The organism is Streptomyces sp. NPDC104814 (genome assembly GCF_055583185.1).
Map to the genome: position 1 here is coordinate 113,510 of NZ_JBVJOL010000014.1, position 45,117 is coordinate 158,626.

Annotated in this window: 34 protein-coding genes and 4 pseudogenes (1 of these 38 running past the window's edge); 15 read left to right on the forward strand and 23 right to left on the reverse strand. The window is 70.2% G+C overall.

Going from position 1 to position 45,117, the window contains the following annotated elements; translation table 11 throughout:
- Window positions 1-122: the 5' end (the start) of an NAD(P)H-dependent flavin oxidoreductase gene (locus tag ACZ64A_RS33750; protein WP_469815748.1), read on the reverse strand. Its footprint begins 883 nt before the window's first position; the window shows 122 of its 1,005 coding nt (coding positions 1-122); the start codon lies at window positions 120-122; its stop codon lies off the left edge, out of view.
- A gap of 170 nt (window positions 123-292) precedes the next feature.
- Here ACZ64A_RS33750 and ACZ64A_RS33755 point away from each other — a divergent pair, with 170 nt between their 5' ends.
- On the forward strand, window positions 293-934 hold the full coding sequence (locus tag ACZ64A_RS33755; RefSeq protein ID WP_469815749.1) for a nucleotide disphospho-sugar-binding domain-containing protein: 642 nt from the start codon (window positions 293-295) through the stop codon (window positions 932-934).
- On the opposite strand, the gene ACZ64A_RS33760 is transcribed toward ACZ64A_RS33755, so the two are convergent.
- Together ACZ64A_RS33760 and yczE are read right to left on the reverse strand one after the other, a co-directional pair.
- Window positions 887-1,729, reverse strand: a complete 843-nt coding sequence (locus tag ACZ64A_RS33760; protein ID WP_469815779.1) for an RNA polymerase sigma factor SigF — start codon at window positions 1,727-1,729, stop codon at window positions 887-889. The two genes, ACZ64A_RS33755 and ACZ64A_RS33760, sit on opposite strands and share 48 nt — an antisense overlap.
- A gap of 272 nt (window positions 1,730-2,001) precedes the next feature.
- Window positions 2,002-2,649 carry a membrane protein YczE gene (gene yczE / locus ACZ64A_RS33765; RefSeq protein WP_469815750.1) on the reverse strand — a complete coding sequence of 216 codons (648 nt, stop codon included), beginning with the start codon at window positions 2,647-2,649 and terminating at the stop codon, window positions 2,002-2,004.
- A gap of 131 nt (window positions 2,650-2,780) precedes the next feature.
- Between yczE and yczR the strand changes: the two genes are divergently transcribed.
- The gene (yczR, locus tag ACZ64A_RS33770; protein ID WP_469815751.1) at window positions 2,781-4,172 is read left to right on the forward strand and encodes a MocR-like transcription factor YczR; all 1,392 of its coding nucleotides are present in this window, start codon (window positions 2,781-2,783) and stop codon (window positions 4,170-4,172) included.
- Between the two features lie 18 nt (window positions 4,173-4,190).
- On the opposite strand, the gene ACZ64A_RS33775 is transcribed toward yczR, so the two are convergent.
- The 6 genes from ACZ64A_RS33775 to ACZ64A_RS33800 form a co-directional block, all read right to left on the reverse strand.
- On the reverse strand, window positions 4,191-4,538 hold the full coding sequence (locus ACZ64A_RS33775; protein WP_469815752.1) for a hypothetical protein: 348 nt from the start codon (window positions 4,536-4,538) through the stop codon (window positions 4,191-4,193).
- Window positions 4,539-4,618: 80 nt separating this feature from the next.
- Window positions 4,619-5,539, reverse strand: coding sequence for an NAD-dependent epimerase/dehydratase family protein (locus ACZ64A_RS33780; RefSeq protein WP_469815780.1), 921 nt, complete (start codon window positions 5,537-5,539; stop codon window positions 4,619-4,621).
- A 381-nt stretch (window positions 5,540-5,920) separates the two neighbouring features.
- Entirely contained in the window at window positions 5,921-8,137 is a 2,217-nt protein-coding gene (locus tag ACZ64A_RS33785) for a SpoIIE family protein phosphatase (protein ID WP_469815753.1), read from the reverse strand.
- A 164-nt stretch (window positions 8,138-8,301) separates the two neighbouring features.
- Window positions 8,302-8,712, reverse strand: coding sequence for an STAS domain-containing protein (locus ACZ64A_RS33790; protein WP_469815754.1), 411 nt, complete (start codon window positions 8,710-8,712; stop codon window positions 8,302-8,304).
- Window positions 8,713-8,782: 70 nt separating this feature from the next.
- Window positions 8,783-9,082 carry an STAS domain-containing protein gene (locus tag ACZ64A_RS33795; RefSeq protein ID WP_469815755.1) on the reverse strand — a complete coding sequence of 100 codons (300 nt, stop codon included), beginning with the start codon at window positions 9,080-9,082 and terminating at the stop codon, window positions 8,783-8,785.
- The gene (locus ACZ64A_RS33800; RefSeq protein WP_469815781.1) at window positions 9,082-13,206 is read right to left on the reverse strand and encodes a SpoIIE family protein phosphatase; all 4,125 of its coding nucleotides are present in this window, start codon (window positions 13,204-13,206) and stop codon (window positions 9,082-9,084) included. The genes ACZ64A_RS33795 and ACZ64A_RS33800 overlap by 1 nt, the downstream gene beginning before the upstream one ends.
- A gap of 350 nt (window positions 13,207-13,556) precedes the next feature.
- Between ACZ64A_RS33800 and ACZ64A_RS33805 the strand changes: the two genes are divergently transcribed.
- Entirely contained in the window at window positions 13,557-13,997 is a 441-nt protein-coding gene (locus ACZ64A_RS33805) for an STAS domain-containing protein (RefSeq protein WP_469815756.1), read from the forward strand.
- Window positions 13,998-14,643: 646 nt separating this feature from the next.
- Here the strand turns inward: ACZ64A_RS33805 and ACZ64A_RS33810 are convergent.
- The 3 genes from ACZ64A_RS33810 to ACZ64A_RS33820 form a co-directional block, all read right to left on the reverse strand.
- Window positions 14,644-14,820 carry a hypothetical protein gene (locus ACZ64A_RS33810; protein WP_469815757.1) on the reverse strand — a complete coding sequence of 59 codons (177 nt, stop codon included), beginning with the start codon at window positions 14,818-14,820 and terminating at the stop codon, window positions 14,644-14,646.
- Between the two features lie 62 nt (window positions 14,821-14,882).
- On the reverse strand, window positions 14,883-16,070 hold the full coding sequence (locus tag ACZ64A_RS33815) for a serine hydrolase domain-containing protein (RefSeq protein WP_469815758.1): 1,188 nt from the start codon (window positions 16,068-16,070) through the stop codon (window positions 14,883-14,885).
- Window positions 16,071-16,187: 117 nt separating this feature from the next.
- Window positions 16,188-16,820: a TetR/AcrR family transcriptional regulator gene (locus ACZ64A_RS33820; protein ID WP_469815759.1), complete on the reverse strand. Its 633-nt coding sequence runs from the start codon at window positions 16,818-16,820 to the stop codon at window positions 16,188-16,190.
- Window positions 16,821-16,927: 107 nt separating this feature from the next.
- Here ACZ64A_RS33820 and ACZ64A_RS33825 point away from each other — a divergent pair, with 107 nt between their 5' ends.
- From ACZ64A_RS33825 to ACZ64A_RS33835, 3 genes are all read left to right on the forward strand, one after another.
- Window positions 16,928-18,484: an acyl-CoA synthetase gene (locus tag ACZ64A_RS33825; protein WP_469815760.1), complete on the forward strand. Its 1,557-nt coding sequence runs from the start codon at window positions 16,928-16,930 to the stop codon at window positions 18,482-18,484.
- A 14-nt stretch (window positions 18,485-18,498) separates the two neighbouring features.
- Window positions 18,499-19,668: an acyl-CoA dehydrogenase family protein gene (locus tag ACZ64A_RS33830; RefSeq protein ID WP_469815761.1), complete on the forward strand. Its 1,170-nt coding sequence runs from the start codon at window positions 18,499-18,501 to the stop codon at window positions 19,666-19,668.
- Window positions 19,669-19,782: 114 nt separating this feature from the next.
- On the forward strand, window positions 19,783-21,111 hold the full coding sequence (locus tag ACZ64A_RS33835) for an MFS transporter (RefSeq protein ID WP_469815762.1): 1,329 nt from the start codon (window positions 19,783-19,785) through the stop codon (window positions 21,109-21,111).
- A gap of 94 nt (window positions 21,112-21,205) precedes the next feature.
- On the opposite strand, the pseudogene ACZ64A_RS33840 reads toward ACZ64A_RS33835, so the two are convergent.
- From ACZ64A_RS33840 to ACZ64A_RS33860, 5 genes and pseudogenes are all read right to left on the reverse strand, one after another.
- Window positions 21,206-21,393 (reverse strand): annotated as a pseudogene (locus tag ACZ64A_RS33840) (IS5/IS1182 family transposase); the annotation flags it as partial.
- Window positions 21,394-21,846: 453 nt separating this feature from the next.
- The gene (locus ACZ64A_RS33845) at window positions 21,847-22,251 is read right to left on the reverse strand and encodes an ATP-binding protein (RefSeq protein ID WP_469815763.1); all 405 of its coding nucleotides are present in this window, start codon (window positions 22,249-22,251) and stop codon (window positions 21,847-21,849) included.
- A 612-nt stretch (window positions 22,252-22,863) separates the two neighbouring features.
- Window positions 22,864-22,965 (reverse strand): annotated as a pseudogene (locus ACZ64A_RS33850) (IS5-like element IS4811 family transposase); the annotation flags it as partial.
- A 308-nt stretch (window positions 22,966-23,273) separates the two neighbouring features.
- Complete coding sequence (locus ACZ64A_RS33855; protein WP_469815764.1) at window positions 23,274-24,548, reverse strand: glycoside hydrolase family 6 protein; 1,275 nt, start codon at window positions 24,546-24,548, stop codon at window positions 23,274-23,276.
- A gap of 101 nt (window positions 24,549-24,649) precedes the next feature.
- Window positions 24,650-25,615 (reverse strand): glycoside hydrolase family 6 protein, encoded by a 966-nt coding sequence (locus ACZ64A_RS33860; RefSeq protein WP_469815765.1) that lies wholly within the window; start codon window positions 25,613-25,615, stop codon window positions 24,650-24,652.
- Between the two features lie 224 nt (window positions 25,616-25,839).
- Between ACZ64A_RS33860 and ACZ64A_RS33865 the strand changes: the two genes are divergently transcribed.
- Both ACZ64A_RS33865 and ACZ64A_RS33870 read left to right on the forward strand, forming a co-directional pair.
- Window positions 25,840-26,856 (forward strand): LacI family DNA-binding transcriptional regulator, encoded by a 1,017-nt coding sequence (locus tag ACZ64A_RS33865; RefSeq protein WP_469815766.1) that lies wholly within the window; start codon window positions 25,840-25,842, stop codon window positions 26,854-26,856.
- 411 nt (window positions 26,857-27,267) lie between these two features.
- Window positions 27,268-27,894, forward strand: coding sequence for a polysaccharide deacetylase family protein (locus ACZ64A_RS33870; protein ID WP_469815767.1), 627 nt, complete (start codon window positions 27,268-27,270; stop codon window positions 27,892-27,894).
- Window positions 27,895-28,563: 669 nt separating this feature from the next.
- Here the strand turns inward: ACZ64A_RS33870 and ACZ64A_RS33875 are convergent.
- The gene (locus ACZ64A_RS33875; protein WP_469815783.1) at window positions 28,564-28,809 is read right to left on the reverse strand and encodes a hypothetical protein; all 246 of its coding nucleotides are present in this window, start codon (window positions 28,807-28,809) and stop codon (window positions 28,564-28,566) included.
- Between ACZ64A_RS33875 and ACZ64A_RS33880 the strand changes: the two genes are divergently transcribed.
- From ACZ64A_RS33880 to gap, 4 genes are all read left to right on the forward strand, one after another.
- On the forward strand, window positions 28,697-29,827 hold the full coding sequence (locus ACZ64A_RS33880; RefSeq protein ID WP_469815782.1) for an MFS transporter: 1,131 nt from the start codon (window positions 28,697-28,699) through the stop codon (window positions 29,825-29,827). The genes ACZ64A_RS33875 and ACZ64A_RS33880 overlap by 113 nt on opposite strands.
- A 7-nt stretch (window positions 29,828-29,834) precedes the next feature.
- On the forward strand, window positions 29,835-30,071 hold the full coding sequence (locus ACZ64A_RS33885) for a hypothetical protein (protein WP_469815768.1): 237 nt from the start codon (window positions 29,835-29,837) through the stop codon (window positions 30,069-30,071).
- A gap of 181 nt (window positions 30,072-30,252) precedes the next feature.
- Complete coding sequence (locus ACZ64A_RS33890) at window positions 30,253-31,209, forward strand: GlxA family transcriptional regulator (protein WP_469815769.1); 957 nt, start codon at window positions 30,253-30,255, stop codon at window positions 31,207-31,209.
- A 107-nt stretch (window positions 31,210-31,316) separates the two neighbouring features.
- Window positions 31,317-32,315, forward strand: a complete 999-nt coding sequence (gene gap, locus ACZ64A_RS33895) for a type I glyceraldehyde-3-phosphate dehydrogenase (RefSeq protein WP_469815770.1) — start codon at window positions 31,317-31,319, stop codon at window positions 32,313-32,315.
- Window positions 32,316-32,633: 318 nt separating this feature from the next.
- On the opposite strand, the gene ACZ64A_RS33900 is transcribed toward gap, so the two are convergent.
- Window positions 32,634-33,623: a GNAT family N-acetyltransferase gene (locus ACZ64A_RS33900; protein ID WP_469815771.1), complete on the reverse strand. Its 990-nt coding sequence runs from the start codon at window positions 33,621-33,623 to the stop codon at window positions 32,634-32,636.
- Between the two features lie 173 nt (window positions 33,624-33,796).
- Here ACZ64A_RS33900 and ACZ64A_RS33905 point away from each other — a divergent pair.
- Together ACZ64A_RS33905 and ACZ64A_RS33910 are read left to right on the forward strand one after the other, a co-directional pair.
- Window positions 33,797-33,997: pseudogene (locus tag ACZ64A_RS33905) on the forward strand (IS5/IS1182 family transposase); the annotation flags it as partial.
- Between the two features lie 63 nt (window positions 33,998-34,060).
- A pseudogene (locus ACZ64A_RS33910) lies at window positions 34,061-34,558 on the forward strand (GNAT family N-acetyltransferase); the annotation flags it as partial.
- A gap of 391 nt (window positions 34,559-34,949) precedes the next feature.
- Here the strand turns inward: ACZ64A_RS33910 and ACZ64A_RS33915 are convergent.
- Together ACZ64A_RS33915 and ACZ64A_RS33920 are read right to left on the reverse strand one after the other, a co-directional pair.
- Window positions 34,950-35,579: a TetR/AcrR family transcriptional regulator gene (locus tag ACZ64A_RS33915; RefSeq protein WP_469815772.1), complete on the reverse strand. Its 630-nt coding sequence runs from the start codon at window positions 35,577-35,579 to the stop codon at window positions 34,950-34,952.
- 229 nt (window positions 35,580-35,808) lie between these two features.
- Window positions 35,809-40,011, reverse strand: a complete 4,203-nt coding sequence (locus tag ACZ64A_RS33920; RefSeq protein ID WP_469815773.1) for a type I polyketide synthase — start codon at window positions 40,009-40,011, stop codon at window positions 35,809-35,811.
- 247 nt (window positions 40,012-40,258) lie between these two features.
- Here ACZ64A_RS33920 and ACZ64A_RS33925 point away from each other — a divergent pair, with 247 nt between their 5' ends.
- Window positions 40,259-41,293: a hypothetical protein gene (locus ACZ64A_RS33925; RefSeq protein WP_469815774.1), complete on the forward strand. Its 1,035-nt coding sequence runs from the start codon at window positions 40,259-40,261 to the stop codon at window positions 41,291-41,293.
- Between the two features lie 289 nt (window positions 41,294-41,582).
- Here the strand turns inward: ACZ64A_RS33925 and ACZ64A_RS33930 are convergent, their stop codons facing one another.
- Together ACZ64A_RS33930 and ACZ64A_RS33935 are read right to left on the reverse strand one after the other, a co-directional pair.
- Complete coding sequence (locus ACZ64A_RS33930; RefSeq protein WP_469815775.1) at window positions 41,583-43,181, reverse strand: FAD-dependent monooxygenase; 1,599 nt, start codon at window positions 43,179-43,181, stop codon at window positions 41,583-41,585.
- 358 nt (window positions 43,182-43,539) lie between these two features.
- Entirely contained in the window at window positions 43,540-44,586 is a 1,047-nt protein-coding gene (locus ACZ64A_RS33935) for an NAD(P)-dependent alcohol dehydrogenase (protein WP_469815776.1), read from the reverse strand.
- Window positions 44,587-45,117 lie beyond the last annotated feature (531 nt).

A 45,117-nucleotide genomic window follows, 5' to 3' on the forward strand; every position in this document is an offset into this window, starting at 1 on the left:
CGTATGCCCTGCTGCCAGGGCCCGCCGAGCGGCCCCTGCACGACCGGCACCTCGATGCCCAGCACCTCGCACACCGGTGTCCACAGCATCGCTTCTTCTCCCTTCGGACCATCCCGGATCACGAGGGGGACCTTCCGTAAGCAAAAGCCTAGGACGCCTGCCCCGGCCGCGCGCGCTCGAACGCATCCCCCGGCACAGCGTCCCCGCGCAGGCGCGCAACTGACACCGTCTCCCCGACCGAACCGGCACGCCCTCGTGATCGTTCCGTCACGGCTGTTCATGGCTCCGGTCGGTGTACTGGACATCTGCGCTCGAGTCAGGCCATGGGGACCGGCGACCGCCCTCGCCGCCGCGCGCACCGCGTGCCCATGATCGCCCCGCGACTTTCCGCCGCCTCGTTGGAGGCCGCGGCGAGCGAGTTCGGCGGCACCCCCGGCTTGTTCCAGCTCTGCACACCCACCGAGGGCGCCGGCGGAGAGCCTGGTCCACCGCGCCGAGAAGGCGGTCCGGCGACGTAAGACGACTGAGCGAGATCGCCGGGCGCCCCTGCGCCGCGCCGGGCTGCGCGGGATCCTCCGAGCCGACAGCGCGAGGCCCAGCGCCGAGTGGGGACGACGTACTCACTGTCGGGCGCGTTCCCCGAGCCTTGCCGTTTCCACGGCTGGCTGCGGTCGTCCACGATGGCGGGGCCGGAACCTCGGCCGCCGCGTCACGCGCCGCAGTGCCCGCTGTGGTCGTGCCGGTGAGCGCAGACCAGCCGCTCTCTGCACGGCGGCTCGCTGCCTTCGGCGCCGTCACCAATGGCTCACCTCTCGTGGCATTCGGCACCACCGCCGAAGGGCGTGCCGACGAGCTCAACGCTCCGACGGATCACGGCCCCGGGCTGTCAGGTGGTGCTGAGCATGCCCTCGCGCAGCCGGGCCAGGAGCCGTGAGATCAGACGGGAGACGTGCATCTGGGATACGCCGAGGTGCTCACCGATCTGGGCCTGGGTGAGTTCCTCGACGAAGCGCCAGTGGATGATCTTGCGGTCGCGTTCGTCGAGTTCGGCAATCATCGGGGCGAGGGCGTGGAAGTCCTCGACCAGCCCGAGCGCCGCGTCCTCGTCGCCGATGAACTCCGCCAGCGCGGCCTCGCCGTCTTGACTGCCGTTGATCGCCGCATCCAGCGAGGCCGAGGTGTAGCCGTTGGAGGCGAGTTGCGCCTCGACGACCTCGTTTTCCGGGAGGCTCATCAGCTCGGAGAGCTCCTTGGTCGTCGGTGTCCGACCCAGTCGGCTGCGCAGTTCCTCGTTGGCACGGGCGAGTTGGACGCGAGCCTCCTGGAGCCGGCGCGGGACGTGCACGGCCCAGGACGTATCACGGAAGAACCGCTTGATCTCACCGACGATGTAGGGCACGGCGAAGGAGGCGAACTCCACCTCCCGCGACAGCTCGAACCGGTCGATGGCCTTGATCAGGCCGATCATGCCGACCTGGACGATGTCCTCCATCTCCTCCGGCCCCCGGCTGCGGAACCGGCCGGCCGCGTAGCGGACCAGGGACATGTTCATTTCGATCAGCGTGTTGCGCGCGTACTGGTACTCCGGCGTGCCCTCTTCCAGCACGGTCAACTGGTCGAAGAAGAGCTTCGACAGCTCCCGGGCGTCCCTCGGCGCAACCTTGGAAGGGTCCGCGATCTCCGGTACGTCCACCGCCTGCACGGCAGCCTGCGCGGTCGTCGTCGGCATCATGCGCCCCTCCCGGTCCAACGGTCTTGTCCTCGCCGGTCAATGCTCCGGCACGCACGCGGATACCCCGATCCTCCGCCGGCATGCCTCTACCTTTTCGAGACCGACGTCACTCCCCGCCCGCTCCTGCCGTGCGAGCAGCATGCACGTGCTCTCCCCAGCCGCTGAGGCCGTGACCGGCTGCCCGGCACGGAGCGGTCAGCCTTCGCCGGCAGCCTTTGCCTGGCTCCACAGGCACCGCCCGGCGAGGGAAGTGCGAGGTCCGAGAAATGTCACGCTGCTGCCGGCGGTCGTCTGTCGGTCTCGGAGGCGGAAATGCGTACGGCCAGGAGCGGCAGGAAGTAGCCGACGAGAGGCCCCATGCACAGGGCGATCAGCACAGTCCCCGCCCCGATGGTGCCGCCAAGAAGCCATCCCGCGCCGGCGACGGCGACTTCGACGCCGGTGCGCACAACGGCGACAGGGCGACGAGTAAGTCTGACGAGTCCGGTCATGATGCCGTCCCGCGGGCCCGACCCGAAGAGCGCACCGAGATAGAGCGCGTCGAAGAACGCCAGCGCCACAAGGCCGAGCAGCAGGTAGCCGACCTGGGCCGGCATGCTGTGCGGGTGGGGCAGCACCGTCGCGGTGGCATCTGCGGCGAAGCCGACGATGGCGATGTTGAGGAGCGTGCCGAGGCCGGGCAGCTCCCGCAGGGGGATCCACGCCAGGAGCACCAGGAGTGAGATCAGATTCGTCGCCCAGCCGAAGGAGATGCCCAGGGATCGTGCGGTGCCCTCCGTGAGCACGTTCCAGCTGGCTGCGCCCAGCCCGGATTGGACAAGCATCATCACGGAGGCGCCGTATCCGGCCAGCCCGACGAGCAGTTGGGGAACACGACGCGCCTTGCGGCCTGCCCGGACCTGGGCGAGGGCGTTCATGCGTGGGATCACCGGGACATCACGCGGAGTCGCGGTGCCCCGGCGCGTGGTGGAAGCGGAAGGTGTCATGGGATTGCACTCTCACGTCATCTGGTCCCGGATTCCATAGCCAGATTGCATATGCTGGTCCGGTGAAACTCGGTTCGTACGCGGTCGCACGCATGCTGGGGACCTGGCAGGAAGGGCCCGGGCCGGCGCATCAACGTCTCTCCGACCGGCTTCGCCTGCTGGTGCTGGACGGGCGTCTCACTCTCGGTTCGGTTTTGCCGAGCGAGCGCGATCTGGCCACTGCCCTCGGAACCAGTAGAACCACCATCGGTGCGGCCTACCGCACCCTGGCGGAGCACGGCTACCTCGCCACACGGGACAGAGCCAGGGCGACCGTGCGCCTGCCAGGCGACACACCATCCCGGCCCGCGGCCCGGACGAACACTGCGGCGATCGATCTGTCCTTCGCCGCGCCGCCGGCACCGGCTGAAATCCTGCATGCGGCCTTCGCTGCCGCTCTGCAACAACTACCACGACATTTCGAGCGGCACGGCTACGACCGTCACGGCATCGCGGAACTACGGGAGGCAGTCGCCAACTGGTACGGGCGCCGAGGGCTGCCCACCTCATCAGGCCAGATCATGATCACCAACGGCGCGCAACACGCTCTGTTCCTTCTGGCACGGATACTCGTCTCGCCCCGCGACAGGGTCCTCATCGACCATCCGACCTACCCACACGCCATCAAGACACTTGCCGAAGCGCGCGCCCGGCTGATGCCCGTCGCGGTGACACCCGCGGGCTGGGACGTGGAGCAACTCCATGCAGCAGGAAGTTCTGCGGCAATGGCGTACCTCGTACCCGACTTCCACAATCCGACCGGGCTGTGCATGTCGACCGGCGTGCGCCGCAGCCTCAAGCTCACGTGCCCCACGGTTGTCGACGAAACGATGGCCGATCTGGCGCTGGACGGAGCGAGCCCAGAGCCTTTCGCCCTGCACATGCCTGACGCCGTGAGCATCGGCTCAGTCTCCAAGAGCATCTGGGGCGGCCTGCGTATCGGGTGGATTCGTGCAGCACCCTCTCTCCTGCAACGAGTCGCCCAAGCCCGCCCCTCCATGGACCTCGGCACTCCAGTCGTTGAACAGCTCGCCACAGCTGTCCTCCTCAACGAGCAGCAGACCCGGCGACCAACTGCCCTACAGGAACTGAAGTCCCAGCGGAACGCGCTGCGACAAGCACTCAGCGACCACCTCCCTGACCTGCACGCCCCGCAACCGGCCGGCGGCCTGACGCTCTGGGCCACCTTTCCTGCGCCCATCAGCTCGCGACTGGCGACCATCGCGCCCGACCACGGAGTGATCATCGCTGCCGGACCACGCTTCGGAATCGGAGGCGCCTTCGAACGCAACATTCGGCTCCCCTACACCCTGCCCCCGAGTCAACTGGCCCACGCCATCCGCAGGCTCGCAGCAGCACAACAAGCACTCGCCGAAGGCGTCACAGGAACGCACGGACCCGCGCCCATCGCCTGAGCGTGGACAGCGCCATTCTCAGGGGAACACCTGTCGGGTCAACGAAAGAATCCCGCCCGCAGGGCTGCCGGCGTCGGCAATCTGGACGTGTGCGTGGCCGGTGGTTGGCGGGCCCGGACCGGGGCGTCGGCGAAAAACGCCGCGCCGAACGTGGGTATCGGCGGTGACCCAGCCGTCGGGCTGCGTCGAGCAGACCGGGTTGCCGGTGGTCGTCCTCGACGTCGCGAACGTCTGGTTCCAGGCCGGCTGCGCGGTCCAGCGCGAGGACGTCGACGGCTTGCCGGTGTCCCACACCTCCCACGGATGCGTCGTGCAGTCGGAGTTGTCCGAGTGGACGTTCCGCAGCGACAGCGTCGCGTTCGACACCAGTGCATCAGCGAACGGCGCCGCGTTCCAGGTGACGAAAAATCTGAGCAGGTTCCGAGGCTCTCGCGAGCAGTGGCCGGTCAGGCCAGTTCCTCTCGGAAGCCTTGACGCCATGACGAGTAGCGGGGTTCCCAGCCCAACTCCCGCTTCGCTTTGGCGTTGGAGAAGCCGCGCCCCTCGGTCATCATGCCCACCACCATCTCGCCGGCCAGCAGCCGGGCCAGCCAGGCCGGGAGCCGCCGCGGCGGCTTGGCCTTGGCGCACTTGGCGAGATAGGGAAGCCACTCGCTGACCGGTGCGGGTTCGTCGTCGACGATGTTGAACACGCCCTGCGCTCGCTGCTCCACCGCCAGGACGGTGGCGCTCGCCGCGTCGTCGATATGCACCCAGGAGGTGTAGCCGGTGCCGCCCCCGACGATCGGGAACATCCGCTTGCGCACCATCATGACCTGGTCGTCGTTGGCGCCCGGGCCGTAGAACCCGCCGTAGCGCAGGGCCGCGCCACCGGCCCTGACGACCGCCGCCTCCAGGTGGCTGATCGCCTTCGTCCCCTCCACGACCTGCAGCGGGTCTTCCTCGGTCTTGACCCATCCGCCCTCGCGGATCCCGTTGAAGCTGCCGTGACTCTGCGCCACAACGTGGGCGACTCCTGCCGCTTCGGCTGCGGCCAGCAGATGGTCGGTTCCCTCGGTGCGAAGCCGGTTGGTGAGCGCGAAGAAGCGGTCGGCGTTCTTCATGTTGGGCTTGCCGGCATGGGCCTCGGACAGGCCCGTCATCTGGTTCACGATCGCGTCCGGCCGGGCCGAGGCCACCGCCTCGCCGACCGCCGCCGGGTCCAACCCGTTCATCACGACACCGTCGGCGCCGAGGCCCGTGAGCAGGTCCACCTTGGCCGGACTGGTGGTCGTCGCTGTCACCTGGTGGCCCCGGGCCACCAGCTGCTGCACCAGCCGCCGCCCCAGGACACCACTCCCGCCTGCCACGAACACCCGCATGACCATCACCTTCCCGATCCCGAAGCCTGTCTTCGCAACCAGAGACGAGACAGCCCGGCCGCCTGTGACATCCCGGGGACCGTTCAGGGCGGGCCGTGTGGAGCTGCTGGTACCCCACCGTGGCCCGGCGAACAGCGCTTCCCCGAGACCGGTGCGGCAGGTGCGCGCCGGCGGGGACGGCAGCGGATCGCGTCCAGAGGAGGCAGCGTCTCTCCACCTTGTCCTGCGCTGTTCACGCACAACTCCTGACGACATGCGGTCAAGGTGGTTGGTTCACTCCGGCACCGGGAGTCAGCGGAGAACCACCGATAGGACCCGCGTACCCGCCCCGACCAGAGCCCGCAGCCGGGCACCCGGCTCTGACCGCGCAACATCGGACACCGTCGGTCAGTCCTGGCGGGGCACCGGCTCGGCGGCGGTGATGACCAGCGCAGCCTGGTCGTCCTCCACATCGGCGTCGTGCAGGAAGCCGCGGACGTCCTCGGCCACCGTCCTGACGATGTCCGCAGGAGTCGGCCGGTGCGGGACCGAGGCCAGAGCCTCGGCAAGCCGCGCCTCACCGTACTGCTCGTTCCCGTCGGCCCGGCACTCGGTGAGGCCGTCGGTGTACATCAGCAGGCTCTCACCGGGACGCAGGGTGAACCGGCGGGCGGTGAGCCGGAGTGGGATGCCGATGCCGAGCAGCCCGCCCGACACATCGACTGTGTCGACCACGTGGTCGGCGTCGAGCAGCAGGGGTGGCGTGTGGCCGGCTCTGACCAGGTGAACGGCGAGTCCGTCGGCCGTCGGTGCGAGGTGGCCGTACACGAGGGTCACGAAGCCGTTGTTCTGGTCGGCGTATCGGTCGTTCAGTGCCTTGTCGACGGCCTTGACGACATCTGCCGGGTCGTCGAGGAGCCCGGCGACGGCACGGGCGGTGTGGCGGACCAGGGCTGTGGTGGTGGCCGCCTTGGCGCCGCGTCCGCAGACGTCGCCGAGGATGAAGGCCCAGCTGTTGTCGCGTCGGACGAAGACGTCGTAGAAGTCACCGCCGATCTCCAGTCCCTCACCGGCCGGGTGGTAGAAGGCGGCGAGCTGGGCTCCGGGGATGTCCGGCAGGTCGGGAAGCAGCAGACCGGTCTGCAGGTCGCGGGCGAGGGCCGCTCGCTGCTCGTACTGGCGTGCGCTGCGGGCAGCCGAAGCGGCACGGCGGGCCACTTCCTCCGCCAGGGCGACCCGGTGCCCGTCGAAGGCATGTCCGTCGGCGGACAGCAGGGTGAGCACGCCGAAGGGCCGTCCTCGGTCCAGGAGGGGCACACAGACGTAGCCGGTGACGCCGAGAGCACGCCAGGGGCCAGGACCGGTCGGTGTGCGTCGGGCCACCTCGGTCATGCCGGAAGCCAGAACACGCGCGACGGCGTCGTCCTCGGCGTCGCGGCCCGGGGTGTGGTGGGCGAGCAGGGCGCGGGCCTCCTCGGTCGGAGCGGCGGCCGCCACCCGGTGCAGGCGTCCGCCCTCCATCACGTCCACCGCGGCCAAGGGCGCGAGCGTCGGGCTGGACAGGGCGGCCAGCCGCTGCAGCGTCTGCGTCTCGTCCAATCGCCCGGACAAGGCGGTGCTGGCGGTGAGCAGGAAGGCCATGTCGTCCCGGGCTGCCTTCTCCCGGGCGTGGGCCGCCAACCGTGCCCGTTCGGCATGGTGGCGCTCGATGGCGAGGGCCGCTGTGTCGGCGAAGACGCGGGCCAGCGCCAGGTCGGTGTCCTGGGGAACGCGCGGTACACGGTGGTACATCGCGAAGGTGCCGAGCAGCTGTCCGTCGCGCGCGAGGATCGGTGTCGACCAGCACGCGGCGAGCCCGGCCTCACCCGCGAGGTCCCGGAAGTCGTCCCACAGAGGGTCGGTGGCGATGTCGCTGACGGATACGACGCGGCGGCGGTGCGCCGCTGTACCGCAGGACCCCACGCCTTCGCCGGTGGCAATGCCGTCGATGGCCTTGTTGTAGAAGTCGGGCAGGCTGGGAGCCGCACCGTGGCGCAGATGGCGGCCGTCCTCGTCGGCCAGCAGGACCGAGACGATCACCTCGGGGGACAGTTCCTCTATTGTCCTGCACATGCCGTCCAGCACGTCCGGCAAGGGCGCGTCGCGGGCGATCTGCTCCAGCAGTGCGCGCTGCTCGGCGGCGAGCCGCCGGGCATGCCTGACCTGAGTGGTCTCCACGCCGATCATGCGTACGCCGATGACGTTCCCGCCGGCGTCGCGGCGGGGTTCGTAGGTGAAGTCGAAGTACGCCTCGCGCGCCTCCTTGCCGACCCCGAGCACGGCCTGGGTATTGCGGCCGACGTGCCGGGAGCCTGTCCGGTACACATGATCGAGGAGGCTGATGAATCCCTGGTCTGTCAGCTCGGGCATGAGCTCGGCCAACGGTACGCCGGTACGTTCGCGCCGGCCTCCGCCGATGGCTGCGAAGAAGGCCGGGTTCGCCGCCTCCAGCACGTGTGCGGGCCCTGCCATGGATGCGAACAGCGCGGTGGACGTGCCGAACAGCAGCGACAGGTCCTCGTCCGTGTCGTGCACCGCTCCGGACCGGTTGCCACTCGTCGGTCGCAGCTCATGCTGAGCTGTCATCTCGCCCCCTCACTGAACCCCGTGTGCCGCGTTCGTCCACACGGCTCTGTCGGCCCTGACATGGACCGGTGCCCCGTCCCCGGGCTCTCATGACGGCTCCGTCGGTAACTTCGGCCACTTGTTCACCGCCGGATGCAGACGTACGACGAGACAGGCCGGCGATGTCACGGCTTCCGCCCTGCCGACGTGCCGGTGTCCCTGCCGTGACGGGCCAGAGGAGCTTCCGCGGCGGCCTGGGCGGCCAGGGCGTCGGCGACCGTGGCGTGGACGGCCATCATCTGGGACATGCCAGTCGTGGTGATCATGCGACTGAGGCGCTCCGGGACGTCGGCGAGGCGGAGTGAGCCGCCTGCCTCGTCGGCCGCCTGCAGAAGTCTGATCAGAGCGCTGAGTCCGGTGGAGTCCACGAACCCGACCTGCCCCAGATCCATGACGAGATGCGGGGTTCCCTGCTGTACGACGGCCAGGACTCGGTCATGCAGTAGGGGCGCGGTGTGCAGATCCACGTCTCCGGTGGCGGTGACGACGGCGCTGCGGGCTGTGTATCGAACGGTTACGTCAAGGATGTCGGTCATCTCTCCGGGCCGAGGGTCTCGGTTGCTGCGGTGGCGAGCGGGGCGGACAGAGTCCGCGGGACTGGCGGTGTCACTCTTCACCTCCGAGGCCACGGACGGTGGCCAGGCCGGCGAGGCCCGAGACCTCGAGCACCGGCTCCAGCAGAGGGGTGACGACGAGTTCGAGCCGGTCGGCGTGAGCGAAGAGGACATTCAGCCCTGCGCTGTCGAGGTACTCCACCCCGGTCATGTCCACAACGACAGGTCCGGAGTGGGCGTCGAGTGCCTCGGCCAGTGAGCCGGCGTTGCTCATGTCGATCTCGCCGCGCACCACGAGCCGCGCAGTGCCGTCCGGTCCCCGTTCGGGGAGGAGGGTCAGGGGAGTGGTCATCAGGCGATCCTCATCTGCATGTCGACGGTGGTGCCGGCCGGGCCGGGAGTGATGGTGACCTGCTGCATCATGGCCCGCATGAGGGCCACTCCCCGACCGCGGTGGGTGTTGAGCTCGGGACGGGGGGTCTTCCACCGGCCACTGTCCGCGACTGTCAGACGCAGGTTGTCGACAAAGGCCTCGGCACGCAACTGCACCGCTTCTCCCGGAGTGTGCCGGTGACCGTGCTCGATGGCGTTGGCGCAGGCCTCCCCTGCGGCCACGAGCACGCTCTGGATCGTGCTCGGTGGCAGACCGCACTGGTCGAGCCAGCTGCGCAGGGCCTTGCGTACCGGCGCGAGCTGCGACGATTCCGCGGGGAAGGACACCTCAAGGGGCGCTGGGTGACGGTACAGCAGCAGGGCTACGTCGTCCTCGTAGCCGCCGGCCGGCGCGAGCCGCGCCATCACCTGGCTCGCGAGGTCGTCGATCGGGACGTCGCGGCCCTCCTGCACTGCCTCGCTCGCCTGGTCGATCCCCGCGCTGAGAGGTCGCCGACGGCGTTCCACGAGGCCGTCGGTGTACAGGAGCAGCGTGGCGCGCGCGGGCAGCCTGTACGCGGCTTCGGGGCGCTGCCGACCCGGCCGTACGGCCAGCGGCAACGAGCGGCCTTCCTCCAGCATCCGGGTGGTGCCGTCGGGGTGTGCGACGATGCCGGGCGGATGCCCGGCGCTTGAGTAGGTGAGTTCCCCCGTACCGGAGTCGAGGACGCCGCAGAAGACGGTGGTGCACAAGGCGCCGGGCACGCTCGCGGCAAACTGGTCGAGGGCCATCAGCGTCCGGGACGGGCTGGAGTCCTGGAGCAGCAGTGCGCGGCAGGCGCTGCGCAACTGCCCCATGACGCTGGCCGCCTCCAAGCCGCGTCCGACGCAGTCCCCCACCACGATCCCGATCCGGCCGTCCGGCAGGGCGACGGTGTCGTACCAGTCGCCTCCCACTTCCAGGGGGCGGGTGGCGGGCTCGTAGCGCACCGCGAAGCCGTCCGGTAGCCGTGCGGGGCCGAGGATGGCGCGCTGCAGCGCGATCGCCGTCTCCCGCTGCTGGTCGATCTGGTGCGCCCGGACCAGACCCTGCGCGAGGTGCCCGGCCAGCAACGACAGCAGCAGCTGGTCCTCGGAGGTGAAGGGCCGGTGCTCCCCCAGGTCGACCCACAGGGCCAGCGGGCCCTCCGGATGTTCGAGCAGGACGCCCGCACCCGTGTCCTCGGCCAACGGGGTCAGCGGTGACCGTCGGCGCAGTGCGGTGAGCTTCTCCCGGCGGTCCGCGGGCAGTTCCTCCCAGCGCAGACCGGCTTGGGTGGCGGAGAACTCCGGAACGTCACCGCGTGGGAACACGGCGGCCATCACGCAGCGGGCTCGCCAGAGACCCTTGAGGGCGTGAAGAGCGCCCGTGAGCGCCTCGGTCAGGCTGGCCGCCCGCGACAGCGTCGTACTCAGCCCGGCAAGTGCCGTCTCGCGCTGTACGGCGTAGTGCTCGGCGGTCACATCACGGAACGTGCCGACGATGACACTGCGGCCGGTGTCCGGGTCCTCGGCCTTGTTCCAGGTGGCAGCCACCCACAGGCGGTGTCCGTCCCGGTGGTTGACGGGCACCGTGCGGCTGCCCTGCGCCCGCTCCAGCATCTCGGCGAAGGCCTCGTCGACCTGCCGACGTGCCTCGGGATCCGACCCGGCGTCCGGCCACCACGGATGGACCGGGGCGTAGGGCAAGTCCTCCGGGTCGTAGCCGAGAATGTCGGTGAACGCGGTGTTGATCTCCACCACGGCTCCGGACTCGTCGCAGATGAACAGCGCCTCCTGAAGGGAGTCGATGAGCGCTGTCCGCCACCGCAGGTGATGGCTGCGCAGCCGGGCCAGCTCGATGTTGGCGCGCACCCGGGCCAGGAGCTCGGCGGCGACGAAGGGCTTGACCAGGTAGTCGTCGGCCCCCGCTCGCAGTCCCTCGATCGACTCTTCCTGTCCGGCCCGGGCCGACAGCAACAGCACCGGCACCGACGCCGTCCGTGCGTCGGCGCGCAGTCTCGCCACCAGTCCGAGCCCGTCGAGCCGCGGCATCATCACGTCGCTGACCACGAGATCGGGTGCTACACGACGCACGGCGTGGAGGGCCTCGACACCGTCGGTGACGGCGGTGACCCGGTATCCGGCGGCCGCGAGGATGCGGGTGAGGTACTCGCGCATGTCCGCGTTGTCGTCGGCGACCACGACCCGGGCGCTGGACGTGCGTGCGGGCCCGGGCGCGGTGGCGTCGTCGGCAGGGATCACCTCTCCCCCGACCGCCGCGCCACCGTCCTGGTCCGGTAGCCAGCGCAAAGCCTCCTGGACATAGGGGTCGGCGGTGACGGAGGCCACCGTGCTGCCTGCTGCGTCCACGACGCTGCCGGCGGGCAGATGGGCCGTTCCGAACGGGATGCGCACCGTGAACGTGGTGCCCTCGCCCTCAGTACTGTCGGCTGTGATCTCGCCGCCGTGCAGTTGCACGAGCTCCTGCACGAGGGCCAGGCCGATGCCGCTGCCCTCGTTCGAGCGGGAGCGGGCGTTGTCGATGCGGTGGAAACGTTCGAACAGCCGGGGCATCTCCGGTTGCGGCACGCCCACGCCGCTGTCGGCGACGGTGATTACGGCATGGTTGTCCGCCTCCCGCGCCCTGACCCGGATGGCACCGTCGAAGGTGAACTTCAACGCATTGCTCAGAAGATTGAGGACCACCTTCTCCCACATGCCGCGATCGACGTACACGGGTTCGGCCAGGGTCGGGCAGTCGACGTCGAAGGCAAGCCCGGCCTTCTCGACGGCCGAACGGAAGACACTGGCCAACTCCGCGGTCACCACGGCCAGATCGACGGGCTCGTAACGCGCCTGCATCCGCCCGGCCTCGATGCGGGAGAAGTCCAGCAGCGTGTTGACCAGCTTGCCCAGGCGCAGTGCGTTGCGGCGGATGACGTCGAGCTCCTGCCGCGCCGGCTCGTCCGCGTCGCCGAGCCGGGCGCGCAGTTCCTCGACGGGACCCATGATCAGGCTCAACGGCGTGCGGAACTCATGACTGATATTGGAGAAGAAGGCGGTCTTGGCACGGTCCAGCTCGGCCAGCTCCTCCGCGCGCCGCTGCTGTGCCTCGTAGCTGCGGGCGCTGCCGATGCCCGAGGCGATGTGTCCCGCGGTCAGCTCGACGAAACCCCGGTAGCCGTCGTCCAGGACGCGGTACCGGTTGAGGCCCGTGACGAGAAAGCCGTACGGCGCACTGCCCTGCTGCAGCAAGGGGACCACAAGTGCCTGGTCGGGCGGTTCGGGCCAGCCACCGGCGGGCAGGCCGGCGAAGACGTCGCCGACGAGCGGTACGAGGGCCGACTCACCGCGGGCCAGATCCGCAGTCGGCCAGACACCGTCGCGGGCGTCGGCCGGGATGACGGCCGGTGCAGCCGGATGGCCGGGACGGACACCGGTGGCACCGGCCAGCCGGGCGATGTCGCCGTCGAACAGGTAGGTGAGCGTGAAGGGCAGATCCTGCCGGTTGCGCGCCAGCTGCCGGTCGGCGAAGGCCAGCACCTCCTGCTCGGTCCGGATCACGCTCGGATCGGACCCCAGGTCCCGCAGCGTGGCCATGCGCCGCTCGCCGATCACCCTTTCGGTGTCCTCGCTGACCACGCACAGCATGCCCACCACGTCACCGGCGTCGTCCCGCAGCGGACTGTAGGAGAACGTGTGGTACGTCTCCTCGCTGTAGCCGGAACGCTCCAGGAACAGCAGCAAGCCCTCGTCCCAGGTGGCCGAACCCGTACGCAGCACGGTGTCGATACGCGGGCCGATGTCGTCCCAGATCTCCGCCCACACCTGGCTGGCCGGCCGCCCCAGAGCCCACGGGTACTTGCGACCGAGGGTGTCGCGCCGGTAGGCGGCATTGCAGAAGAAGGTCAGCTGTTCGCCCCAGGCCATCCACATGGGAAACCGCGACGACAGCAGGATGCTGACGGCCGTCTGCAGACTCTGCGGCCATTCCCGCGGCGGACCCAGGGGGGTGTCCGCCCAGTCCACTGCGGCCAGGTCCCTGCCGACCACACGGTCGGCAGAGAACACGTCGTCGGCCATGCTCCGGCGGTCCACCTCGTCGGAAGGCGCCACGCGACCCCCTTCTTCCCTTCGTACCGGCCCTGCCCCTGCGGCCTCTCGCCCGTCTCGGACACGTCCCCGTTCGCCCCGGGGCCATGACTCTGTCTCTCTGCCCCGCTATCGTCGATCGACGCCGCCGCACGCGTCGTCTGCCTCACACGGATGACGGCTGTCTCGCCCGTGGTCGGCATCTCCCGGACCGGGCGCACAGAAGACCCTCACAGCAAGGTCCCGGCTTGCCGGCAGGCAGACGAGGTCACCAGGGATAGTCCGGGCGGGCGGGGAAACATGTGGGGGTAGCGTAAGGCGACCGATGCACAGGGGCGAAGGTGAGTTCCCTGCACGAGCGTCTGCCGAACAGATCCGACCAGCACGGCATGGGCCGTTGCCGCACAGGAGACTTGATGGACCACCCAGAGGGCCCGCTCGCCATCAGCGCCCATGCCTCACCGGCCGGGTTCGTCGTTCTGCGGCTGGCCGGGGAACTCGATCACTACACGGGCCCCTTCTTGCGTCAGGCCGTGAAGGATGTGCTGCGCGACCCCGGCGCGGGTGTCATCGCCGATCTGTCGGCACTGAACTACTGCGACTCGACGGGAATGACCGCCCTCATCACGGCCTACCGTCAGCTCGACACCGCAGGCTCTTCCTTCTCGGTCGCGGCACTCAGCCCCGTCATGCTCGAGCTCTTCCGAGTGGCGGGGCTGGATCAGCTCCTGACGCTGCACCCCAGCGTCGAGGAAGCCATCGACAGGCTGAGCGAGTCGTGAAACCGGTCCCACCCGGCAGCACACCAAGGTAAAGTCCTGGCCCGACGCAATGACCTGTGCCCTGGCCGGGTACTACGGCCGCTGGGTCGCCGACGGGTGGTGGGCGCGCGCTGAAGGCCCGCCTGAAAGGCTGCACTGGCGATCATGCGGACCTTTGTCGTCGTCACGACCATGCCGTCGTCACGACCATGCGCCCTGGTCGTCATCGCGGCACTCGGTACGCAGGCCGTACAGGACTACGCGGGACGAAGGGCGTACCGCCGCCATCCTCGCCAAGGTCGCCGGCGCCGGATGGCCGGCCAGCCGTCGTCCCCGCCGTGTCGTGGCGCTCTTCGGTGCCGCCCTCGTCAACGTGCGCGTCCGGATCCGCCCTCCAGCGGCCGGGCCCTGCGGTAAGGCTGTGTCGACGACGCTCAGTGGCGCGCGGCCCACGACGAGGTCGCTGCCGGGCTCGCCAACACCGAAAGCGCGAGCGCCCGTCCTGAACGGGAACGCCTGACCGGCGCCCGGCTGAGCGCTCCCACGGCAGTGCAGGCGACACCGCGGTCAGCGGAGCGGCAGGCACGTCGAGTACCCGGACCCACCCGTCACGCTGGCTCGACGGGAAGCCCGAGAGGCGTCCACGGGGGTATGGATGACCGAGCCGTCAGTCGCCCTCGCCGCGGGCCTGGCATGCGTTGTCCGCGGAGGCGTTCAGCGCGGCAATGAGGCCGAGACCCTGCACCAGCCCCTCCGCCAGCGGACTGCCCTTCCGCTCGGCCTCGATGGTCTGCGCCATGGCCTCGGTGTACTCGTCGTGTGCGTAAAGGTCTTCGACGGGCATGGTGCCGTCCGGGGCCTGGTGGCCGGGGCGTGCTCAGGCCCCGGTGCTCCTTGCGGATCCGGTCACGCGTGGAGGTGGGTGCCGATCCTGAGGAATGCCTGGACGAGGGGTGCCGGGGAGACCGCCGGGGAGACGATCTGGGAGGCGTAGTGGACGATGACCAGGTCGAGCGCGGGAGAGACGAAGAGGCGCTGGCCGTGGATGCCGCTGGCCATGAAGGAACCGTAGGGGTCGTTCAGGATCCACCACAGGTCGTGGTAGGAGAGCGTGGCCGGCGCGCTGGGGGGAGCGGCGGGGAAGCGGACGCGACGCGGGTAGCCGTCGGGCACGCCGGAGACGATGGTGGTGGCGACGGCTTCGGGAATGATCTGTCGGTCACCGATCGCGCCGCCGCAGCGGATCATCTCGCCAAGGCGACCCAGGTCGCGGGCCGTGGCACTGAATCCACCGGCAGCGGCCTCGGAGCCGTCCGCGTCGACGAGGTAGTACGCGTCTTCCTCGGCGCCGATGCGGGACCAGATCATCTCGGACAGCAGGGCCGAGGTGGTGGTGCCGGTGGCGCGGCGCAGCACTTCGGCGAGGGCTTCGGCGTTGCCGTTCTCGTAGCGGAACTCGGTACCGGGCTCACCGGTCGGCCTCGCGGTGGCGAGGTGTTCGCGGATCGTGGCAGGTCCGGTGTAACCGTAAGGGCGCAGTTGGGGGGCGAGGACAGCGAAGTACCGCTGTGCTTCGAGGGCTTTGTCGTACGGGCGGCCTGCGTAGCTCATCAGGGTGCCCATGTGGAGGAGGTCGTCGACCCGGGCGTCCCCGAAGGCCGTGCCGGCGAGTTCGGGGACGTACTGGGTGACCAGCGCATCGCGGGCGAGTTGTCCGTCATGGGCGAGGGTCGCGGCGAGCAGGCCGAGGTAGGACTTCGCGGCGGAGGCGTTGAAGTGCGGGACATGTGGTTCGTAGCCGTGCAGGTACTCCTCGTGGACGAGGGTGCCGCGGTGCATGACCAGCAGTGCGTCGGTCTCCGCCAGGGCGAGGAGTTCTGCGAGCGTGAGGGACTGGCCGTGCGGCCCGGTGAACGTGAGGCCGTCGAGTGCGCCTGCCGGTGTGGCGGGCAGTGGGGAGGTTTGGCCGGAGCCCCGCCAGACACGACGGCTCGGAAGGAGTTCCCGGCCCGATGTCGTGTGCCAGCGGGCCCAGGCGGGATCGGTGTATCCCCGCGCCCAGACGAGGTCCGCCAACGAGGGAATGCCTGTCATGCGTTCGCTCCGCTCTTCGGTCGTGCACCTACTGGGCTCGTTACCGTACACGCTGTCTGGTAACTCGGCGAGAGGTGGTCGAATGGAGACGACGAGCGCCGCGTGGCGGGGGGCACCTCAGGGACTGAGGTCGAGGGCCCCCGGCGCGTCGGACGGGGTGAGTCCGGTGGCCCAGACCCGGCCGTAGACGGACAGATCGCGCAGGTGGGCGGTGATCTCGGCGGCGCCGTAGCCGGTGTCGTTCTCCACCCACCAGGTGAGCAGGCCGATGAGTTCTCCGGTCCAGGCCCGGGCGACGATGTCCAGAGGGATCCTCGGCGTCACCGCGAGCTGTTCGGCTCGCGCGCGGAAGGCGGCTTCGGCGTGCGTGCGGATGAGGTCCGCGAACTCGCGCAGGGCGCGACCGTCGCCCTCGCCCCGGAGGATGACCTGATAGACGGGCTTCTCCTGTTCGGCGTGTTCGAAGATGTACTTCACCGGCAGCCCCGTGAACCCCTCCGCATGGGCCTGCCGGACCGCCGGCAGGAGGCGTTCGCGGTCCTCGGCGAGGTCGCGGACGATGCCGACCAGGAGATCCTCCTTGTCGCGGTAGTGGGCGTAGAAGGTGGCGCGGCCGACGTCGGCCCGCTCGGTGATCTCCTCGACCGTGACCGCATGGAACCCCTTGTCCAGCACCAGTTCGACCAGTGCCTGGCGCAGTGCGGCGCGTGTCCTGCGGACGCGGCGGTCTCCCGCGGGCTTGCTGTCCACTTCGTTTCCTTCTCCTCTGAACCGTTGACCTGACCCTAACGCTGCCCTTACGTTGCCGCACACCAAGCTTGATTCCGAACACAGCGTTCGGAAATTCTGGAGGTGCGATGAATCTCGGGCGGTACGTACGCCGGACTGCCGGCCATCAACCCGATGCCGAGGCCGTGGTCTGCGGACCGGTCCGGCTGACCTACGCGGAACTCGACGACCACAGTGACCGCCTCGCGACAGCACTGCGTGCTCTCGGCCTGAGCCGGGGTGACCGCGTCGCGACCCTCTCCGGCAACCGAGCCGAACTGGTCGTCACGGAAGTCGCCCTGTACAAGGCCGGCCTGGCCCGAGCGCCCATCAACGCCAGGCTCGGCGCCGCGGAAGTGGCCCATCTCCTCGCCGAGTCCGACGCGCGCGTGCTCCTGGCGGACGCCGCCCACCTGGACATCGTCCGCGCGGCGGCGCCCGGCACCGGGGTGAAGACCGTGCTCGGTTATGACGGCCCGAGCGAGCTCGGCCCCGGCTACTCCGAGACCCTTGCGGGCACCGAGCCGGAACCCGTCGACACCGACTGCGACGAGGGCGACACCGCCGTTCTGCATTTCACCTCGGGCTCCACGGGCAAGCTCAAGGCGGCGGTCCAGACATACGGCAACAGGCTCGCCCTGATGCGCAAGTCGGTGATGAGCGCTGACACCCGGGTCGGTCCCGGAGACCGCCAGATCCTCGCCGGGCCGGTCACCCACGCCTCCGGCATGCCGCTGATGGGGATCTTCTTCGCAGGCGGCTGTGCAATCGTTCTGCCGCGCTGGGACGCTGCAGAGTTCCTCACCACCGTCCAGCGCGAGCGCGCCACCCACGCCTTCGTCGTGCCGACGATGGTCAACACCGTCCTCGCGCTGCCGAACGTCCGCGACTACGACCTGTCCAGTCTGCGCCAGCTGATCTATGGCGCCGCGCCGATGTCACCGGCCCGCATCAGGGCCGCCTGGGACGTCTTCGGTCCCGTCCTCTCCCAGGGATACGGGTGCGGGGAGACCACCTCCGGCGTGCTGTTCCTCTCCACCGGGGACCACCGGCGCGCCATCGAGGGCGAGGACGAGGAGCTGTTGCTGTCCTGCGGACGCCCGCTTGCCGAGGCGGAGGTCGCCATCGTCGACGAGGACGGAAAGCCCGTGCCGGACGGGGAGATCGGCGAGATCGCCGTGCGTGGGCCCGATGTCGTGCCCGGTTACCACAACGAGCCGGAGCTCACCGCCGAGACCTTCCGGGACGGCTGGTTCCTCACCGGCGACCTCGCCCGCCGCCGCGCGGACGGCTACGTCTTCATCGTCGACCGCAAGAAGGACATGATCGTCTCCGGCGGGTTCAACATCTACGCCGTCGAGGTCGAGTCCGTCCTGCACCAGCACCCCGACGTCTACGAGGCCGCCGTCGTCGGCGTCCCCGACGAGCAGTGGGGCGAGGCCGTCAAAGCGGTCGTCGTGGTGCGGGACGGCGCCACCCTCACGGAGGCCGGCCTCGTCGACTTCTGCGCCGAGCACCTGGCCCGCATGAAGAAGCCCCGCTCGGTCGACTTCGTCGCCGCGCTGCCCCACAACCCCAACGGCAAGATCGACCGCCGCGCCATCCGCGACCGCTACTGGGCGGGCGCCGAACGCCGCGTCAACTGAACAGGACCACCGGCATGCCCTTCACCCTCGAACCCTCCTACGACGACAACCCGCGCCTCCAGGACCTGGTCGTCCGGCTTCGTGCGTATCTGCGCGACGAACTCCTCCCGTACGAGCGCGAGCGCGGTATCACCGCCGAGACCAGGCTCGACCGTCCAACCCTCGAACAGGTCTGGCGGCGCAGCGCGGAACTCGGCTTCTACGGCATCAGCCTGCCGCCCGAGCTGGGTGGTCAGGGCCTGAGCTTCTATGAACTGTGCGCGCTCAAGGAGGAGCTGACCGCCTCCGGTGCCGCGCTCTCGCACTCCGTCCTCGGCGACATGGGCGGACCTCTGCGCGTCGGCGCGATCGTGAAGTACGCCACTGAGCAGCAGCGGGAGCGCTATCTGATGCCCGTGGTCCGCGGTGAGCGGGCGTGCTGCTTCTCCATCACGGAGGAGGACGCGGGCTCCGACGTACGTCGGATGACGACCACCGCCACTTTGGAAGGTGACAGCTACGTCCTCAACGGCAAGAAGGTGTTCAGCTCAGCCGCCCCCTTCGCGGACTTCGCCATCGTCGTCGCCCGTATGGCCGACGAGGAGGAGGTGTACAGCGCCTTCCTCGTCGACCTGGACACCCCGGGCTGCACCGTCCTCGACGGTGAAGTCCCCATGTCGGGCCAGCAGATGGAAGGCGACCTGCTCTTCGAGGACTGCCGTATCCCCGCCGCGAACCTCCTCGGTGAGATCGGCCAGGGCCTGCGCATCGGCATCGGCCGCATCACCCTCAACCGCCTGCTGCACTGCCCGTCGCTGATCGGCGCCGCCCGCCGCGCCTGGGACCTGTCGGTGGAGTACGCGACGAACCGCGTCGTCTTCGGACAGCCGCTCCTCGCCCACCAGGCGATCCACCACAAGATCGCCGAGATGGCCACCGAGATCTACGCCGCCCGCTCGATGGTGATGTCCACCGCAGCCAAGGCCGACCGAGGCGGCAACGTCTCCGTCGAGGCCAACATGTGCAAGCTCTTCACCTCCGAAGCGGCCTTCCGTGTCGCCGACCAGGCCGTCCAGATCCATGGCAAGGCCGGCCTGACCCGCGGCCACGATGTCGAACAGATCTTCCGCACCCTGCGGATGTTCCGGATCGTCACCGGAACATCCGAGATCCACAAGAACGCCATCGCCAAGGGACTGATCTGACCGACTCCTTTGGTGTCCGGGCGGCACCGCGGGCCCCCGGCCGGGGGCCCGCGGCCACGGGGAACCGCCCACTCGCACGCTCCCTGCCCCACCCTCGTCCGCAGGAGTCACCCCATGGCACCGCACACCACCGCGCAGTCGCGGAACACCACCGCCCCCGCCCCGACTCCCGAGCGCCGCCGCGCCTGGCTGGTCACCGCCTTGATCGTGACCTTCATGGTCATCAACTTCGCCGACAAATCGGTCCTCGGCCTCGCAGCCGTCCCGATCATGAAGGAGCTGGACCTCAGCAACAGCACCTACGGCCTGATCTCCAGCTCCTTCTACTTCCTCTTCAGCCTCTCCGGACTGCTCGTCGGCTTTCTCTCCACCCGCCTCTCCAGCCGCATGCTGCTCTTCGGCATGACGCTGCTGTGGGCCGTCGCGCAGCTACCGGTCCTGGCCGTGGCCTCGGTGCCCACCCTGCTCGCCGGTCGCATCCTGCTCGGCGCCGCCGAGGGCCCGGCGGCCTCCATGTCCATGCACGCCCTCTACAAGTGGTTCCCGCCCGAGCGCCGCGCCCTGCCCTCGGCTCTCCAGATCGGCGGGGCGGCCCTGGGCACGCTCATCGCGGCACCTGTGGTGACCTGGCTCATCGCGGGCTACGGATGGCGCTCGGCATACGCCGTCCTCGCCGCCGTCAGCGCGGTCTGGGCGCTGGCTTGGTGGCAGATCGGCCACGACGGCCCCCACGACTTCACCTGCGCCGGCACCGGCGCCGGTCAGGGGGCCGGTCCTCGACTGCCCTACCGCACGCTCCTGTCGACCGGCACCGTCCTCGGCAGCATCTCCAGCGCATTCGGCGCGGCATGGGCACTGTCCCTCAGCCATACCTGGCTGCCCACCTATCTCGAGACCGAGCTGGACATGTCGGCAAAGTCCACCGCGACCACCATCAGCGCCATCTCCGGATACAGCCTGCTCCTGCTGCTCGCCGTGTCCCCGGTCGTGGACGCGCTCAAGGCGCGCGGCGTCAGCAGCCGCTGGTCAAGCGGGGCGGCCCAGAGCATCGCAGTGTGCATCGCGGGCTGCGCGATGGCCGCCTTCCCGTTCATCGAGAGCACCGCGGTCCGGCTGATCCTGATCGGACTGGCCTTCGGCACGATCGCCATCGCCATTCCCCTGCACTACATGACCGCGGCCGAGGTCGTGCCCACCTCTCAGCGCGGCGCCGTCTTCGGCATCGTCGCTGGATTCGGCACGCTGCCCGGCCTCGTCGCACCCTCCCTGACCGGCCACCTCATCGATGCGGCCGCGTCTCCCGCCGCCGGCTACACCACAGCGTTCCTCACCGCCGCCGCGGTGATGCTCCTCGCCGGCGTGCTCGCCCTGACAGCCATCCGACCCGAGCGCGATGCCCGTCGCCTGGGCCTCGACCCCAGGACGGTGAACGCAGCGCACTGAGCCGTCGATGAAGGACCCCCATGCCACGGACGGCCATGGACGTCAGATGCGCGCAGGGGCCTTGTCGGCGGCGCTCTCGGCAGGGTGCTCCGCATTAGATTCCATTTCGCTTGGTGAGTCTTCGGTGGCATATGAGAGTTGCGGCGATGGCGGTGAAGGCGAGGAAGTGCTTGCCGGCGGTGGAGGCGTCGGCAGCCGGACAACCAGGACACGGTCCGCTCCACGACCCAGGCGTGCCCGGCCCAGGCGACGGGATGACCCGATGCCCTTGCCGGGCAACCTGGAAAGCCGTCGAGTCAGATCGAACCTCTACCGCACCCAACTGACGTGCGCAGCATCGAAAGGCCCGCACTGTGCGCCGCGGACCCACGCCTGCTCCAGCCCCTCGGCGGTCAACCCTCGTGTGACGGCCGAAGATTCCCCGCCCGTCGCCGGCCCCCGGCGACGCCCCTCCCCATGCCGATCCGCTGACCCGTGGGCGCAGCTCGGACCCGAGCGGCATCGTCTCTGAGCTCTCCACAGCGGACGAGACAAGAGGGCTATGGCCATGCCGAGGCGGCCGCGCCCTTCGCGTGCCGCCGCTCCGTTCATCACCGGACAGGCAACAGCCGTATCTCCGGCCACACCCATCCCCCCGGGTGAGGCGAGCTCGTACCAAGTCTTGCGACCCACTCCGCTGACATGTCCCTGCGAAAGGCGGGCAACACTGCCCCACCCAAGGAAGGCAGGGCGAACTCAGGGGTCGAGACCGAGTTCGGCCCAGACCGTTTTGCCGGGACGGCGTGGGGTGACGCCCCACCGCTGGGCGAGCCGCTCGATGAGCTGCATGCCGAAGCCACCCGGCTCCGTGTGAGAGGTGACGCGGCTGCGGGGCCAGCGGTCGCCGTCGTCGCTGACCGCAATGCGCAAGAACCTACCGTTCCAGGTGAGTCGGACCAGAGGTGGGCCGACGCCGTGGCGGATGGCGTTGGTGATCAGTTCCGAGGCGAGCAGTTCGGCGGTCTGAATGATTCGCTGCTGGCGCAACGGTCCACCGAAACCTTCCACACAGTCGCGCAGCCACCGCCGGGCGGCCGCGATGCTCCCCGTCACCGCAGGAAAACGCGACTCGCAGGTCGGGACGGTCGGTTCGCCGATCACAAGGTTCCTCCAGCGGGGATGGCCCTGCGCCGCAACCGACCGGCGCGGGGCCCCAGCCGGTGCAGCCACCTGCCGGGTTACCCCTGGCTGCCCAATGAACCATATCGGTCTGCCGGGCGATCGATGGATTCTGTGAAGGACCGCTCGCTCGAGGCATCGACGGGACTGACGGTGGCCGACCGACTCGCGCCGCCTTGGCTCTGACAGCGGCTGGAGAGCGGCTGCGGCAGCGCCGGCTCAGACGTCTGGGACTCTGGGACGGTTCTTGAGAGGTCAGGGGTCGGACCTCGACGGTGACGTCCTTGAGGGCGAGCACCTGTTTCTGGGCGTCGGGCCGGCTCTGATCGGAGTGTGGGGGACGTATCTTGATCGCGTGAAGAGACGGCGCTGGTGGTCTGTGGTCGGCTGGTGGGTCGCGTGGTGGGCGGCTGTTACCGCTGCCTTCTTGGGCTTGGGGATGCTGATCGACCAGCCGACGAGTCTTGCGGGCTGTGCGGCGAGTGCGGTGCTGGTGATTGTCGTCGGCGAAGTCGGTGACCGTCTGCGGCGCCGCTTCTTCCCTCGCCGGGAGGCAGGCTGACGGATCGGCGGGTCCGCCTCTTGCTGCTTCCTCTGGCCGGTTCGGACGAGACGCCTGGTCATGAGCGTGATGGCGGCCCAGGTGATCAGCGTCTCCGAGTGCTGAACGAGCCGTTCGTAGTCCCGGGAATGCCGAGACGGGGCACGGAGCCCAGGGTGCGCGGCCCGCTCAGCACGCCCCTGGCGGTTGCGGGCAGCGGCCGGCGCACCACCCCCGCGTCGCCGAAGAGTACGGCGCGGGGCGGGCGGGCCGCGCAGCTCCGGTTCATCGCGCAGGCAGGGATCCCCCAGGCCGGTGGGTGGGATGCTCTGCGGGCCGATGGCGACGGCCGCCCTGCCCCCGGGGCGTGCCGCGCCGTACCGGCTCCAGTCTTCCCAGACGTTGCCCGAGCCGGGTTCGGGGAGCCGGAGGACGGCCGATCTCCCAGCGGGCCGAGGCGGCCTCAGCGGTTGAACGTCAGGCGTGGTGACGCGTTGCGGGCCAGGCTGTGGGCCTGGTCGGGCCACCAAGCGCCGGCCGGTGGGTCGACGATGCCGTACTCGGGATCGATGGTGCCGCCTGTGTTGCGGCTGCAGCTGCCGTCGGACTCGCCGGGGATCTTGAGCCACAGGTAGGCGTCGACGAGCGGGACGCCGGTGTCGGCGGTGGGGCGCGGGCCGAGGCCCCGGCCGGGCGCGTTGCACCAGGCCTCAGGATCTCCGGTGTACTTGCCCGGTGGCGGCGTCCAGGCGCCCAGGCCGTTGCGGCTGGTGTCGATCACGAAGTGATGCAGCGCGTCGGTGGGCGGGGTGCCCACGTGCTGGTCGAACCAGGCATCGGTCCAGTGCCAGGTGGTGGGGTCGGTGGAGGAGACCGCGTTGCCGGGCGTGCCGTCGTTGGGGGCGGCCGCCGAGTAGTACTGCCCGGCGCACGAGCCGGCGGGCCCACCCTTTGCGGTGGCGAACCACATGCACTTCGAGATCCAGGTGCCGTATCTGGCGTTGTGGTCGGTGGGGTGGGTGTTGGACACGTTCAGGGCGAAGCCGTCGCTGTCGCGGACCCCGGCGTCCAGCAGCCGCTGGGCCATGTCGCCGACGGGGCGCCACTGGACGTTCCCCGCGTCGAGGTAGACGGCGGTGCGGGGCTTGGCCTTCAGGGTCTTCACGGCGTAGGCGAGGTCGGCGATCCGGGCGGCGGTGAGTTCACCGGTCGGATCCGCGGCCGGCCCGCAGTCCTTGGGGAGGAGGGCCGTGCCGTCGGGTTCGACGACGACCACCGCCTTGTCGGCGCCGATCCCGGCGGCGAACGCGTCGATCCACTGCCGGTACGCGGCGGAGGACGCGGCACCGCCGCTGGAGTACTGCGTGCAGTCCCGCCCCGGGATGTTGTAGGCGATCAGTACGGGCGTACGGCCCACGGCACGCGCCCGGTGGACGAGCTTGCCGACGTCGGCGCGCACTTCGTCGGGCGTGCCCTTGGTGAACCACTCGGCCTGCGGCCAACTCGCAAGCCTGGCCATGTTCACGGCGTTCTCGATGTCGCCGTTCCTGGCGTCCGCGAGGGCCTGTTGCGCGGCCTTGCTGTGCGGGTCCACGTAGAACTCCGTCGCCGGGGTGACCGGGTCCTGCGTGGGGGTGGTGGCCTGTGCCTGTGTCGTGCCGAGTGCGGTGAGCGCGCTGAACGCGGTGAGGGCCGCGATGACGGCGACCGCGCGGCGCCGTGGGGTGCGTGGTTGCATGGCTGCTTCCTTGGCTGATTCCTGGTCGATTCGGTGGTGGAGACGGACGTCCGCCACCCGCGGAGATCCGATGCGCCGGTGGCGGCGGCGGTGGACCTGGATCAGTAGCCGTAGATCATCTTGTAGGCGACCTCGGGGAGGAACTGTCCGGCCGTGGAGCCGGTCCCTACGCCGCAGTTGCCGTCGGACTCCCCCGGCGTCTTGATCCACAGCAGCATCTCGGCGCCGCCGCCCCGCTGGGTGGGGATGCCGATGCGGCGGCCTGCGGGGTTGCACCACTGGCCGTTGGAGCCGTTGCCGTTGCGGCTGGTGTCGACGACGAACGGCTTGGTGTAGCCGTAGCGGGCGCTGAGTTCCGCGTTGATGGCGTTGCCGAAGGCGGTGTTCTCGGCGGTGGTGAAGTAGTTGGAGACGTTGAGCGAGAAGCCGTGGGCCTGACGGAGGCCCGCCTCGTGCAGGCGCCGGGCCATGGTGGCCGCGCCGGCCCAGCCAGGGTTGCCGGCGTCCATGTAGACCCAGGTGTTGGGGGCCTGTCGGTTGAACTCGGCGAGGGCGCCGGTGAGCATCGCCTCGCGTTCGTCGATCTGGGCCTGGGTCATACAGCCGTAGTCCGCGAGGGAGTCCGGTTCCAGGACGACGACGGCCGGGCGGCTCGCTATGCCGCCCGCGAACTGGGCGATCCAACTGGCGTAGGCGGACGGCGAGGCGGCACCGCCCGCCGAGTGCCCGCCGCAGTAGTCACGGTTGTAGACGTTGTAGGCGACGAGGACGGGCAGCTTGTCGGCGCGGTCCGCGGCTCCCGCGTACGCCCCCGTCGCGGTGCCGATGGTGCCGCTCCAGGAGCCGAACCAGCGGGCCATCGGGGTGTTGGCGATGGCGGCGTTGATCGCGGGGGCTCGGCCGTCGCCGGGGTTGGCCGCCACCCACCTCTTGGCGGTGGAGTCCGGGTCCACGTAGAACCCGCTCGTCATGGTGGTGGGGTCGGCCGCGTGGGCGGAGGGTGCGACGGCGAGCGCCAGCGGCAGGGCGCAGAGCGCTGCCACCAGGGTGCGGAGTCTGCGGCTCATCACAGGACCTCGGTTTCCTGGCAAGGGAGTTGGGGGATGGGTTGCATTGGGAGCGCTCCCACTGGAAGCGGTCCCAATCGTGGGGCGGGCTGGTTTAAGTGTCAATAGGCGTGGCGCCGTTGGGCTTGGAGGAACGAACGGGGCTTGGGGGCGGCAAGGAACTGGAAGCGCTACCAGGTGGCGGTGACCTGTCGGCCCCCGGCCCTGTGGAAGACTCCGGGTTCATGGCAGAAGATGGGCCGCGTCGGCAGCCGACGCTCGACGAGGTGGCCGAACGCGCCGGTGTCTCCCGCTCCGTGGCTTCCCGCGCCCTCAACAACGCCCCGCACGTCAGCCGCGCCAAACGCGAGGCCGTCGAACGGGCCGTCCGGCAACTCGGTTACGTCCCCAACCCGACCGCTCGTGCTCTGGCCACGCGGCAGACGGGCGCGGCCGCCCTGGTCGTGTCGGGAGAGGACCCGGCCATCTTCGCCGACCCCTTCTTCGGCCAGGTCATCGCGGGGGCGTCGGCCGCTCTGGAGGAGGCCGAACTCCATCTGATGCTCTGCCTGGCCGCCTCCGAACGGGGCCGCAAGCGGGTGGCGGAACTCCTGCGATCCAGGGGTGCCGACGGCGTCATGCTGATGGCGCTGCGCGAGGAGGATCCCCTGACACGGATCGCCGAGGAGGAGGCGCGGATGCCCGTCGTGTTCGGCGGACGCCCGGTCGGCTCGGCGCCTCGGTGGTACGTCGACGTCGACAACGTCGGCGGAGCTCGCGAGGCGACCGAGCATCTGGTCTCACGTGGCCGTACTCGTGTGGCCGCGATCTGTGGGCGGCTGGACACCGAGGCCGGGCGCGCCCGGTACCGGGGTTACCGGGACGCCATGCTCGCCGCCGGGCTCGAGCCGTTGCCGCCCCAGGAGGGGGACTTCACCGAGGCCAGCGGAGCCTCCGAGATGGCCGCAGTGCTGGAGAAGCGCCCTGACGTGGACGGCGTGTTCGCCGCCAGCGACAACATGGCCGCGGGCGCACTGCGCACGCTGCGGAAGGCGGGCCGGCAGGTCCCCGCCGATGTCGCCGTAGTCGGTTTCGACGACCTGACCGCCGCGCAGATCGCCGACCCGCCGCTCACCACCGTTCATCAGCCCGTGGAGGCGCTGGGCCGGGAGATGGCCCGCATGCTGGTGGCGCTCCTCGACGGACAGGACCCTACGCCGCTGATCCTGCCGACCCGTCTGGTCGTTCGCGTCAGTGCGTGACGGCCGGGGCGGACCCCAGGCCGGGGTCCGTCTGGTCGATGGCGCCAGTGCGTGATGGCAGGGCGGTTTCTCAGGGCCTTGGACGCCCAGCCTGCGCTGGACACCGCCCTGGGGGCGACGGGGCGCGCTCCGGCGGGGTTCCGATGACCCGAAGGGACCGTTTCTGCGTACGGACGGACGCAACCCTGGCCTGTCGGGTGCCATGCATGTGATGGCTTTGATAGTGGTGGCAGGGTGCCAGCTCTCCGCAGACTTGCGCGGTCGTTGACCGGCCTTGCCACAGCCCTCGTCATCGGCGGCTGTGGATCGACGCAACCGACTGGTATCTCCCGTGCCGAGTCCGTCCCCGCCTCCTCCGGCGTTGCGCGAGCCGGCCGGAGTGCGACGCCGTCTCCGGCTGCTGCGCGGCCGGTGCCCGTCGACTGCCGCAAAGTCCGGTGCGTCGCCCTCACCTTCGATGCAGGTCCGGGCCCCTATACGGCGCACCTGCTGGACATCCTCAAGGCGAAGCGCGTCAGCGTGACATTCTTCCTCCTCGGCAAGAACTCCCGCGTCCGTCCCGAGCTCGTCCGCAGGGAGGCGTTCGAGGGACATGAACTGGGCAACCACACCTGGTCACACAGACATCTGACGCTCGCATCGAAAGCCGAAATCCGCCGGGAACTCGTCACCCTCCAGGACCAGGTCAAGCAGCTCACCGGCCGCGCCCCCACCCTGATGCGCCCGCCTCAGGGGCTTACCGACGTTCGCGTCGCCGCGGTCTGCCGCTCCCTCGGACTCGCGCAGATCCTCTGGTCCGTGTCGGCGAAGGACTACCGCGACCACGACCCCGAGGTCATCACGAGCCGCATCCTCCAGGGCGCCCAGCGCAACGGGATCATCCTTCTCCACGACGTCTACCCGGGAACGGTCCCGGCCGTCCCGGCCATCATCGACGGGCTGCGGCGGCGCGGCCTCACCCCCGTCACCGTCTCCCAGCTCTTCGCGCCACACCGCCCTGAGCCGGGCCGGGCCTACTGGAACGCGCCCCAGACCTGACCCCAGCGCCCCGCACCGGACACCCGACGGGCACCTCCCGAGGCGCTTCGCCACACGGCCGACGCCTGCCGGCCGGAAGGCCACGCCCGCCGAATCTTGCGGGCTCGGGTGGACACCCCCGGCCCGGCATGATCCTCTCCTGCCAAGGCGATCTCGACGCCGCCGAGCTGTACCCCACCTCGCCCTCGACATCCACGGCCTCGACCGCCGCCGCACCCACGCCATCGTCCCCACCGACCTCCGCCTCCGCCTGCCTGCGCCGACACAACGGAGTCCCAGAAGCTGAGGAACTTCCTGAGCGGACCGCCCGCATCGTCGGCTGCCTTGAATTCACCCGACGGCCAAGTCGTGATGGCAATTACGAGAGCAGTGGCAAGGCTTCCAAGACTTCCCATGGCGTCGGGCAGAACGTCGCGGAACACGGCGGTCGCAGAGTCACATCATCACTGCACATATGTCCGCGCTGACGGTGCGGCTTGGTATTACAGCAGGGCCTGCCGTGCGCCGCATCCGGCGCCGCAAGTTCTCATCCGGCCTCTTGGTCGGCCCCATGATTGCGGAACACTGGAGAGGGCGACTCCGCGTGCGCACCCAGGCCACTTCCGACATCTCATGGGCCGGTCGTTGACGTCGAGAATCTGCCAGAAGACGGTGCCGGTTCCTGCTGGACTAGAGGTCGCACTCTCCATGTGATGCCCAACTCAGGACGGGATTCATGTCCACAGCAACCGCCCCTTCTGTCCAATCTCCCGCATCACCGGACCGCTCGCCTTTCATCTCCTGGCTGGCCGTCATTTCGGTAATGCTGGGGATCTTCTCCATCGTCACGACCGAAATCCTTCCGATCGGCCTTCTCACGTCGATCGGATCGAGTTTCACCATTTCGGACGGAATGGCTGGTCTCATGATGACCATGCCAGGATTCCTCGCCGCGGTCTCGGCCCCTGTGGTCACGGTGGCCACAGGCCGCATCGACCGGCGGGTCATGCTGGGCATGTTCATCCTTCTGCTGTCGCTGGCCAACTTCCTTGCCGCCGCCGCGTCGAGCTACTGGCTGGTCCTGATCTCCCGCGTCATGGTGGGCATCACTATCGGCGGCTTCTGGTCCATCGGGGCCGGACTCGCCGGTCAGCTGGTTCCCGCGAAGTCCGCGAGCCGTGCGACCTCGGTGATCTTCTCCGCCGTACCGCTCGGCTCCGTACTCGGAGTGCCGCTGGGCACGTTCATCGGCGACACCGCGGACTGGCGTACGGCGTTTCTCGTCATGGGCGGCTTCACCCTGGCCGTCCTCGTGGTGCTCCTCGCAGCCGTCCCACCCCTCCCTTCCGACCAGGCGACGCGCCTTGATGTCCTCGGCGCCATGCTCCTAAGCGTCAACACGCGCTTCGCGCTGGTCATGACCTTCCTCGTAGTGCTCGCCCACTTCGGCACGTACACGTACATCACCCCCTTCCTGGAGCAGGTGACCCACGTCAGCTCGGGTCTCATCACGATCTACCTGCTCATCTACGGTGCGGCCGGGATCGCCGGCAACTTCCTAGGCGGATCCATGGTGGGTCGCTTTCCGCGGTCCACCTTCGCCGCGGCGGCGGCCTTGATCGCCGCCACGACCCTGCTCCTGCCCGTCCTGGGACAGTCGGACGCCGGCGCGGTGGCGCTGCTGGCCTTCTGGGGCGTCGCGTACGGTGCGGTACCGGTCTGCTCCCAGACATGGTTCTCCAAGGCCGCCCCCGACTCCCTCGAGGCTTCCTCAGTCCTCTTCACCGCCTCCTTCCAGGCCACCATCTCCATCGGGGCCCTGGTGGGAGGGGCCGTCCTCGACCGTTCCTCGCCGTCCACTGTGATGGTGCTGGGCGGGCTGCCGGCCGTCCTGATGGTCCTGGTGGCCTGGGCCCACTGGGCGGGGAGGTTCACATGGCCGAAGTCCTCCTAGCCACACCGTGACCGGGCCGCCCGTCCGCCTCGGTCACCTCCCCCACCGCCTCCTCCCCCTCGGCGTAGCAGCAGATGGGCACCCGACTCCCGGCAACACCGACGAACAGGCCGTCTGGGTCCACTACGGATTTACCGGCACCGGCATGTGGCTCTCCCCCGCCCAGAACCGGTGGGCGGTACTGCTGACCGACGAGCTCTACTACACCCGCGCTGCTGACCGCCATCCGCAACGTCTCTCGTGAGTCGGCCTTCGATCGGACGGGAGCCGTCCAGGAGTGGCGCCTCGGCAGGTCGGCGATCAGATGTCGGACCAAATCCGGGTGGCCGCGGGCAGTCACCGGGTTGTTCCGGGCCGGGCGGGGGCGGTCTGCTTCGGAGCGGTCCACACCGTCTTCCGGGCGGTGGTCCGCGTACGCTCTCGCTGTGTCCTCACCTCGCCTGCATCGCGTCGCAGTCCTCGTGCTCGAGGGTGCGAAACCGCTCGACGTCGGGATTCCCGCGCAGGTCTTCACGACCCGCTCGAGCATGCCGTACGAAGTGCGGGTGTGCGGGGCGACGCCCGGCCTCGTGACCGGCGGCGACGGTCTGGCGTACCACGTCACTCACGGGCTTGAGGCGCTGGAGTGGGCCGACATCGTCTTCGTCCCCGGCTACCGGCACCCGGACCGCGACGACCCGCCGCCGGCCGTCGTCGCGGCGCTGATCGCCGCCCACGACCGGGGCGCGCGGCTCGCCGCCATCTCGACGGGCGCCTTCGCGCTCGCCGCCACGGGCCTGCTCGACGGCCGGCGCGCCACGACGCACTGGCATTACACGCGTGCGCTCGCGGCCAGACATCCGCTCGTCCAGGTCGACGAGAATGTGCTGTTCGTCGATGCGGGCAGCGTGCTCACCTCGGCCGGCGCCGCCTCCGGCATCGACCTGTGCCTGCACATCCTGCGCGGCGATCTCGGCGTGGCCGCGTCCAACCACGCGGCCCGGCGTCTGGTTGCGGCCCCTTACCGCAGCGGCGGGCAGGCGCAGTACGTGCCGCGCAGCGTGCCCGAGTCGCTCGGTGAGCGGTTCGCCGTGACCCGCGAGTGGGCGTTGCACCGGCTCGGTGAGCCCCTCACTCTCGGCATTCTGGCCCGTCAGGCCGGGGTCTCGCCGCGCACGTTCTCCCGGCGCTTCGTGGAGGAGACCGGCTACACGCCGATGCAGTGGGTGATGCGCGCCCGCGTCGACCTCGCCCGCGAACTGCTGGAACGCTCGCAGCGCAGCGTCGAGCAGATCGCGGCGGACGTCGGGCTCGGCACCGGGTCGAACCTGCGGCTGCACTTCCAGCGCATCCTCGGTACCACGCCGAGCGAGTATCGGCGCACCTTCACCCGGGGCGAGTGACCCGCCCGGCACCGTGTGGCGAGATCCTTGTGAACGATGGCGATCCCGCCACTGTCGATGGCACGAGCAGCGAGCGAGCCTGGTGGCGAAGGGAAGGAACACCACTCATGACTCGTATCGCCATCAACGGATTCGGCCGCATCGGACGCAATGTGCTGCGCGCGCTGTTGGAGCGCGACAGCGCCCTGGAGGTCGTCGCCGTCAACGACCTGACGGAGCCCGCCACGCTCGCCCGGCTGCTCGCCTACGACAGCACGGCCGGCCGGCTCGGGCGTCCGGTGACCGTCGACGGGAACGCCCTCGTCGTCGACGGCCGCCGGATCACGGTGCTGGCCGAGCGTGAGCCGGCGCAGCTGCCGTGGGCCGAACTCGGCGTGGACCTCGTCCTGGAGGCCACCGGCCGTTTCACCTCCGCCAAGGCGGCCCGCGCCCACCTCGAGGCAGGCGCGAAGAAGGTGCTCGTCAGCGCACCGTCGGAGGGTGCCGACGTCACGCTCGCGTTCGGAGTCAACACCGATGCCTACGACGCGGATCTGCACACGATCGTCTCCAACGCCTCCTGCACCACCAACGCGCTCGCGCCGCTGGCCGCGGTCCTCGACGAACTGGCCGGCATCGAGCACGGATTCATGACGACGGTGCACGCCTACACGCAGGAGCAGAACCTGCAGGACGGCCCGCACCGCGACCCTCGTCGCGCCCGCGCCGCCGGCGTCAACATCGTGCCGACGACGACCGGCGCCGCCAAGGCGATCGGCCTGGTGCTGCCGAACCTCGACGGCAAGCTGTCGGGCGACTCGATCCGCGTCCCCGTGCCGGTCGGCTCGATCGTCGAACTGAACACGACGGTCGCCCGCGACGTGACGCGCGACGAGGTGCTGGCGGCCTACCGGACCGCGGCGGAGGGGCCGCTGCTCGGCATCCTCGAGTACTCGGAGGACCCGCTCGTGTCATCCGACATCACCGGCAACCCCGCCTCGTCGATCTTCGACTCGGCCCTCACCCGCGTCGACGGCCGCCACATCAAGGTGGTCGCCTGGTACGACAACGAGTGGGGCTTCTCGAACCGCGTCATCGACACGCTGGAACTCCTCGCCTCCCACTGACGACGGCCGGTCCGGGCCGGTGCGGTTCCCCCGGCTGGGGCGGCCGCACCGGCCCGGCGCGCTTCCTTCACGCGCCCTTGGTCTCCCGCGCATCGAGTGCCCGTGGCGGCGCGGTTCGGACCGGGTGCACTGGGGCTCGTCGAGGAGCGCTTGACGGGGGCCGATGTGCCACGGTGACGAGCACGCTCGGTCCGACGGGGGACGCGAGCGGGGCCCTGCAGCCGGTTGGCCCTGCTGTAGGTGAGCTTGTCCTCCGGCCGACGGCCGCGACCCCGCGGCACCGGCGACGGTCGAGGACCCGGCCGTATCGGTCCAGCCCTACCGGCCCAGCGGAGCAGAGAAGATGAATCGGACTTCCGTCGTGCGGTATCCGGCGCGAGTAAAGGCGGCCGCCATCGGGCGGTTGCCGAGGTCGGTCGTGGCGGTGATGCGTTCCGCGCCGTCGTCGGCCTGAAAGCGGGTGATGGCGGCGAGGATCTCCGACACGTAGCCGCGGCCGCGCAGTTCGGGGACGACACCGAGGTAGCCGACGTTGCGGCTGTACGGAGTGGCCGACGGGATCGCCAGGCCGGCCAGGGCTCCGTCCGGGGTGTGCGCGAGACGCCACCACTCGCGCTTACCGGGACGGTCCAGGTAGAACTGGAGGCTTTCCCGGGCGGTAGCCTCCCGTCCCATGGCCGCCTCGCTCTCGACGGTGTGGGCGTCCAGTGTTCCCTCGGCGACCCGCAGCATCGCCTGGAGAAAGACCTCGTCGTCCGGTTCCGGGGAGAACACCAGATGCTCGGGCTCGGCGGGCAGCGGATCCTGCGGCGTCCACTCGAGCTGCAGCCGCTCCACCTCGACGCTCAGGCCCGCGCGGTGGGCCGCCTCGCGACGCCAGGCCACGGCGGGGACGTGCTCGGGATCGTCGCGCCACGAGGCGGGCAGCTTCATGAGGTTGTACAGCGGCGGCGTCTCGGCGCCCGCCTCACGGAAAGCCTGATGGCCCGCATCGAGGAGCGCGGCGGCCAGTGCCGCGCGCTCGGTCACGGGAACCTCGTCGGCTACGGCAAGGCAGTCGAGGGCGATCGGGTGCACGCTGTCACTCTGCCCCCACCACAGGGCGCGAGCCAGAACCCTGCCGTCCGGCCCCCAGGCAGCCCAGGTCCACTCCGGGCGGTACATACGCTGGGCGGCCTCGTCCCGGTAGGCAACGGCAGGCAGCCGCCACACGGGCTCAACGGAACTCAGGGCCAAGATCTGATCAAGCTCCGCGCCAGGACCCGCTACGGCGGAGAAGCGAGGAGCAGCACTGCTCAGGAAGGTCATTCAGCACCTTTCGAGTGCGAGAGAAAACAGCGGCCGACAGCAGGGTCCCCGGTACCGGGTAGTCCGCCCCCACCTGGATGCCCGGGTGCTCCAACACCACTTTGCCGGTCGCGCCGTTGCTGATTGCGTGCAGCCTAGTACTCCAGCCGTAGATCGTAACCGTCATGTCTGGGCGGGACCTCCCCGACGAACTCGGCTCGTTCCAGACCGCTGACAAACGCCTGATTGGGTGGGCCGTCGACGGAACCTGGAAAAAGATCTTCGCCGCCGTCCTCGCGGCAACTGATGCCGTCGATGACATCGGCTGGACCGTGTCGGTCGACTCCACCGTGGTCCGGGCCCACCAGCACGCCGCAGGAGCACTCTTCAGGGGGCGTACCGAATGTGGATCAGGACGCTTGTTCTGGCCCGGGTATGTGTCATGCGATGCTCACGCCATGACTGATCAGCCCGAGATTGCCATCGTCCGCTGGCCAGACCAGGCGCCTTCCGTTCAGGATGGGCCGGCAGATCTGCTGGCGGCCTACCATCTGCAGACGCAGGCCGAGAAGGGTGAGGCCGTCGCCGGTGTGGACGGGTTGCCGGACCGCTACCGGACAGAGATCGCGGATCCGCAGGCCGTGTTCGTTGACGATGTCGTGCTGCTGGCGTTGAGCGGGGACACCGCGGTGGGCTGCCTGGTGGTGACCGCCTCAGTTGACGGACGGTCCGAGGTCAAGAGGCTCTGGACGGACCCGGCGTTCCGGGGGCGGGGCGTCGCGTCCAGCCTGGTCAGCGCCGCGCTCGTGCATGCTGCGGAAAGCGGCGTCAGCGCGGTTCGGCTGTCGGTGTGGATGTGGCGGGTGGGAGCGATCGCCCTGTACGAGCGGCTCGGATTCACCGTCACGGAGTCGTGGGACGAGCGGGAGCAACTGGTCTGCATGGAACGAGCCGTGGGACACGAAGACCTCCGTGCGGTGCAGGCCTGGACACCTCCACCACACCGGAGGTCTTCGCCACGGGAGCGGATCGGAGCGATCCACCGGCGGGCGCTGCCGTGGGCGATGAACTCTGGGGGTGCCGGAGCGCAGACAGCAGGCGATCTCGTTCCGCTCTCCTCGGGGGGCGCACCGACCCGGCGCCGGAGTTCTCCGGCGTTTGCCGCGAACGCCGACGGACTCGCGATCCTGCCGACTATCCCGAGGGAGCACCGTTCGTCATGCGAGTCTTCCGGACTTGGGCGCGACCGGTGTGACGGGGAGACGGTGGACCGGCCTCCCCGTCCAGGGGGTCGGGCGGCATCACAGATCTTGTGATCGCAGGTTACTGACCGCTGGGCGTGGGGGGTCAGGCCCTGGCCGGGCCGGTCATCCCGTCGAGGAGGAGGCGCAGGATCTGCTGGAGTTCCCCGCCCAGTGATCCGGTCGTCTCCGAGGAGCGGTTGGCCCAGCGGTAGAGGGCGCCTAGATAGACGTCACGCAGGACGTTGCCGACGACGATCGGCGACACTCCGGGGTTCAGCTCACCCCGGCGCACACCGCTGTCGACGATCCTGGCGAACACCTCGGCGACGTAGGGCTCCTCCAGTATCGGCCGGCCCGCCTTCACCCAGGCGGTGAGCATGGCGGTGGTGAGCTGCGGTTCCTCCTGGTTGATGCGGGCCAGCACCGCCATGCACTGCTGTAGCCGCGCCTCCGAATCGGGCGTCGGCACGGAGTCCTCGTCGAGTCCGGTCACCAGCGCCGCGCGCCTCCTCTCCCCCCAGGCGGTGATGATGTCTTCCTTGCGCTGGAAGTAGTTGAAGAAGGTGCCGCGCGCGACGTCGGCCCGTTCCGCGATCTCGTCGATGGAGGTCTGGTCGTACCCCTTCTCCACGAAGAGCTCGATCGCGGACAGGTAGAGACGTTCCCTGACCCGTTGCTTGTTGCGTTCCCGGCGGCCGACCGGCGGCGGCGTCGTTGTCGCGCGCGAGTCCATTCCGTCCCTCCTGTTCGTGCCTGGTCCGCGGACTCGATGAGCCCGGGCGGCATGCCCGAAGGAGGCGGAAGCGAGGTCCGGTCGGCCCCCTCGGGCAGCATCATCATGCATGGCGAGCTTTTTTATACCACGGTTCATTTTTAACGCTCCGTCGTCGCACGGCAACGGTTGGGCGTCGGTTGCTCGCGGGCCGACCCGGGCCGGACGCGCGCGTCCCGCGCCGTGCGCGCTACCTGTGCGCGCCCTGCCGGGTCAAGTCCTCGCACAGGTCGGCGATGCTCTCGGCACCCAGGAGGCGTCCGGCGGTGATGTCCGTGCCGTGACTGCGCTGCAGGTGCAGCCGCAGCCGGGTCGCCATGAGCGAGTCCAGGCCGAGGTCCCGCAGGGACAGCCGCTCGTCGATGTCCGAAGGCCGCATCCCCAGCAGTGCCGCGGACTGCGCGACGAGCGTCTGCGCGGGCCCCTCCCGATCCGGACGGCCGGAGGAGGGCGCGGACGGGCGGGGACGAGCCCGGCCCGTGGCGGCGAGCACGCCCGCCTGCCCCTGTCCGACGGCGTGGGGCGGTATGCGGGCGTATTGCGTGCCGGCAGCACCGCCGAACGCCGCCGTCACCTTCCCTGCCAGACGGGTGAGCGGCGACGCGCACCGCCGGGTGAGAGCCGGCACGAGCGAGCGCACATGGGTCAGCGGGAGGGCCGAGGCTGGCAGCAGCGTGCGCAACTGTTCCAGGGGGCGGGCTGCGCGGGGCGCCCCCGTCAGGCGCCGCAGACGGATGCCGGAGAACCGTGCCAGAACACGGTGGTCCGGGGCGATCAGTACGACGTCGGCCTCGAGGAAGGCGCCGCTGTTCTCGGCCCGCACGGTGGCCACGCTCCAGAACTCGGGTTCCAGTTCCGCGTGGAAACGGACCGCGCCGAAGGACACGGGGACATGGGCGGCGTCGTCCTGGCCCGAGGCGGCTCCGGGGCGCGCCGCCAGGATCGTCTGCAGCCCCGTCTCCCAGCCGACGTGCGGGAGGGGCTTCGCCGACCGCACACGGGCCACGGCTTCACCGTCGCGCCGCCACACCTGCTGTGCCCCGCGGAACGGCTCGGCGATGTCGTGTCCGTGACGTTGTGCCAGCAGGAGGAAGTCCCGCCCTCCTACGTAGGTGCGGCACCGTGCGAGAGCGGCGTCGAGGGCGTCGGGGGCCAGGGTGGCGGGGGCCGAGGGCTCGGCGTCGCCGGTGTCCGCCCTGACCACTCGTCCCGACGCGCACAGCACCGGGTCCGCGGCTCCCCGCACCGAGGCCCGTACGGTCACGGAGCGGGCCGCAGGGTCTCCTTGCGGGTCTTCCTCCACCGCGACGTGCAGCATCGTGTCGCCGGCGGCGTCGACAGGCACGCACTCGTCACCCAGGTGCACGTCGCGCAGCTCCCACGGCGCGCCGGGGTCGGCCTCCTGTGCCGTTTCCAGCATCGCCGCCAGGTAGGCGACGGGCGGCACGGCCGCGATCCCGTGGACGGCCACGCCGTCGCCCCAGTCGGCCGTCGCGCCCCATGCCGCGAGGTCGATCTGCCGTACGTGGAGGGCGTCGGTGGAGGGGGACGTCGCGGGGCCGGCCGGTTCGTGCCGGTACTGAACGGCGTCCCACGAGTAGGTGGGGAGGGACGGCACGTTCCGCGGGCCGTCGCCGTACCACCGCCGCCAGTCCACGTGCCCGCCATGAGCGTGGAGCCGTCCGGCCGCCCGGGCGAGTTCGACGGGCTCGTCGCACGCACGGTGCAGTGACGCCACCGCGGAGGCGTCTGCGCCGGCCGCGCTGAGAGTGTCGTCCATGGCGGCGAGGAGGACGGGGTGCGGGCCGACCTCCAGGAAGACGGCATTGGTCTCATGGGCCGTTGTGCGGAGGGCGCCGGCGAACCGCACGGGGCGGCGCAGGTTGTCGGCCCAGTAGCCTGCGGTGAGCACGGGGGCGTCGCCTTCGTGGCCGTCCACGGTGGAGACCATGCCGGTCCCCGCGGGCGAGGGGGAGAGTCCGGCCAGTTCCCGTGGCAGTTCCTCACACACGGCGTCCATCTGCGGCGAGTGGGAGGCCACGTTCACCTTCACGGGGCGGCACAGGACGCCGTCCCGCTCCAGTTCGGTGCCGAGCGCGGTGAGGGCGGCCGGGTCGCCCGCGAGCACGGTGACGGTGGGGGCGTTCTCGGCAGCCACGCACACCGCGTCGCCGTAGGGCTCGGCGCGCCGGCGGGCCCGGTCCGCGGGAAGCTCGACGACGAGCATGCCGCCCTGTCCGGCCGTGCGCTGCATCAGCCGGCTGCGCCGGCAGATCACCGCCGCCGCGTCCTCCAGCGACAGGGCGCCCGAGACGTACGCGGCCGCGACCTCTCCCATGCTGTGTCCCATGCACCGGTACGGCTGCACGCCGCGTTCGCGCCAGGTGGCGGCCAGGGCCACCTGCACGGCCCACAGGACGGGCTGGACGACGTCGACGTCCGTGGGGAGCTCGGTGCCGGATGTCAGCCGGTCCACGACCGACCAGCCGAGCTCCTTGCGCACGGCCCGGTCGCACGCCTCCAGCGCCGACCGGAAGGCCGGTGCCGAGCGGTACAGCGCCCGGCCCATGCCCGCCCATTGCGCGCCCTGCCCGGAGAAGACGAAAACGGTCGGCCGGTCGCCCGCGGGGCCCGCGTCCGCCGTCCCCCCGTCGGGGATCGTCTCGCCGTCGGCGAGCGCTCGCAGCCGCCGTGACAGGCAGTCGTGGTCGTCCCCCACGACCCACAGGCGGTGGCGGTGCGTGTCACGGCCCAGGGCCGCGGCGGCGCAGATGTCGCGCAGACGGTGGCTGCGCCCGGCCCCGCCGGGGCCGAGGTAGTCGGCGTAGCGGGCGGCAAGTCGGCGCAGTGAGCCTTCTGTTCGCGCGCTCAGGACCAGGAGGTGGGTTCCGGTGTCCGTGGCGGTGGCGGTGGCGTCTGTGGCTGTGGCGTCTGTGGCTGTGGCGTCTGTGGCTGTGGTGGCGTCGGCCGGTTCCGCGAGGCTTGAGGCCGGGCGGGCACCCGGGGCGCGACGGGGGGCGCCGGAGGCCGGGCGGGCGCCGGATCGGCGACCGTGGCCGCCGAATTCGGAAGCGTGGGCGCCGGATTCGGAAGCGTGGGCGCCGATGACCACGTGGGCGTTGGTGCCGGACAGGCCGAAGCTGCTGACACCGAGCAGGGCGCGGGGCCCGGAAGGACTCAGCGACTGGTTGCGGGTCACCACACGCACGGGGAAGCCCTCCTGGGCAAGGAGGGGGTGCGGTTCCTCCACATGCAGCGACGCCGGGATGACCCCGTGCCTGAGGATCAGCACCGACTTGATCAGTCCCGCGATGCCGGCCGCGGCTTCGGCGTGCCCGATGTTGGTCTTGACCGATCCGGTGAGCACCGGCCTCCCGCTCGCCCCTTGACCCGCCGCCTCGGCGAGCGCCCGGAGTTCGACCTCGTCCCCGACGTGGGTTCCGGTGCCGTGGGCTTCGACGTAGTCCAGTTCCGACGGCTTGACGCCCGCGCTGGCGCAGGCCTCGCGCAGCATGTCGGCCTGGCCCTCAACGGACGGGCGGAGGAGCAGTCCGCTGCCGGTGCCGTCGTTGGTGACGGCGCTGCCGAGCAGGAGCGCGTGCACGGTGTCGCCGTCCCGCAGGGCGTCGTCGAGTCGCTTGAGCACGACCGCGCCCACCCCCTCGCTGCGGACGAACCCGTCGGCTCGGGCGTCGCCGAACCGGCACCGGCCCGCGGGCGAGAGCATGCCCCCTTGGGAGTAGGCGATGGAGTCGTGCGGGGACAGGATGAGATTGACGCCGGCGGCTATGCACAGGTCACTCTCGCCGGTGAGCAGACTCTGCCGGGCGGCGTGCACGGCGACCAGTGAGGAGGAGCAGGCCGTGTCGAGTACGACGCTCGGTCCGCGCAGGTCGAGGGCGTAGGAGACGCGGCCGGCCGTGACGGCGCGCAGCCGGCTGCCGACCATGCCGTGCACGTCGGGTTCGTCGGTGCGGGGGGCGGTGTCCGCGTACTCGGAGGTCGCCTGCCCGACGAACACGCCGCCCCGGCTGCCCGCGAGGCGGGAGGGGCGTATTCCGGCCGATTCGAGGGCTTCCCACACGACGTGGAGCAGGAGCCGCTGCTGGGGGTCCATGACGCGCGCCTCGGCGGGCGAGACTCCGAAGAACGCCGCGTCGAATCCGAAGGGGTCGGCGAGGAAGCCGCCGTGCCGGGAGACGGTCCGTCCGGGGGTCATGGGAGAGGCGTCGTAGCAGCGCTCGACGTCGAAGCGGTCGCGCGGGACCGGGGTCACGGTGTCGGCGTTGGTGATGAGGACGTCCCACAGGCCGTCGGCGTTCTCGATGCCCGGTAACCGGCATCCCATGCCGACGATCGCGAGGGGCGTCGGCGTCGACAGCTCAGTACGCATGTGTGACTCCAGGCTTTCCAGGCGCGTCAGACGATCCATCAGGGCGAGACCAAAAAAATACACTCCAGGCCATTAATGGCCTGGGATGCCCTCCAAGTCGTCCTGTAAACCCGCTTCAGACACTGAACAAAGCGGACATTCAACACCTTCGACCGCCAAGGTGTCGGAGTAAAAACTGTACTTGCGTTTATAAGTGTTCTCGTGTTTATGATTTTTCCACCGTTGCCGCAGCAGGTGAGGGGGATACATGGACGTCGACCCGATCGTTCCGCGGATGGGTGACGAGGAACTGGCTGCCTACCGGTTCCTGATCACCAGCGGCGGGGCCCGACCCGAGAGAGTGGCGAACAGCCTGGGATGGGGCGCGGGCCAGACCGAGCGAGTGCTGTCCCGGCTGAGCCGGATGAAACTGGCACGGTCCCACGAGACGGACCGCAGCGACTGGACCGCGGTCCACCCCGACATGGTCAGACTCCACTACGCCAAGCCGCTTTCGGGCGTCATCGACGCCTGGCAGGCCCAACTGGAGGGCCTGCGCGCCCAGCTCGACGCCCTCAGCGGCCTCTGCGCCCAGGAAGAAGGGGAAGGCGTCGCCCCCGTGGTCACCATCGAGGGCACGCCCGACATCCGCGACGCCCTCGCGGTCGCCGCGGGACGCTGCACCGAGGAGGTCCTGGCCGTGCAGCCACTGAGCCGGGGAATCGCCGCGCTCGCCCGGGACGTGGTGTGCCGGGACGGCGACCCGATGGCACCCACGGTCGGTGTAAGGGTCCTCCTCCCCCACCTGTCCCGGTACGACGCGGAGGTCCGCGACTGCACCGAGCGGATCTTCGCATCGGGCGGCGAGGTGCGCACCACCGCCGCGTCCTTGCCGCCGTTGCTGGTGTTCGACCGTTCCGTGGCCTTCCTCTTCGACGACGAGGACACGGACAGGGCGCACATGATCCAGCACAAGGCGCTGGTGGACTTCATGGTGCACATGGTGGTGAGCGCCTGGGCGAGCAGTGCCGTCTTCGAGCGGACGGGCGGCAACAACCGGATTCCGGAGTGCCTGACCCAGGAGACCAAGACGGCGATCGTCCGGCTGCTGGCGGCCGGCTACAAGGACGAGGTGGTCGCCAGGCGTCTGGGCATCGGGGTGCGCACGTGCCGGAAGTACATCGCCGAGTTGTTCGGTGAACTGGGGGCCGAGAGCCGCTTCCAGGCCGGCTGGATGGTGCGCGACCAGATGCTCCTGGCCGGTTCGGGCGAGGCGGAACCCGTCACCGCCCGGATGAACTGAGCCGGCGTCCGGCGGCCCTCGAGGGCTGCCGGCATCGAGCAAGGGCCTGCCGGCCTGGTGGCGACCACACGGTCCGCACCAGGCCGGCAGGCGTGTCGGCACCGTCCGCACCAGGCCGGCAGGCGTGTCAGCCCACACCGGCGTACGACCGCGACGGGCGTGCACCCGGAAGGATTCCGGAATTCCCTGCCGGGTTCGGCATCCGGAGGAGCGGCCCTGCGGCCCTTCACCGCGCGGGCCCCGGCGGCCGTCGGCTGCCGGGGCGCCGTCTTCCGCGCCTGCGGGCCGGTCAGCGCGCGAGTATCGCGCGGAGAACTGCCGTCAAGTCGCCCTCCGGATCATCCACTGCCTTCGGGCTGCGCCAGGCGACCACCGCGTCGGGACGGACCAGCACCGCACCCGTCGGTCCGACACCGTAGAGGTCGCACCAGGTGCCGTCGCGATCGGCGAGGTGCTCGCCGATCCGGTAGGTGTCCAGGCCGACCCCGAGCGTGCCGGCGGCCTTCTCCGCGGCGATGACCCAGTCGCCGGCCTCGTGGCCCGCCAGCAGCACGAAACCATGGCCGAACAGGTCGTGCGTGGACAACTCCCGTGTGCCGTCGGTCAGAACGACGTGCGGGGCGCGGCCGCCGGGACGCCCGGTGGGATGCCACGGGTCCTCCTGGAGACTGCCGTCGTCCCCGGCTTCCGTGCGGACCGCCGCGGAGTGGTAGCGAAAGCCCAGGTACTCCTTGGGCATGGGAACGGGAGCGTCGGGATCGGCCGGGTTGTAGCTGGCGGGCACGCGGCCCTCGGAGATCTTCGCCAGTTCCACCTCGCGCTCCACGGTGATGGTGACGACAGGGCGGCGCTCCGTCTCGTACGTGTCCAGCAGGCCGGGCCCGGCCTGCCCGGTGAGTACCAGTGCCAGCCGCCAGGACAGGTCGTAGGCGTCCTGGATGGCGAGGTTGCCGCCCTGTCCCCCGTTGGGCGGGCAGGCGTGCGCGGCGTCGCCGGCCAGGAACACCCGGCCGTCGCGGAACCGTGCGGCCAGCTTGTGGTTGATCGGGAAGAACCGGGCGTTGACGAAGGTGACGCCGATGCCGGGGTCGCCGATGGCGCTGCGGATCCGCTCCAGGCAGCGCTCCTCGGTGAAGTCCTCCGGGGTCTCGCCGCGTTCGGGGAAGTAGTCGACCCACAGGGTGTGCCGCTCGGAGCCGTCCAGGATGAAGCTGGAACCGCTGCCGGGCATCCCGATGACCTCGACCGCCCCCCTCTTCACGTACCGCGTCAGGTCGGCCTCGAACGTGATGATGTACATGTGGCCGATCGTCCCGCCGCCTTCGACGGCGATGCCGAGCATGTCCCGCACCTGGCTCGTGTTGCCGTCGGCCGCCACCAGATAGTCCGCCTCGACCGTGTACTCGCGGCCCGTGGACACCTCACGGAGCGTCGCGGTCACCTTCTCGTCGTCCTGGGCGACGGCGACCATCTCGGTACCGTGGCGCAGTTCCGCGCCGGCCTGCTGGGCGCAGGACCGCAGGATCTCCTCGACCCGGGCCTGTGAGATCCATGCGAGCGGCGGCACCGCGGACAGCCGGCGCGGGTCGGGCTGCCCGTCCTCCGGGTCGAGGAAGCGCCGTTGCGGATCGGCCAGGCACGTCCCGTGGCTGATGCGAGGCCACTGGGCGTCCCCCACGGCCGCTTCGAGACGCCGGCGCACACCGGGCAGGGTGTGCAGGAGTTCCTGCGAGCGGGTGTTCAGACCCCATGCTTTCGGCAGCGTGGAGCCGCCGGGACGCCGCTCCACGAGGAGCGGGCGCACACCGCGTGCGGCAAGACTCAGGGCCGTGGTGAGCCCGGTGTAGGCGCCACCGACGACAAGGACGGGAACTCGCTGGACTGACATGCGATATGCCTCCGTTGGCTACTGCGTAGGAGCGGGGACTGGAACCGGGCCGCAAGAGGGCCGGACATGACCGGGCCGGACCGGACGGCCTGTGGTCCGGTGACGAGGCGAACGGCGAGGGCACCGGCCCGGGAGGGGAACACGCGAGACGGAACCGGCTGGAACACCGGCGCCGGTGAGAGGTGCCACGGCGCGGAGTCGGCCGGGCAGGTGGCGGCCTTCCGTCGAACCGCCGTGGAGGAACCCGGTGTTCGGGTGGGTGATGACTGCCGCCCCTGGCGCCTTGCCGGGTCGCGGGCGCTGCGGGCGCTGCGGGCGTTGCGGGGGCGGACGGCCCATGGCGGCCCCGCGCTGCGGGTCAGGATGCGCCGAGTGTGGCGATGTCGAGGACGTACCGGTAGCGGGCGCGGGACAGGTTCTCCCAGGCGTCTGCGACCCGTGCCGCCGCGATGCGCTCGATCTCCGCGACGATGCCGTGCCGGGCACAGAAGTCGAGCATCTCCTGCGTCTCGCGGATGCCGCCTATGGAGGAGCCCACGATGGCGCGTCGGGCGCTCAGGAGAGAGAACGTGTTGTACGAGGCGACCGGATCGGCCGGTGCCCCGACGTTGACGAGCGTCCCCCCGACGTCCAGCAGTCCGAGCCACAGATCCAGGTCGAGGGGGGCCGGCACCGTGTTGAGGAGCACGTCGAAACGGCCCTGCCGGGCCGCGACCCGGGCACTGTCTCGCGTGTCCACGAACTCCGTGGCGCCGAACGCCAGGGCGTCGTTCTTCTTCTCGGGCGAGCGGCCCAGCAGCGTGACCTCGGCACCCATGACCGCGGCGATCTTCACGCCGAGGTGCCCGAGGCCGCCCATGCCGAGGACACCGACCCTCGTGCCGGGCCCCGTCCGCAGCCGGCGCAGGGGTGAGTAGACGGTGACGCCCGCGCACAGCAGCGGCGCCGCGCTGTCCAGTGGGAGCGCGTCGGGGACGGCCAGAACGAAGCGCTCCGCGACGACGATGGAGCGGCTGTAGCCGCCCTGCGTCACCGATCCGTCGTGGTCGCGGGCCGAGTACGTCGCGACGAAGCCCTCGACGCAGTACTGCTCCTCGCCGGACCCGCAAGGCCCGCACGTACCGCAGGAACCGACCATGCAGCCCACGCCCACCCGGTCCCCCGGAGCGAAGGCGGTGACCGCGTCACCGACCTCCGACACGACTCCGGTGATCTCGTGTCCGGGCACGAGGGGGAAGAGCGTGCCGCCCCAGTCGTCGTGACCGAAGTGCACATCGGTGTGGCAGACACCGCAGAACGCGATGTCGATCCGGACGTCGTCGGGGCGCAGCGGGCGCCGTTCGACAGCGGTCAGCGTGAACGGTGCTCCTTTGGCGGGCAGGCAGAGCGCGGTGGCGGTGGGCATGATGAGTCCTGTTTCCCTCGGCCGGAAGGGGCTACGGGCAGCCCTGGGGTCAATGTCGGAACGCCCCGGACGAGCCGGTGACGCCGCGGGAACGCACGACAAGCAGCTTGCCCGCCGGGACGGACCGTCCGCCATCACCGCCGAGTGCAGCAAGCTGTGGTGCAGTTTGCTGCACACCGAGGCCTCGGCGGGGGTGGCACTAACATGTGCGGCGGTGCGTCGCGAAGCCGTCCCCGGTGCGTGAACGCGCCGCGGTGACACGGCCGTTGCGCGGCCGCAGCAACCTGACCTGCGGCACCGAACCCAGGCCAGGCCTTCCCCTGACTCCGCGGCCGTACCGCCGTCTGCACCCGCCATGACCCGCTCGGGGGGCTGCAAGTCCCGTTGCGGGGCGACCTGTCCACGCGTTTTTGCGCCGTCACGACCGACAAGACGAAGGAGCATCGTTGAGCAGGCTGCGTTGGCTGACCGCGGGTGAGTCCCATGGTCCCGCACTTGTCGCGACGCTGGAGGGCCTTCCCGCCGGCGTGC

Coding starts and splice junctions, on each gene's coding strand:
- gap (WP_469815770.1), top strand. CDS start 31,317: ATGACTCGTATCGCCATCAACGGATTCGGCCGCATCGGACGCAATGTG.
- ACZ64A_RS33915 (WP_469815772.1), bottom strand. CDS start 35,579: ATGGACTCGCGCGCGACAACGACGCCGCCGCCGGTCGGCCGCCGGGAA.
- ACZ64A_RS33830 (WP_469815761.1), top strand. CDS start 18,499: ATGCCCTTCACCCTCGAACCCTCCTACGACGACAACCCGCGCCTCCAG.
- ACZ64A_RS33860 (WP_469815765.1), bottom strand. CDS start 25,615: ATGAGCCGCAGACTCCGCACCCTGGTGGCAGCGCTCTGCGCCCTGCCG.
- ACZ64A_RS33920 (WP_469815773.1), bottom strand. CDS start 40,011: ATGCGTACTGAGCTGTCGACGCCGACGCCCCTCGCGATCGTCGGCATG.
- ACZ64A_RS33780 (WP_469815780.1), bottom strand. CDS start 5,539: ATGGTCATGCGGGTGTTCGTGGCAGGCGGGAGTGGTGTCCTGGGGCGG.
- ACZ64A_RS33875 (WP_469815783.1), bottom strand. CDS start 28,809: ATGGTCATCATGAGACCAGCCATTCCGTCCGAAATGGTGAAACTCGAT.
- yczE (WP_469815750.1), bottom strand. CDS start 2,649: ATGAACGCCCTCGCCCAGGTCCGGGCAGGCCGCAAGGCGCGTCGTGTT.
- ACZ64A_RS33810 (WP_469815757.1), bottom strand. CDS start 14,820: ATGCCCGTCGAAGACCTTTACGCACACGACGAGTACACCGAGGCCATG.
- ACZ64A_RS33835 (WP_469815762.1), top strand. CDS start 19,783: ATGGCACCGCACACCACCGCGCAGTCGCGGAACACCACCGCCCCCGCC.
- ACZ64A_RS33795 (WP_469815755.1), bottom strand. CDS start 9,082: ATGACCACTCCCCTGACCCTCCTCCCCGAACGGGGACCGGACGGCACT.
- ACZ64A_RS33880 (WP_469815782.1), top strand. CDS start 28,697: ATGCTGGGGATCTTCTCCATCGTCACGACCGAAATCCTTCCGATCGGC.
- ACZ64A_RS33790 (WP_469815754.1), bottom strand. CDS start 8,712: ATGACCGACATCCTTGACGTAACCGTTCGATACACAGCCCGCAGCGCC.
- ACZ64A_RS33800 (WP_469815781.1), bottom strand. CDS start 13,206: ATGGCCGACGACGTGTTCTCTGCCGACCGTGTGGTCGGCAGGGACCTG.
- ACZ64A_RS33785 (WP_469815753.1), bottom strand. CDS start 8,137: ATGACAGCTCAGCATGAGCTGCGACCGACGAGTGGCAACCGGTCCGGA.
- ACZ64A_RS33925 (WP_469815774.1), top strand. CDS start 40,259: ATGGACGTCGACCCGATCGTTCCGCGGATGGGTGACGAGGAACTGGCT.
- ACZ64A_RS33760 (WP_469815779.1), bottom strand. CDS start 1,729: ATGCCGACGACGACCGCGCAGGCTGCCGTGCAGGCGGTGGACGTACCG.
- ACZ64A_RS33935 (WP_469815776.1), bottom strand. CDS start 44,586: ATGCCCACCGCCACCGCGCTCTGCCTGCCCGCCAAAGGAGCACCGTTC.
- ACZ64A_RS33930 (WP_469815775.1), bottom strand. CDS start 43,181: ATGTCAGTCCAGCGAGTTCCCGTCCTTGTCGTCGGTGGCGCCTACACC.
- ACZ64A_RS33900 (WP_469815771.1), bottom strand. CDS start 33,623: ATGACCTTCCTGAGCAGTGCTGCTCCTCGCTTCTCCGCCGTAGCGGGT.
- ACZ64A_RS33825 (WP_469815760.1), top strand. CDS start 16,928: ATGAATCTCGGGCGGTACGTACGCCGGACTGCCGGCCATCAACCCGAT.
- ACZ64A_RS33865 (WP_469815766.1), top strand. CDS start 25,840: ATGGCAGAAGATGGGCCGCGTCGGCAGCCGACGCTCGACGAGGTGGCC.
- ACZ64A_RS33815 (WP_469815758.1), bottom strand. CDS start 16,070: ATGACAGGCATTCCCTCGTTGGCGGACCTCGTCTGGGCGCGGGGATAC.
- ACZ64A_RS33855 (WP_469815764.1), bottom strand. CDS start 24,548: ATGCAACCACGCACCCCACGGCGCCGCGCGGTCGCCGTCATCGCGGCC.